Annotated in this window: 35 protein-coding genes and 3 pseudogenes; 16 read left to right on the top strand and 22 right to left on the bottom strand. The window is 57.8% G+C overall.

Going from position 1 to position 47533, the window contains the following annotated elements; all coding sequences use genetic code 11:
* Together CWO91_RS43770 and CWO91_RS23125 are read left to right on the top strand one after the other, a co-directional pair.
* Positions 1-230 (top strand): annotated as a pseudogene (locus CWO91_RS43770) (hypothetical protein); the annotation flags it as partial.
* Positions 231-350: 120 nt separating this feature from the next.
* Positions 351-542, top strand: a complete 192-nt coding sequence (locus tag CWO91_RS23125; RefSeq protein ID WP_130216568.1) for a hypothetical protein — start codon at positions 351-353, stop codon at positions 540-542.
* A 96-nt stretch (positions 543-638) separates the two neighbouring features.
* Here CWO91_RS23125 and CWO91_RS43160 read toward each other — a convergent pair whose 3' ends face one another.
* Complete coding sequence (locus tag CWO91_RS43160) at positions 639-791, bottom strand: hypothetical protein (RefSeq protein WP_165405646.1); 153 nt, start codon at positions 789-791, stop codon at positions 639-641.
* Positions 792-1163: 372 nt separating this feature from the next.
* Between CWO91_RS43160 and CWO91_RS23120 the strand changes: the two genes are divergently transcribed.
* From CWO91_RS23120 to CWO91_RS23100, 6 genes and pseudogenes are all read left to right on the top strand, one after another.
* Positions 1164-1598 (top strand): SET domain-containing protein, encoded by a 435-nt coding sequence (locus CWO91_RS23120; RefSeq protein ID WP_130216566.1) that lies wholly within the window; start codon positions 1164-1166, stop codon positions 1596-1598.
* Between the two features lie 319 nt (positions 1599-1917).
* Positions 1918-2243 (top strand): annotated as a pseudogene (locus tag CWO91_RS23115) (transposase); the annotation flags it as partial.
* A gap of 338 nt (positions 2244-2581) precedes the next feature.
* Positions 2582-2728: a hypothetical protein gene (locus CWO91_RS43155; RefSeq protein WP_165405645.1), complete on the top strand. Its 147-nt coding sequence runs from the start codon at positions 2582-2584 to the stop codon at positions 2726-2728.
* Positions 2729-2803: 75 nt separating this feature from the next.
* Positions 2804-3361, top strand: a complete 558-nt coding sequence (locus CWO91_RS23110; protein WP_130216564.1) for a lasso peptide biosynthesis B2 protein — start codon at positions 2804-2806, stop codon at positions 3359-3361.
* Positions 3358-5016 (top strand): asparagine synthase-related protein, encoded by a 1659-nt coding sequence (locus CWO91_RS23105; protein WP_130216562.1) that lies wholly within the window; start codon positions 3358-3360, stop codon positions 5014-5016. Before CWO91_RS23110 ends, CWO91_RS23105 begins: the two co-directional genes overlap by 4 nt.
* On the top strand, positions 5003-6700 hold the full coding sequence (locus CWO91_RS23100) for an ABC transporter ATP-binding protein (RefSeq protein WP_130216560.1): 1698 nt from the start codon (positions 5003-5005) through the stop codon (positions 6698-6700). The genes CWO91_RS23105 and CWO91_RS23100 overlap by 14 nt, the downstream gene beginning before the upstream one ends.
* Here the strand turns inward: CWO91_RS23100 and CWO91_RS23095 are convergent.
* Together CWO91_RS23095 and CWO91_RS23090 are read right to left on the bottom strand one after the other, a co-directional pair.
* A complete protein-coding gene (locus CWO91_RS23095) occupies positions 6609-7304 on the bottom strand; it encodes a GntR family transcriptional regulator (RefSeq protein ID WP_130216558.1) in 696 nt (231 codons plus the stop codon). The two genes, CWO91_RS23100 and CWO91_RS23095, sit on opposite strands and share 92 nt — an antisense overlap.
* Positions 7305-7787: 483 nt before the next feature.
* Positions 7788-9380 (bottom strand): tryptophan halogenase family protein, encoded by a 1593-nt coding sequence (locus tag CWO91_RS23090; protein WP_208753063.1) that lies wholly within the window; start codon positions 9378-9380, stop codon positions 7788-7790.
* 567 nt (positions 9381-9947) lie between these two features.
* Here CWO91_RS23090 and CWO91_RS23085 point away from each other — a divergent pair.
* Positions 9948-10156: pseudogene (locus CWO91_RS23085) on the top strand (transposase); the annotation flags it as partial.
* Between the two features lie 368 nt (positions 10157-10524).
* A complete protein-coding gene (locus CWO91_RS23080) occupies positions 10525-11856 on the top strand; it encodes an MFS transporter (protein WP_130216556.1) in 1332 nt (443 codons plus the stop codon).
* A gap of 469 nt (positions 11857-12325) precedes the next feature.
* Here CWO91_RS23080 and CWO91_RS23075 read toward each other — a convergent pair whose 3' ends face one another.
* The 11 genes from CWO91_RS23075 to CWO91_RS23025 form a co-directional block, all read right to left on the bottom strand.
* A complete protein-coding gene (locus CWO91_RS23075) occupies positions 12326-14074 on the bottom strand; it encodes an ABC transporter ATP-binding protein (protein ID WP_245471340.1) in 1749 nt (582 codons plus the stop codon).
* A gap of 1058 nt (positions 14075-15132) precedes the next feature.
* Positions 15133-17382, bottom strand: coding sequence for a hypothetical protein (locus tag CWO91_RS23070; RefSeq protein WP_130216554.1), 2250 nt, complete (start codon positions 17380-17382; stop codon positions 15133-15135).
* Positions 17383-18000: 618 nt separating this feature from the next.
* Positions 18001-18327 (bottom strand): hypothetical protein, encoded by a 327-nt coding sequence (locus CWO91_RS23065; RefSeq protein WP_245471339.1) that lies wholly within the window; start codon positions 18325-18327, stop codon positions 18001-18003.
* A gap of 304 nt (positions 18328-18631) precedes the next feature.
* A complete protein-coding gene (locus CWO91_RS23060) occupies positions 18632-19873 on the bottom strand; it encodes a cytochrome P450 (RefSeq protein WP_130216550.1) in 1242 nt (413 codons plus the stop codon).
* A 336-nt stretch (positions 19874-20209) separates the two neighbouring features.
* Positions 20210-21091 carry a pantoate--beta-alanine ligase gene (locus tag CWO91_RS23055; protein ID WP_130216548.1) on the bottom strand — a complete coding sequence of 294 codons (882 nt, stop codon included), beginning with the start codon at positions 21089-21091 and terminating at the stop codon, positions 20210-20212.
* Between the two features lie 202 nt (positions 21092-21293).
* Complete coding sequence (locus CWO91_RS23050) at positions 21294-22775, bottom strand: pentapeptide repeat-containing protein (RefSeq protein ID WP_130216546.1); 1482 nt, start codon at positions 22773-22775, stop codon at positions 21294-21296.
* Positions 22776-23675: 900 nt separating this feature from the next.
* Positions 23676-25400 carry a dipeptide ABC transporter ATP-binding protein gene (locus CWO91_RS23045; protein ID WP_130216544.1) on the bottom strand — a complete coding sequence of 575 codons (1725 nt, stop codon included), beginning with the start codon at positions 25398-25400 and terminating at the stop codon, positions 23676-23678.
* Positions 25401-26264 carry an ABC transporter permease gene (locus CWO91_RS23040; protein ID WP_130216542.1) on the bottom strand — a complete coding sequence of 288 codons (864 nt, stop codon included), beginning with the start codon at positions 26262-26264 and terminating at the stop codon, positions 25401-25403. It lies immediately after the preceding gene.
* A complete protein-coding gene (locus tag CWO91_RS23035) occupies positions 26261-27250 on the bottom strand; it encodes an ABC transporter permease (protein ID WP_130216541.1) in 990 nt (329 codons plus the stop codon). Before CWO91_RS23035 ends, CWO91_RS23040 begins: the two co-directional genes overlap by 4 nt.
* Positions 27222-28910, bottom strand: coding sequence for an ABC transporter substrate-binding protein (locus CWO91_RS23030; RefSeq protein ID WP_245471338.1), 1689 nt, complete (start codon positions 28908-28910; stop codon positions 27222-27224). Before CWO91_RS23030 ends, CWO91_RS23035 begins: the two co-directional genes overlap by 29 nt.
* 29 nt (positions 28911-28939) lie before the next feature.
* Positions 28940-30280: an NtaA/DmoA family FMN-dependent monooxygenase gene (locus CWO91_RS23025; protein WP_130216537.1), complete on the bottom strand. Its 1341-nt coding sequence runs from the start codon at positions 30278-30280 to the stop codon at positions 28940-28942.
* Between the two features lie 1744 nt (positions 30281-32024).
* Here CWO91_RS23025 and CWO91_RS23020 point away from each other — a divergent pair.
* The gene (locus tag CWO91_RS23020; protein ID WP_130216535.1) at positions 32025-34358 is read left to right on the top strand and encodes a hypothetical protein; all 2334 of its coding nucleotides are present in this window, start codon (positions 32025-32027) and stop codon (positions 34356-34358) included.
* A 470-nt stretch (positions 34359-34828) separates the two neighbouring features.
* On the opposite strand, the gene CWO91_RS23015 is transcribed toward CWO91_RS23020, so the two are convergent.
* Complete coding sequence (locus CWO91_RS23015; RefSeq protein WP_091882132.1) at positions 34829-35269, bottom strand: VirK family protein; 441 nt, start codon at positions 35267-35269, stop codon at positions 34829-34831.
* Positions 35270-35843: 574 nt separating this feature from the next.
* Here CWO91_RS23015 and CWO91_RS23010 point away from each other — a divergent pair.
* The 5 genes from CWO91_RS23010 to CWO91_RS22990 all read left to right on the top strand — a co-directional run bounded on the left by CWO91_RS23010 (position 35844) and on the right by CWO91_RS22990 (position 40862).
* Positions 35844-36191, top strand: coding sequence for a hypothetical protein (locus CWO91_RS23010; RefSeq protein WP_245471337.1), 348 nt, complete (start codon positions 35844-35846; stop codon positions 36189-36191).
* Between the two features lie 1435 nt (positions 36192-37626).
* Positions 37627-38007 carry a hypothetical protein gene (locus CWO91_RS23005; protein WP_130216533.1) on the top strand — a complete coding sequence of 127 codons (381 nt, stop codon included), beginning with the start codon at positions 37627-37629 and terminating at the stop codon, positions 38005-38007.
* 40 nt (positions 38008-38047) lie between these two features.
* Positions 38048-38737, top strand: coding sequence for a response regulator (locus CWO91_RS23000; protein ID WP_091881823.1), 690 nt, complete (start codon positions 38048-38050; stop codon positions 38735-38737).
* A 27-nt stretch (positions 38738-38764) separates the two neighbouring features.
* Complete coding sequence (locus CWO91_RS22995) at positions 38765-40219, top strand: type II and III secretion system protein family protein (RefSeq protein ID WP_130216531.1); 1455 nt, start codon at positions 38765-38767, stop codon at positions 40217-40219.
* Positions 40220-40229: 10 nt separating this feature from the next.
* Entirely contained in the window at positions 40230-40862 is a 633-nt protein-coding gene (locus tag CWO91_RS22990) for a CpaD family pilus assembly lipoprotein (RefSeq protein ID WP_130216529.1), read from the top strand.
* Between the two features lie 191 nt (positions 40863-41053).
* On the opposite strand, the gene CWO91_RS22985 is transcribed toward CWO91_RS22990, so the two are convergent.
* From CWO91_RS22985 to sctN, 7 genes are all read right to left on the bottom strand, one after another.
* Positions 41054-42091 carry an EscU/YscU/HrcU family type III secretion system export apparatus switch protein gene (locus tag CWO91_RS22985; RefSeq protein ID WP_130216527.1) on the bottom strand — a complete coding sequence of 346 codons (1038 nt, stop codon included), beginning with the start codon at positions 42089-42091 and terminating at the stop codon, positions 41054-41056.
* Entirely contained in the window at positions 42088-42903 is an 816-nt protein-coding gene (sctT, locus tag CWO91_RS22980; RefSeq protein WP_130216525.1) for a type III secretion system export apparatus subunit SctT, read from the bottom strand. The genes CWO91_RS22985 and sctT overlap by 4 nt, the downstream gene beginning before the upstream one ends.
* Before the next feature lie 684 nt (positions 42904-43587).
* Positions 43588-43863, bottom strand: coding sequence for an EscS/YscS/HrcS family type III secretion system export apparatus protein (locus CWO91_RS22975; RefSeq protein ID WP_025038819.1), 276 nt, complete (start codon positions 43861-43863; stop codon positions 43588-43590).
* Position 43864: 1 nt separating this feature from the next.
* On the bottom strand, positions 43865-44530 hold the full coding sequence (sctR, locus tag CWO91_RS22970) for a type III secretion system export apparatus subunit SctR (protein WP_130216523.1): 666 nt from the start codon (positions 44528-44530) through the stop codon (positions 43865-43867).
* Positions 44523-45620 (bottom strand): type III secretion system cytoplasmic ring protein SctQ, encoded by a 1098-nt coding sequence (gene sctQ, locus CWO91_RS22965; RefSeq protein ID WP_165405647.1) that lies wholly within the window; start codon positions 45618-45620, stop codon positions 44523-44525. Before sctQ ends, sctR begins: the two co-directional genes overlap by 8 nt.
* A 14-nt stretch (positions 45621-45634) precedes the next feature.
* Positions 45635-46171 carry a hypothetical protein gene (locus tag CWO91_RS22960; protein WP_130216521.1) on the bottom strand — a complete coding sequence of 179 codons (537 nt, stop codon included), beginning with the start codon at positions 46169-46171 and terminating at the stop codon, positions 45635-45637.
* Positions 46147-47502, bottom strand: a complete 1356-nt coding sequence (sctN, locus tag CWO91_RS22955; RefSeq protein ID WP_130216519.1) for a type III secretion system ATPase SctN — start codon at positions 47500-47502, stop codon at positions 46147-46149. Before sctN ends, CWO91_RS22960 begins: the two co-directional genes overlap by 25 nt.
* Between the last annotated feature and the right edge of the window lie 31 nt (positions 47503-47533).

Below are 47533 nucleotides of genomic sequence, written 5' to 3'. Positions count from 1 at the left end.
CCCCCGCGGTCCGCGAGATTTATGCTGCATCATTCGCCGTTCCCGAGGGCTTTTCGCACGGCACCCAACCCGCCCCGCACACGATGGTCTCGAAGCTCGGCCGCTGGGGCCTCTTGCCGGACGCTGCGCAGCCGGTAAAACAATATGACATTCGCGGCGAGCGCTACACCGCCCTCTTGGGGCCGGGAGGGCCCAACGACGTTCGGCTCATCCATCATCCACGAATGTAGACGCCGAGGAACACTCCCGACGCTAGGAGCCCGTCCAGATAGCTCTGGTATCGGGTTGTTAATGGACGATAGTTTGCTCCCGCGACTCTTGCGAGCTCGGCGAAGTTCTGGGTGGTGCAGATGAGTGCCACCCGTCCCGATGAACTTGCGTGCATCATCGCTCAGCGACTCCTCTTTGAGCCGAACAGCCATCGGTTCTTTGTTATTTGCGAAGAGCCAGCGGCCAAAGCTGCGAAGAAAGCCAACGGTGTTCTTGCCGGTACGTTTGGCGGCATTGCCCTCGAGAAGGGCCTCCTCAAGCCCCGAAAGTAAGGGAAGCATCCTCGGCGAAAGAGGCTGTTTCCTGCGCTCCATTGCAACCCCGGGTCGACTGAGCTGACTGCGAGGCAGACGATTGGTCGGCGTCCATCAGCCCCAGATGCACATGCTGGTCGTGGCCTTCCGCAGAAAGCTCCTCTGGCCAACGCCGCGCTGCGCAGCGGCGTCGTCGATCCGCCTGGAGTCTATCAGTGCCGTATCTTCGGGATCAGCAATGGTCGGGATACCGAGCGCGATCTCCATCGCTTTAGCGCCGACCGATGACTTCCGCAGCTGAGCCAGTGCTGCCCGACGTTGCCGCCACCGCTCGTGTCCTGGTTATAGCTCTTGACATCCAGCGCCTCCGCCAGCAATGCCCTTCTTATTTTTTTGAGGCAGATAGTCGCTGAAACCCCTGAGAGCAGTGCATAGACCTTCCCAACTACGCCACCGACGCTCGCCGATCGAGTTCGCTGAGATCCTGATCCGACAGCAGCAGCGCCGAAAAAAGTGCAGAGATCGAAGAAAAATCGAAATTGTGGCGGAGGCGCGATTAAACGACCCTACCAATTCTTGCAGAAGATTTGCGGGGCTCAGGTCAGTTAGCTTGCTGGGTGTTCGTTTGGAGATATCTCAATGTTGATTGTTGAAACCATTTTGAAGCCAGACCAGTTTGGCGGTATTGGACTTTTCTCTGCTACTCTTCTACCTAAAGATACATTAATTTGGATTCATAATCCAATCGTTGATATTGCCGTGACGCCTGAACAGTACGAAACTTTACCTCCAACATTTCAAGCTTTACTTGACAAGCATGCCTATCCAAGAGACCTCGATGTTGATGATGGTGTTGTAGAGTACAATGCTGACAATGCCCGTTTCATGAATCACAGCAGTCAGCCAAACACATATCATGACGATCATTGCCGAATTTTCACAGCCTGTGACGTACAACCGGGTGAAGAACTGACTTGCGATTACTTGTCTTTCGATCCAAAGTGCGACTTATCGTGGGTTAAAGAGCTGGCGCCGAATCTTGGTGCCGGAAGGCGCCAGGCGGCGTTGGATTGAGTTTGCGGTCTGGCGACGCTGATTCCGTCGGCAAATTTACACCGGGGAGAGTTTCGGCCGCGGTTGTCCCCATCGAGACGACGCGAGTTGAAGATCATGCTGAGGGCGATCTTGTTCGACGCCCTTTGGCGCACACGAACGCGCTTTCGATGACGTTGGGAGCCCTCCTACGTGGAGTTCACTACATCTGTTGTGCCAACCTAAGGCTTCGTTACTGACTCGCTTACTGGCTAAAGTCCGCAACGCGTCCTGGCAGCGAAAACACTGGGCTGCTGCTACGATCCCCTGGGAGTCTTTAAGGGAATTGATGAGGCGCTTCATGAAGAGGCAGATCGTGGGAGCGGACGCGGCGCCCGAATGCCTCGATGACTTGATTGACGAGAGCAACCCGGTTCGCGTGATCGACGTACTTGTCGATGCGCTCGGTTTGGCTGAGATGAGCCTTGAGGTTGCGGAGCCGGCGGCCACCGGTCGGCCGTCGTACCATCCCTCGATGCTCCTCAAGCTTTACATTGCGGCTATCTAAACCGGGGGCAGTCGAGCCGGCGGCCAGAACGAGAGGCCGGGCGCAATGTCGAGGTGATATGGCTGATGGGTCGGCTCGCTCCCGATCACAAGACGATTGCGGACTTCCGCAACTTCAACCTGGATTGAGCCTGAGGGTGCGTGAGACCTGCGGTTAACGCCTATTGGAATTTGTAAGACGCGACTGTTGATGAAACCTGGCGATGAAACCTTCCCCTCGGACTAATCCTGGAAGGCTCAGGGTACGTATGATCATAGGTGATTGAATCATCGTTCCTTCGGCCGCTGGCCGCAAACGCGCCACCTAATTGCCTCGTCGCCCAAATCCCGCATCCTCCGCAACGTCAAACTATTTTTCGAATCGGTCGACATCATACTCAAAAAATAAAAGCCCTATTTTATGTCACGATGCTAGCTTCCGCGCGCTGGCGATATGCCGGTCACTCTGGAGAAAGTGGATGAATACAACCGCTATCAATGACACCGCTATCAATGACACGGTGCAGGACGTCGGGGACGCCACCGAGCTCACAAAAGGCTTTGGGGGTTCGTGGCGCGCAGAACACACGACCGGCGATTATTATTACATGGATGATTCCGATTGACGCGGATCGTCTTGATGGGATGGGCTTCGGCCCATCCCATCAGTTTGAGGGCGCAGTGGGCAAGGGATCGCTGCTGTGAGCGACATATTTCATGCGTGGTCTAACGGGCGTTGGATCAGCCTCGACCTGCAATCCAATCGTTACAGCATGGCTACCACATCTGTAGCTTGTCCGGAGGAGCGTGAACGGCTAACCGAGACGACGGCAAAGTTGCGCGATTGCCTGAGTTCACCGCCAGCCTTTTTCCCACCCCTCCATCTGGTGTGGCACTATGCGCGTGCGGCTCATGCTGCTCGCGTCGTTCGCGGCCAGACCATCGTTCGTCAACTCGACTTTTTACGTGCCTCGCGTCGCGGTACGGCACCGGTGTCCGTGGGAGTCGAAACAATCCATTACTACGCCAGCGTATTCCAACATCTGCGTAATCTTCGGTTCCGCCGCCCGCGCTGTCTTGAGGATTCCGTGGGTGGGTATCTCTTTTTCTATCCCTACATCGCATCGCTCGAGCTCCTCGTGGGTGTGAAGCAGCCACCTTTCAGAGCCCACGCCTGGCTGCAATCTGGCGATCTCATTTTGAACGACGCGAAGCGTGCTGTGGAGGAGTACAGCGTCATCTTGAGATTCGAGAAATGAGACTCAATGCAGATTGGCTCTTGGATTCAGCCAAGGAGCTTGCCACCATCGTTGTAAACGGCCGCGTGGAAATCACGGTGCTCAACGATATTGTTGACGCCGACACCGGCATGCCGACTCAATTGGAACCAACACACTTCAAAGGCACGTCTCTGCCGGAGATTGTGGCTCTGCTGCAGGAGCGGTACGCTGGCGATGCGGCTTTCATTGTTCGCGCGCCAAGTGGCATCGCGATCGTACGCCCCCCTTTCTCGGAAATCTCCATCTTCTACCAGGTCAGACATGATGTGATTGAGTGCTGGGCAGGACTGAAGCTGCCAGATGCCGCCTTGGCGCAACGCCGCGCCTTCAACTTTGGCTATTTGACCGGCCTGATATGCAACGCGTCCTGGTTGACCCCGGAAACAGGGTTGTGTGGGATTTTCGAGCTACTGAGTGGCGCGGCGCTCATCGTCTCAAGTGGCACCTTTCGGCAAGTCGATTTTCTGGCGGGCGCCGTGGCTAGGCTCAACGCGTCGGCGGTCTCTTTCGAGGATGACGTGGCCAGCTTTCGCCAATTGATCTCGGCGAGCGTCGCTCACAAAACGCGCCGCTACGGCGGTGCTTTCAGCATTGAATGTTCCGGGGGCCTTGATTCGTCGGTAGTGGCGTTGGCTGCGGCCGACCTCCATCGAGATAGGCCCCTCTCCCTCCTGAACAGCTACTCAGAGACGGACGTCAATGGTGACGAACGCTTCTTTTTTGCCGCACTAGCCGAGCAGGTGGGCGGCGCGCCAACCTATGTCGAAGCGAATGCTCGCTCGTCGATGACCCACCTATCGTCAGAATTGCTGGCTCCAACGCCGCGACCTTGTAAGCTAGCCGCCACAATCGCCACAACGGCTCAACTTCACGAGGCTGCGCAGGCTGCAGGATCGCGCTTGGTGCTCACAGGAGATGGAGGCGATCAACTATTTCTCAGAATGCGCCGCTTGACGATGGCCAGAGAGCTACTTGCCGAATCCCGATCGCCAGGAGAGGCATTGCGTGAGCTCGCCGGCCTTGCGATTCAGGCTCGAGCGTCTTTTTGGCGTGTTCTTCGCGACGTGATCACCGGTCAGAGCAGCCGAGACTTACGCCGGCATATGTTCGGTGATCTTCGATTTCCGCAGTCGCCTGTCGCATCAGTGCGGCCGGATATCCGTGCAGAGCTCGTACCTGGCGCCAGGTCCCTACGCCACCTGCCGACGACGCGACTGTTTCAGTTCTTCGGCATGCGTAATGCGGAGCTCAATCGCATCGCACTGCGAGACATTGCGGTAGAAGAGCGAAAGGCCTTTGTGTTCTGGCCGCTCATCAAGGCGGGTCTCCTCACGGCTCGCCGACATCACCACTCAAATGGAATTGATCGTGCACTTGAGCGCGAGGCCTTCCGGGAAGACTTGCCCGACGAGATCTATTATCGTGTTGGCAAAGGTGCCGGGCGCGACATGCTAATGCGGTACGAATATGGTACCTTGGCGTCACGTGTCGAGCGTAGTGCATTGTATCGACACGGCTTGATCTCCCCCGATCTCCTCCGTTCTGCTATCGACAATTTGTCTTACGACTCAGCGTTTGCACTCGTTCGTGTCTGCGCTGTTGCCGATTGGATGGACCTTCATGAACTCGGGTAAGCCGCTCTTACCCCCGCTCCAATGGGACATCATCAAGACGAGCTTGCAATCTTCTCGCCTTCTTGTCGTGGGCTTCCTGCTCACGACCATTGCAGCGTCCGCCTGCACGGTCGCCGGGCCGCTCTTGTTCTCACGGGCCGTCGCCCGGCTGGCCAGCGCGCCGCCGCTTTATACGTTCAGTTTGTTGTTGCTGTTTGCCGTTACGGCCGCGCTTGCTCGGTGCTTGCAGGAGGTCAAGGCGGTTCTGTCGAACAGGCTCGAACAGGACGTTCGTAATCTCTCCAGCAAGAAGATCATGGCCGCTCTGGTGAGCGCCGAGGGATCGCTGTTTGCTCAAAACAATCCGAGCAAGATTTCGGCAATGGTAGAGAGTTGGCACCAGTCCAATAAGATCTACATCCAGCTCTATTTGATGGTGCTGATGGGCGGGGTCGCCGATGTTGCGTTCTCGTTCCTTGCCGTCGGTGGAGCCGCCAATTGGTTTGTGGCGCTGTTCGTCGTAGCCTACGGCGCCGTCCTCGTACTGATAACGTGGAAAAGCAATAGCGTTACAAAGATGTATCAGGCTCAGGCGCAGGCCTCAAGTAACGAGGGTTCGAACGTTTTAGGAAATGCAATCGAAAACATCGTTTCGATCAGGGTGTTTCGCGCTCAACCCTGGATCGCTGAGTTGTATGATCGCCAGACCACCGCCACGCGCCGAGCCTGGCTCAGGTTCTATGGTGTCCGATTGCGCTATGGCGCTTTGCAAGCCACCCTCTTGTTCGTTCAGTATGCCTCGATCTTGGGGCTTTCGCTGTGGCTCTATGAGCGGTCAGGCGAGATAGGTGGGCTCGTCATGGTGAGCATGATCCTGGTTCAACTGAACCGGCCGTTCGAGCTTATCGGCATGTCAATTCGGGACATCATCGTTGCGCGCGGCATGGCCGGACCGCTGCAGGCGCTGCTTGATGCACATGCCCCAGCGGCACGACCCGCTATGCTCAAGCGTACTATGCCGATATCGGGCTCACTCACCATTTCCATCAGCGCGCTTTCGTTTGGTTATGAGCGAGCCGCCTCGCCGCTTCTCTCTGGGATAACGGGCGAGTTCAAGCCCGGCGTCATCAACTTCATCATCGGACGGTCGGGCGCTGGCAAGTCGACGCTTATGCAACTCCTGCTAAAAATGCATCAAGGCTACAGCGGCCTGGTACGCGTTGGCTCCCTGGACCTGGCCACGATCGATCCGGAAGATTACTTGGCGCAGGTAGGTTACGTGCCCCAAGAGCCCATGATGATGAATCTGAGTATCCGCGAAAACGTTCTGCTGGGCCGCCCGTTTTCCGATGCGGACGTGTTCCACGCGCTAGAATGCGTCCATCTGGCTGATAAGGTGACCTCCTTGCGGGACGGTTTGGACTACCGCGTCGGCGAACGGGGCCAATTGCTAAGCGGCGGCGAGAGGCAGCGCCTTGCGATCGCCCGTGCACTCATCGCAAGGCCCCGGCTGTTGCTCCTCGACGAGGCCAGTTCCGGACTGGACGAGCAGACTGAGCGCGGAATCTTCGACGAACTTCGGCAACTCGCGTCGGACACGACGATCATAGCAATTACGCACCGCCGGGCCGTGATAAGTTCACATGACTCCGTGCTAGATTTGTCGTGGTCGGCATCCGCGAGAGCCTCGCCTGTGCTCGCATAACTTCCGTGACCCGGCGTCTGAAAAAGCCCTGAATGGCACGGGCCGCGGCCTTGTGCTGCCCTTCGACCATCAACGCACTAATAGTTTGGCTTTCGACAAGCAAATCGCTGTAGTACGTACGCGTTCCCATGGCGCGTGAAAGGTAGACATAAACGACGTCCGCGACGTGATCCGCAATGTGGCGATGCTGTTTGACCAGCAACGCGCGCCGATAGCACTCGCCTACTTTCAAGAAGAGCTTGGCGGGATCCGCATTGCTTGCGTAAATGGGATTAATTTCACCGCAGAAGCTTGCCGCCACTTCGTCGATCAGCTTCGCCTTGGTGAAATCGCTGATGCTATCGACATACATTTGCGACAGCATATTGCAGAACAGGATGGCTTGGTGTGGGTCGATCGGCCTGGCGTTGAATCCCTTGTGGTCGACATTTTGCACCACATCGCGCTCAGTCAGCCGTATCAAAGCCTCTCGTACGGGCGAAATGCCGACGCGAAGCTCATCGGCAATATCGGCAGGCTTCAAGGCTGTGCCGGGTAGCCAATGGCCCAATAATAGACGCTCGCGCAAGGCCTCGAATACTGGATGCTGTGTCTCAAAAGCCATGATTACTCGCCCGTTCAACCGTCCTGACTGAGGCGGCCAAGGGGGCCTCACCTCTTGGCATAGCTTATGCCGCCCCGGAACCCATGAGCGGTCCGGTCCGTGGCGAAATGGCTGCTGGGGTAGGCCGCCATGGCAGGGCTTCCGCCGGGGCCACGAAGCTCTGCCGCAGAGTACGACCTGGGTATGTCCAAAGCGGAATCGGCGGTCGGAACGGGTAGAGGCGATGATCGAGCGGCATTTCTTCTATTGTGCAACTCGCCCAAGAAGCAGCATCGCTGCCACGAATGCAGATGTCGGCGCCAACATGTTGGTTTCGTTGTTCACGATGTTGCGTCGGCACTCGCGGCCCTCCTTGATCATGACCAACGAGCCGGGCGGCATGGAGAGATTGAGTTCCGCCGTTCCTCTTCGTGGTCCGCTCGTTATCAAAATTGAACGGCATCCGCACCACCTAATCCGCTGGTCGAAAATCAGGAGTCCAGTTCAGTTCCTCGCTCGCCGAAGATGCTGAAGATACTCCAAATGGCTCGGCAATGTGCGGACTAACTCGGCTGTCCGATCCCGCACTGCTTGGAATGCCGCTACGGCAGCGCTTACGTTAGAGTGCCGCAGAGTAAGCAAGCTATTCACGGGTCGATAATGCAACCCGAGCAGCATCACAGAATACGAGTAGAATTCGAAGCCGTGATAACACGAGTTGATACTCCTTTCGTTCGGAAGCCGCTTTTTCCAAAGTGCAAGACGTTGATCCACCGAGGAAGGTACAGAGATCTCCTTTGTCGCCTTCCAAAACGGCGTGTCAGCCCTATCAGAAGCGCGATAATGAAGGACAAGAAAGTCGCGCACCCCATCGATGCAATCGGCAATGATCCTATTGTAGTCGGCCACTACGTCCGGGTCCGTCGTGGAACCTGAATAATGACGTAGGAGCTCCTCAATGCCGAACTGAATGAAGAAAATCCCGGTCGACTCTAGTGGCTCTACGAAACCGGAGGACAAACCGATTGCGACGCAGTTTTTGACCCAAGAATTGCGGCAACGGCCGATTCGCATCTTGATGTGATTTGCGATGCAATCTTTCGCGCGCGGACCTAAATGTGCGCGAAGGTCAGATTCAGCTTGCTCGGAAGAGATGAACTGACTGCAATAGACGTAGCCGGTCCCCACGCGATTATAGAGAGGAATATTCCACACCCAGCCGGACGGTAAAGCAGTGGCTGAGGTAAAGGGCTGGATATTTGATGTGTCGGCTTGGTAGGGGACCTGCAGCGCTATCGCGCGGTCGTTCAGCAAGACGTCTTGGAACGAAACGAACGGTTCCTTGAGTGCCTGGTTGATGAGGAGACCGCGAAAACCGGTACAATCTACATAAAGCGATCCTTTCACTGCCCCATTTCTGCGCGTCCTGAGACAATCGATCGAACCATCACTCGAGAGAAGCACGTCTTCGACATCGTCTTTGATGCACCGAACGCCAAGCGCCGTCGCATAATTCTTAAGAAAGCTCGCGAGCAGACTGGCTTCAAAATGATACCCATAAGGGTACTGCAACCGGTGATCAGACAGGAATGTATTTGGCGGCGCCTCGCTAGCAAAATTGAAGGTGGTTTTGACCTTGTGATCGAAGACTTCACCATTCAAGTATCTTGGAGATCTGTTGTTCTCGCATAGAGAGGGGGTGCTAAAGCAGGCGGAATCGAATGGTGCCTCATTAGGCTTTAGGTGTAACCACCATTCGCCAAGATTGTTTCCGTCTATGACCTCATAGCGTTGAAACGGATGATAGAAATGACCGCCCCCAGCGGTCCAATTGGTGAATTTGATCGCGAGCTTATAGGTAGCATTACACGGTGGCATCCATTCCGATTCATCAAGGCCAAGATAATCAAAAAATAATTTCATTGTGCTGAAGCTGGCTTCACCAACCCCAATGGTGCCAACGTTAGCAGACTCGATAAGCGCGATATCGACACCCCTCAACGCTTTTTTGAGATAGGCGGCAGTCATCCATCCTGCCGACCCGCCGCCCAAAATCACGATAGATTCGCTGGTCATCATGGCTGCCGTTTCGTTCATCAAATGTTAGTCGTTTGTTAAAGTTGTTCAATCGGTGCAGAGCTCCAGCTCCGCTCGATCGATAAGAGCATCGCTTGGCACGCTCGCGTCGAGGTCAGGGGAGGATTTCACCGCTTGTGAGATTGAAGCTATCCCGCCTTAAAGGCGATGGCTCATAACCGCGTTTGAAGGCGCAGCCGCGTTCGTAACGAGAGATCAGCATCGGCAATTCGCAAGCCTCCACTTGCGTAATGGCGTCGTGTTGGTGCTCCCAGGTGCATTCGAAGGCGGAAGGGGCTTGCATCGGGTGAACAACACCGCCACCATTGCTAATGAAGAGCGTTGAGACCGTCCAAACCGCCCTGCTTTTCGCTGATGACGGGATTCCCGCGGCGTGAGCCTAAGAGTTGAGACATTCGCAATCCGTGTCGGTCGTTGGAGAGCCTTCGCGTGGTCGGTGACCGTCCCACCTATCTGAGATACAACCTGACGCTGCGTGCGATTCAAGTGATCTGAGGCCGGCAAACTGGACATTTTTGGCTAGAGCTTTCGCCGCCGAATCCTCTCGGCTGGGAGGAGCGACAGTTGATGAAGGCCTCAAAATTTTCCAAGAAGGCGTTCATTCTCAAACGGTTGCGGTTGCGGAGATCTGCCGCAGGGCCGGAGTCAGCTAGGCGACCTACTTCAACTGGAAAAGGAAGTACCACGGATTGCTGCCGACCGAGATGCGACGGTTGAAGCAACTCGAGCTTGTCCGATCGCACCTTTGGTGCGGAGTCGTCGCCGATTGCTACCTGACGGCTGCGATCGCAAGATCAGAGCAGGCGCCACCTGTTCGGCGCCCGCCAATTTTGTCGCAAACCCGCCACTGCACAGCAGCGCAATGTCTGGGGCCGCGCGACAACTGCGGCGGGTTCTCTTATTTGTCTTTGCTGGCAAGGGCGCGATCAGTTCAAGGGTTCAATGGGGTCGCAAGAGGCAGGCATTTTTATTGCACACGTTATCATGAGCTTCGTCCTGACAACGCTTCAGTCTAAATGTGGACTGGCGCACTAGCCGTGCCAGATCATCAAGGTAGAGACGTGTGCGGCAAGTGGAGTGGAACGTGCGCGCCCTGACTGGTCGAAATGCTCAGGCCAGCGATCGCGCTTCACACGGATCGAGGATGGCCAAGCAATTTACTCAGGAGAAGCCGGACTCGGTCCTCGATGCCGCAGACCAACGCTTAACCCGCCGCGCCGTTTTGGGTGCAACGATCGGCAATATTCTCGAATTCTACGACTTCGGGACCTATAGCTTTTTCGCAATCCAGATCGGCCAAGCGTTCTTCCCGGCAAGCGACCCGTTCGCCAGCCTCATGCTGTCGCTCGCAACCTTCGGCGCGGGTTTTGTGACCAGACCGATCGGGGCCATCGTGCTCGGCTCGTATTCGGATCGGGCCGGCCGCCGGCCCGCGATGACCGCCAGCTTTGCCATGATGAGCGCCGCGATCCTGTTGTTGGCTGTTACGCCCTCGTACGAGACAATAGGAATTGCCGCTCCGCTGCTGGTCATTTTCGCACGTTTAGTGCAGGGCTTCGCGCTGGGCGGTGAGGTTGGTCCGACGACCGCGTATTTGATGGAAGCGGCCCCGACCGAAGGACGCGGTCTTGCTGTCTCGTTTCAACCCGCCAGCCAACAGATCGCTGCGACGGCCGGAGCGCTCGTTGGAGTAATACTCTCCCTCACCATGACGAGCGAGGCACTCAATGCGTACGGATGGCGGATCGCGCTGTTGCTCGGCGCCGCTACGTTACCCTTCGGACTTTGGTTCCGGAGCGGCCTGCCCGAAACGTTGCACCGCCCCGAGGCGCCGGCTCTAGTCATGCAACCTGTAGGGAGATCGCCTGCCGCTCGCCGAATCATGAGCTTGGGATTTGTCATCTTGGCCAGCTGCACGATCATTACTTATGTCACGGGATATATGACCACCTATGCGCTGAACACCCTGCACGTTTCCGCGCCTCTCGCCTTTGGTACCACGCTCATCAGCAATACGGTAGGAATTGCTGCCGCACTGCTGGGCGGCTGGCTCGCAGACCGCGCAGGCCGTCGGCACATCATGATATGGCCGCAGGTCACTGCATTGCTGATGACCTATCCGGTATTCTTGTGGATTGCAGAGAGCCGCAGTGCCCTCGCACTTCTCGGAGGTCTCGGCGCGCTCACCCTGATCGGAACGATTCCGTATAGCGCCTTCTATGTGAGCATGGCCGAAGGTTTGCCCAAGAACATTCGTGGTGGCGCCTTCGCGACGATCTACGCTTTTGCGATAGCGATTTTCGGAGGCACAGCTCAACCAGTCGTCACCTGGCTGATCCACCTTACCGGGAGCGCGCTCGCGCCCGCCTGGTACATGCTTGTCGCTAGCGCGGCCGGACTCTTTGCCATGCTCATGATGCCGGAGACTGCACCACTTAAATTTAGAACTCTGCGCACAAGTAAAAGCCCGTCATAGCGCCGCACAATGTGATCACGGGTCACTTCCGGATGATATCGCGCGCTGCCTCGCGCTGGCCAACAAGAATGTACGTCGCCGCCTTTGATGCGGTCGGTCGCGGCCATCGAGAGCACCGACTGCACGGACGGCTCCGACAGCACTCAGGAGTCTTGTCGACTGTTGCCAGCGCCATCAGACTGTCGGGTGCTCGCGGCGCTTAACACGACCCGATCGACGAAGCGCCTGCCGCCCACGAGGCGCGGATGGCCGCTTGTCCGAAATGCCAAGCCCCGGGGTCGGGGCGAATATTGGCAATCGGCGCCCAAGAATATTTCGCGTCCACCGGAGCAGGGGTCGCAAACTCCGTCATAGATGCCGAGGATCGTCTCTACGACGTGGGTAGCTCCTTGAGCTGCCAAGACATCTCGTCCAGCAATGCAACCTCAATTGCAGACAGTCAACGCGCCGGGCTGATCATTCCCTTCGCCTATGTCACTGACAAGCCGCAGTCGGTCAGGTCGATCACGACGTCGGTTGTAGAAACGACGCCTCTGCGATGAGTGATCGCCAACACCGTCACATCTTTGGCTAGAGTGCGGATATGGTCCATAATGTCCCGCTCGGTTTGTTCGTCGAGCGCGGAGCTGGCCTCGTCGAGAAGAAGGATCGCCGGCTCGCCATAAAGCGCGCGGGCAATAGCAATACGCTGGCGCTCCCCGCCGGAAATTTTCAAACCGCGTTCTCCAACGGCTGTGTCAAATCCTGCCGGCAAAGCCTCGATAAAGGGGAGAATAGCGGCTTTTTCCGAGGCAGCGCGAAGGCGCACCTCGTTGCGGGGCCGTCCTAGTAGGATGTTGTCGGCTAGCGACTCATTGAGCAACATCACGTCCTGCGGCACGACAGCAACTGCGGCATACCAATCCGCGCGATCGATGCCCGCTATATCGGTTCCATCTAGCAGAATACGACCACAGTCCGGTTCAATCGATTTTAAGACGAGCTTAAAAATTGTCGACTTTCCCGATCCGGATTCACCGACAAGGAAGGTGATCCCGCCGCGCCCAGCCATAAACGAGACGTTCGTGACGCCACGACCGTTGTCGTAGGTATAACCAATGCCCTCGAAAGATAGCTGGCCAGCGGAGGGGGTAAAATCTTGAGCGTGAAATGCTCGCCGCTCTTCTGGTGCGACCCACAGCCTAGTTAGAGGGATGAGGTCGGCTCGCGACCGCGCCACGTCAGAGATCGCTCGCGCAACCATCTCGAATGGCATATTGAGCTGGAGTAAAAGCGTGTTGAATAGCACCATATCCCCGATGGTGACCGCGCCAACCTGGTATTCAGGTATAAGAAGGAAAAGCGTGACCGCAAATTGTAGCGCGACGGCTGGGCCGAGCACGGCGATGTAGGCAAGGCGTTGCAACACATAGGCTCGCCAGTTGTCACGCACCTCCCGCGCCTTCATTGTAAAGCGCTGGCTCATCCATGTATGACTGCCGAAATAGCGCAAAGTGTCCATGGCGTTCATGACGTTGCCAACGAAACGCTCATTCTCCTGTCGGGCCTCGCTGGCCCGATTCAGGAACACGTACGCCCGACGCGTGGAACTCCACGTCAATGTAATCGCGACTACCCCATAGACGACAACGATTGCAGCGATCTGGATATTGAGGCGCGCACCGAGAGTAGCGAGCGTAAGTAGAAGTTGTGTTGCAGCAGGGATGAAGACGATGGTCCCAAGCTGGAGCAACGCCGTCAGCGCGCTACGCCCGCGCGCGGCCGCACTCTGTATCTCCACGGGATTGTGCTCAAGAAAAAAAGCCGCGGTTTTCCTCAGGATGCGATCGAAGAAGCCTGTTGCAGCGATGAAGCCCAGGTTCTCGGCTGTCATAAAGGAGAGATACTGGAGCATGCGCTGCAATGCGGAGGCTACACCGAGTAGGACCGCATAGCCAGCGAACCCCCACGCAAGCGCCGACATGTCTCGCCCGCGCGGGAGACGGTCAATGAGATACGAAAATACATAGGGCGCTGCGACGCTGGTCGCGCTGGAGATCAGCGCCACTGCGACAACGACGAGAAGCAACCACCGATCAGACCGCCAGTACGCATGCAAAATTTCGGAAATCGGTGACAACGTGCTGTCGTTCGACATGACCTGCGGCGGATCGAGTAAATGGGCTTTGCTTAGGCTGAAAGAGCCGACATAGCCTTGTTCGCACGATTTCGATTCCATGCGAGCTCACATAAAGACGCTCCATGCAAGCTCACCGGAATTTACTTTTGTGTACCATTGCTTGGCTTCAAATCAATCGGTCCAGCACCGTCATCAACTCACCAACTCTAGTAGGTTGTCGTGCGTCTTCTCACATGAGAGATCATATTTTATGCTCAAGGCGACTTTGAGAATAGATGATCTGGAAAATTCGATCATGTTGTCCAAGATCAGAGGTGATGCACCGGGTGCTTGGGCGCACGGCATCGAGCTGTAAAGATCGCTCAGACCCATGATACGGATTGCTGTCGTGAGCTCGCGCCACGACTCAGTGGACAGCCCCCGCCAAGCTGATCGGGCTGCGGAAGCATCGCCTACTCTTCCGGCGATGCCACCGTTGGTCGGTCGTGATGGCGACTGAAAAAAGCAGGGACATGACTGACCATGGGCCCATGTACGGAATTTTCTCGGCGGCGCTCGGCGCCATTGTCATTTGAAGAGAAGCAGCTCCGACGTCACTCGGCTTGAGGCGCTCAACGAAGAACGACAAGCCCCAGCATCCTCCGGGGGTCTGGAGGCGGGATGCTGGGGCCGTCGTAGCCTTATGCAAGAGTAGCAATCAGGCAGCGTTGTTGTGCACCGCCCGATTCGATTCGTCAAAGCGGCCCGGGATACTTAGCTCCCTTGCATCCGGACCATCCGCAGGCCGTTCAAGCTCCGCCTCGGGTTTGCGCGCCAGTTCGCGGCGGTCAGACAGACGAAAGCACTGTTACATCCGAGCGGATCGCCGCCGGCATCAGGCCCATGTTTCTCCGCCTGCCGCACTCGGTGGCCTAGCTTCTCGCCCGAGCGCCGATCTTCGCCACGCCTCATAATGGCAGCTTGCTTGTCCGGCGATCGACAATTGTCCGGATCGCCGGCTGACAAGCATCCCGTGGCGCGTGTTCTCTTCCCCAGGCTCCATCCTTTTGGGAGATGGAGCCCGAAGGGGCTCGGTGCTGCTCAGGCAATCCGCCGAGCCGATCCGGAGGCATGAAAGCTGCCACCAAACGGCACACTGCCGCAAGACAACCAGCTCACTAGATTCCCAGTCGAGCCATCTGCGCCGACACGTGCTCCGGATCGGGAAGGGGGTGCCACGCATGGCCGCCAGCGGCGGTGCTCAACAACGACCTACAGAACGCAGGGGTGAGCTTCCCGCGGTGGATCACGACATTCTCGTGCCCCTCGGCGGCTCGAGCACTCTGCCAGTGCTGATTGTAGCCGCGCTGTTCGTCGGACTTCACGTGGCAAGCGGCGAATTCGCGATCGCCCAGCGTTGCCAATTGCCAGGCATGTACCGGCCGCTTAGTATGGATGTGCACCCACATCGGGCTTGGCTTCGCACCGTTGCGCAGCGCCTTGGGCTGCAGCTTGATCTCGAACAGCGTCCCTGGCTCTTCCCTCAAGGCGCGCGGTGGATCCACTGACGCCAGTTCCCCCGCCGCCCACAACTGCTCAAGGTACTTTTGCGATGGAAACGCATAGGTCTTCATGCAATCGCTCGTGATTGCTGCCTTTCGCGCGTTCAATGAGTTTGCCTGTCCCTGCACCTCGGACCACATCCCTTTGAGCCGGACTATTTTTTCGTGCACTTCGGGCACTTGCGCAGCCGTGAGCAGGCCACGTCGGCGAGGCTCCTCCAGCGCGGCTACACAGGCCTCAATCTCGGCGGCCTGCGTCTGCAAGCGCTTAATGACGAGATCCAAGACGTGGTCGGCGTCCTCGGGCTTCATCTGGCGCGCTTGCGAGACGGCGCTTTGCTGAGCCGGCAGATCGAACTGCAGCAGCTCGTCCAATCGCTCGAGCAATCCCGCCAGTGCTTTCCTGGACGGCGGAGCCTGCCACATCTGGAGGTGCTCGGTGGCAGAGGTTGACGCCCTCGCGCGTGCCTCCTCCGCGGTCGCGAGTTTCTTTGTACCGAGATCCGAGAGCACGATAACCTTGCCTGTCGGGGCTGTGGCGGCATCGGGCCTTGCGAGTTGCGGCTCGGCCGGGCGGGCCGTCGAACTCCCCTCGCCTGCGGCCGCTGCGCGCCTTCCTTTGCCCTTTCTGCGCGCTAAACTGCCTTCGCCCACTACGGCGGTATTTTCCGGCAGCGCAGCCCAAGCCGGCGGTTCAATCGTGGCTGGCGTCTGTGGCTGCACTGCCAGCAGCCGCATGACTTCGTTCGCCGTAAGCCACGCACCTTCCACGATCTCGTCCAGCAACTGCAACGGAAGGTCAGCTCCCGTTCCGGCCTCCCTCAGCGTGGCGACCATGGAGCTCACCCCCGATGCGAATTCCGAAAGCCGCTCCATGACTCCTTCCAGAACGACGCGGTGCTCAACGTCGAGCGCCGCTCCATCGCTCTTCAGAACGGCGGCGGCGGTCGATACGAACGCCGGAAAAACATCTTCGATGAAGGTCCCGAGCAGACGCACCCGCCCGCTCTCGTCCATGAGGGCGCCGCGCACGTCTGGTTCCAGCGTGCTCGCTTGCGAGTTAATCAAGAGCTGAGCAAGAGCGATCCGCGATTGCAGATACATGCACTTCGTATTGAGCGCCCAGCCGGTATGCAGCCTTAATGCGGCCTCTTCGGCCTTGCGCATCTCGGCCGTAGCGCTTGCCAAGTCGGCAGTAGCCGCGCAGACTGACTGCATCCGCTCCGAGCGCAATGCCTTCTTTCCCCACCACTCCATGCAGGCCGCATAGTGTTCCGCCACGCTTGCAACCATGCGGCTCAGCTGGTCGGGCGTAGCGGTGCCTCTGATTTTCTCGAGCCAGCCTGTTGCTGTTTTTCTGCTCTCCTCCAGCTTGTCGACAATCTGCTTGGCCAAGCGGTTACATTCGTCGCCCGCGTCCAGCGTGTCATCGCGGAGCCGACGAGCCCGATCGTCGGGCAGAATGCGACGCGCCAGATCGGGGGGCAGATCGGCGTAGTGGTCCAGAACTGCTGAGCCTGCCCTGACGACTTGGTCGATCAGCTCTTGCGCCTCGGGCAAGTCCCGGGCGTGCCTGGCCGCTCGACGACAAGTTTCAAGCTCCTCAAGCAGGCTGTCCAATTTTCGCTTTGCTGCCTTAATCTCGTTCCGCGTTGGCGCCGCCACATCCGAAGTTGGTGGCGGGTTCGCGAGCGCCGCAGTTCTATCTTGAGGCCCGGAGCGCATCCGCTGCAGGACGGCGTCGAAGGATTGACTGCGTTCCCCCGGGAAGAGGCCGGGCTCCTGGCTCGAACTGCTTAATTGCCCGGTGCTGTCGGCTCCTGCAGCCCCAACCTGCGATGTGCCAGCTCGGCCAATGCCCGTCATATTTTATCTCCGATAAAAGTCGAGAATGCGCAGCCTGTCTGGATAGACCGCCTGGCTGACGACTAGCTGACCAAGAGCGTTCTTCCGGATGCACAAGAAAGCCGATGTCGCCTAGGGTTCCATTTTCCATCGCACCTCCTGTGTTGCTGAAGACAGCGATGCGGGATAACTGTTGCGGGATAATCAGCTGAGACGTGACCGCGGCCTGACGTGCCCCGGTTAAGATCTGCTGTTGACTGCGACAGTACCGGCCGCGAAGCGATCCGGAAGAGTCCCGCCCCTATGCCGGTGGCTCTTTTCACAAGAACGGGCCAAGCCATCCCAAACGCTAGGGAGCAGCCAGGAGAACGCTCGCTTCCTGAACGGCGAATTGTGGTCAAGCAGAAATGGCCAGCGTACATCGATCGGCAGACCTACGGCCACCGCACGCGTCCCGCTATCGGTAAGACGACTTCGAGCGAAGAGCTTACCAAGCCAACGGCCATAGACCGAGTGTGACGAGACGCTGAAGGCCGATCCGTAACAACATTTCCCCCTCGAGCAGACTCGACGTTGCGCAAGTCCTTTTCAAACTACATCTCGCCGAGCCGGCGCCATCAAGCCCCGGTCAGATCACCGTCATAGAAATATGGCAGCGAGCGTACCAAGCGCACCGAGCATCAGCCCAATCAGCGAACCCGCCGTCGGCACGTCTCGAAATAGCAGAAGCGTCAGAATCGGCTCCACTACCAGAATAGCTCCCACCGATATCGCGACAACGATCCAGATATTCTTCAGATGCATGTAGCCCAGTGCGTATCCGCAAACGAGGAGGATGCCACCGAAGGATACCAGGAGAAACATCGGCAACAACATTGCCAGATGACCGCCGGCCTTTCCAAATTGCCTTGAGGCAATCAACTCGGCGAATATCGAAAGCGCTTCTCCAAGGAAAATCGCTGCCACCGCTACACTCTTCAATATCAAGTTCATCGGCCTCTACGGTTCCGGCTATCCAAGGCAGCACGGAGACGGGGCATCGGAGTTACCGTGGCGGTTGCCTTTTCGGCCTGTCAGGCGCTTGCAAGCGGTCCGCACGCTATCGCTCCTCATGGGGCACTTCAAACGTCTTCCGGTTGATGACGAGATCCCGACATTCAGCAATTGTTTCGCGTCGATCAAACCATCTTCGCTGCTTGCAGAAGCGAAGATGGTTCAGGACGAGCCCATCCCGACCGCGTGCCGGCTGCCAGACCGGAGCGATCAGGCCTTAGGCTGCAATCTGCACGGGGAGAGCGGAATAGCCGTGCACGAAGTTGGACGCAATTCGCTCAGGTTCGCCGACAACCTTGACCTTCAGTCCCGCATCCAAAATCTCTTCCCAGAGGATTCTCAACTGCAGCTCCGCAAGATGTCGACCAAGACAACGATGGATGCCGAATCCGAACGAGAGATGCTGCCGCACATTCTTGCGGTCGATGACGAAACTGTTGGCGTTCTCAAAGATCTCTTCGTCCCGGTTGCCGGAGATGTACCACATGACGACCTTGTCACCCTTCCTGATCTGTTTCCCGCCTACGATGCTATCGGTCGCGGCGGTGCGGCGCATATGAGCGATCGGTGTCTGGTATCGAATAATCTCGGACACGGCGCTCGAGACCAGCTTGGGATTGTCGGTTACTTTTCGCAGTTCGGAGGGGTACTGACTCATGAACAAGACGCCGCCGGTAATCGAGTTGCGCGTGGTGTCATTCCCCCCAACGATCAGCAGAATCAGATTTCCGAGAAACTCACTCGGCTTCATATGGCGTGTGGCGGGCGAGTGCGCCATCAAGGAAATCAGGTCGAGGCGCGGCTCGGCATTGATGCGCTCGTTCCAAAGTCGGGTGAAATAGTCCAGGCACTCGGACAAAATTGTGCTTCGCTTGTCCCAGCTGTCGATCGCGTGGCCTGCTTTTGGAGTTGTAACAGCTACGTCTGACCAATAGGTCAGGAGTCGCCGATCCTCGAATGGAAAGTCGAACAGCGTGGCGAGCATCTGCGTTGTCAACTCGATGGAGACCATATCCACCCAATTGAACGGATCATTGCGCGGCAAGCCGTCCAGAATTGTCCTAACCCGAGAGCGGATGAGGCTTTCGAGCTTCGTCAGGCTTTCCGGTGCAACGATCGGACTTACGGTATTGCGCTGCTCGGCGTGTTTCGGAGGCCCCATCTTGATGAAACTCGGGGTCCAGTGCTCGTCAGGCACGTCGACGATCGCGATACCCTGCTCCGACGAGAATACGTTGTGATTCGTATCTACCGATACGATATCCCGGTATTTCGTCAGTGACCAATATGGACCATGAGGGCTGTCTTGACAGTAATGAACGGGATCTTCCCTTCGCAACCGCTCGAAGCAACCCCAGATGCTGTCGTCTTGAAAGCGCTTGGCGTCGCTTACATCCAGATTGCTCAGCGGGATAATACACCCGTCGTCCGCTCTATGATCTTCCAATCGCCTTTTCATGATCGTCTCCGCAGACTTTGTTCTCGAGAGCTTACGGATCCAAGGCCGCGATTCACCGTTTCGAGCTCCCGTGGCGTCTGGCTGCGACGAGCCGCTCGAACAGACTATCTCAAGGTCCAGCTAGCCCGCCCCTACCACATCGAGCAGTAAGGATCGCATTGACTTTCCAAGTCGATCTACTCAGTGGATCGGTGCGAGCTATCGCCGCTGGTTGGACGATGGCTGTTCGCTGGAAGCAACGTCAAGCCGAATGCACAGTCATAGGATAGCCCCTGCGTCCAGGCACGGCCGGGGCGGCTACTTTTGTCGAAATCACGACTTTGCATAATCGTCTGGCTAGGACTGTTCAGGCAGATCGATCCAGACATCCTGAGGACCATTCAGGAGTGTATCCTGATCTGGAACGTAGATACTATCGAAGACTCTGAGACCATGAGCCATTGCCGCTCCAACAATTATGAAAGGCAGCTTGACCTGCTCCAGGTCTTCGAAGCTATCAGCGCCAACAATCCGAACAAAATCCAGTTTAAACTGTCGGAACGCTATTTGAGATGTAGCCGACGCTACCAGATCCTTGACGCTCGACGCGCCGTGGGCGATCTCTTTCCTCGAATGGTTGAGTGCCGTGAAGAGACACGACAGCTCATCAAGCTCGGAGCGGCTAAATCGCCTCAAGCGCGACGAAATGGGCACTCCGTTCTTGTATCTCACGGTCGGCACAAACCTTATCTCGCAGTCGAGAAGGAGGTCTGCGACGGCGCGCTTCACCAGGATCGCCTGACCGATATCTTTCAGGCCGAAGTAGCTGCGAGTTGGTCGCGCATAACAGATCCAGCGGACTGCCCCGGTAACGGCTTCCTTCAAGTACGCCTCAGGCCCATCTAAACGCAAATGATAGTCGCCTTGCGATACAAACGTTCGATAGCCGGGCGGGAACATTTCGGTGTCGTTCGAGGAAATCACGGCAGTTGCTCCCGCACGCAGGGCAAGTCCAATATCATCGTCCAAATTGAAATCGTAGCTCCCACCTGGCCTAAGCTGGGTCTTGTTCGGATAGACCGTGACAATCGCGACGTCATTCTCCGATGCCGCTCTTCTGATCAGTTCTGCATGCCCAAGATGCAGGGCGCCTAGAGTGTGTACCGTCCCAATAGTCTGACCTGTTCTCGCCACCTCCCGGATGAACGCTTTGCCTGCGGAAAGACACGCCAGATGCATTTTCTTACTCCAGTTTCTTTGAACGCCAAAAGAGTGCTCTGATCGGTCGGATCGCAGAAGGTCCGCCCTGCGTGTCGTATTGGCCGCGCACGCCAACGAGCCCAAAGAACTTTAACACCCGCTCACAGCTCGGACCGCCGCATCAACCTGTTCTAAGCTCACGGACACTGTAGTCCCTTCTATTTTGCGGTTTCCAAAGCAGTCAGGTTGACCCTTCTCGACCGCGTCTGATCAACGATGAGAATTCAGCCAGATAGCTTGATGGCTCGGGCGGCTGATCACCCTTCAAAGCGGCCTGCAGTCCCGGACATCGGTCGGCAAAAAACGGTGGCTCGAATGTGGTTATCTTAGCGTCCGAAAAGTCGACCTTTACGAAGCTGGCCTGGAACGGCGATATCCCGCTCAGGTTCGCGTCGCGCAAGGACGATTGGTTCATGCGAACGTATGCGACGCGCGTTGCCTCCAGGTTGCTGTTGGTCATTCCCGCGGCGAGATATGCCTGAACGAGATTGGATCCTTCGAGATTTGCGTGATCCAATGCCATTGATTGCGGGGGATCACCGGTGATCATCGACCTGTAGAGGTAAGCCTGGGACAAGTCTGCATGTTCAAGATCGCAGTCGCGCACAAAGGCACAGCGGCCACGAAAGCCCGTCAATTTGGCGGCTCGCATTGTGCTCTCTATTATCGCAATGCTTTCGCCTGATGCCCGAGACAGGTCCGCTCCATCGAGCTGACAGGAATGAATAGAGGCACCGTTCAACACAGCACCGACGAGGTTCGCGTCGGACAAGCTTACGGACAGAAGCCGCGCCTCGGTCAAGTCTGCCTGCTCAAGCTCCGCACTTGAAAGATTTGACAGGTGAAGATCAGCGAATGGAGCGCTCAGGGCTCTCGCCGCAATGCGGCCGCTCACCTTTGATAGTCTCAGATAGGGAAGATGAGCGCCCTCCAGGACAAGACCGTCGACCGAGGTGGGACGCACGATCGATAAACAGTCGCCCTTTGACTGGAAGAACGAGCAATCCGCCAGATGCGTCTTCGTGATCGTGACTTGGCTCAGCTTGGCAAAGCGGAAGGAAGCAGAAGGAAGGAAGCATTCATTGATGGTCGAACCCTGTAATTCCGCACCATCAAATACAGCATCACTCGCGTCGCACTGGTAAACGAGAAGTCCGCTGAGCACCGCGTTGTCAAAGCGTGTCCTTTTCATGCTGCAACCGTGAAACAGACTGCCGGTTGCATCAATGACGTTGCGCAGACTGGCATCATCGAAGTTGCAGACCTGCGCTGCAATCGCATGCATATACGCAAAATCGAGTTTGGCCCCGAGGAAACTTGCCCTCTCTAGGCCCGGACAGATAAGATTCGCCCCAGAAAGGTCTGCCCGATCCAACTTTGCTCCGTAGAGCTGCGCACGATTGAGGGTACAGCGTCGCAACGGGAAATCTGACAGGTCATGACCGTTAAAGTTTTCGGAGGATAGCTGCAAGCCAATCCCAGTCCTTCTGATCGCCTCCTCGGTTCGCCTCCCGACAGCGGCCACCGCGCGCAGCCGATCGGCAGCTCGGCTCCAGTACCGAACAAAGTCGCCATCTGATGAAAGGTTGTTTTTCGGATCTGACCAGTACTCTGCCCCTTCATTCGCGGTGCACTGGCTATCAGCGCCGATCGTTTGCGACATGACGACGATTCCGTATTGCGCGGATTACGGGGGGCTTCTTATTGACCTCTTTTTGCTCGGCCTTGGAGGTACGCTATGCGACTTGTGGCGAACTCGTCGGCGAAATGGCGACACGATGCGTCGATGAGGCGCCTAATGTGTCGGTGACCTCCGCAGCCGGCACGCTTCAGCACGTCAGCCGAATTCTCGTCATGTGCCCCCCACTGCCGCTCGCTACGATTGTTCACCGCGCCCGGCAACGCTGACAACGCAACGGTCGTTTGACAGTGCCGATATGTCCAAAAATTGCGGTTTGTCTCGCCAGCTCTTATAGGCAAATCCACATCACTCTCCATCAAACCGAATGCGAAAAATTCAAGGTCTTGCTTCTTTCTCAGAATGGACCCACGGCTTGCGGGCGGAAAAGTGATCGTTCATCCAGGGCTGCACTCAGCCCTTACGCGGCGTTGCCTCATTTTCGATAGCAACGACCGTGCCAGCCGCGCATCAGTCGCAAGTAAGGAGCTGAATAGGCTTCACGAAATCGGAATTGACGCCGAATGTTTTGAACCTGACAAACAGGGTCTCGTTGTCGGGGACTGCACCATGATCGCAAGGCTATCGTGAAAGCGAAAATTCCGAGCTCGTTTGCAGGAGAGCAAGAGCCAGTCCTTGCGGGCACGCAATCGATGACTTGCAATTGGACACGTGCGGATCGCCGACCTCACGGTTGGCGAGTGTTCAAACTCCGCTAGCCCTGCTCCGCGCGCCGACCGGTGCACCTAGTGGGAACCGGTGCCACAGACTGTCCTGGTCGAGCCATGAGCGAGCGCGCAATCGTGACCAAATCGGCGCGCAAGGGCGAATACCCCGGCGATCGATAGACGATTGCGTGATAAAGGAAGTCGAATTTGAAGGCATTCATGCGATACCTTTTTCGAGGATTGTAGCTGAATGACCTATCTGTTGGTCGCGCACAAGACACGGCATGGCGGCGATAAGGCTCTTGGTATATTCAGACTGTGGATTACGAAATATCTCTTCAGTGGCGCCGCTATCGACGATTCTGCCCCGGCGCATAACTATGACGCGATCGCTGATATGACGAACAACACTGAGATCATGCGAGATGAAGAGATAACTTACGCCGAGGTGGTCCTTCAGATAGCCGAGCAGGTCCAAGACCTGGGCCTGGATCGAGACGTCGAGCGCCGAAACCGGTTCATCGCAGACGATTACGGCAGGATCTGGTGCGATCGCGCGGGCGATCGCAACGCGCTGGCGCTGACCGCCCGAGAGCTCGAGCGGTCGTCGGTCCAGCAAGGCCTGGGATAGTCCGACCATATCGAGCAGCTCGATAACGCGCTCCTGCCGCTTGCGCCGTGTCCCAACTTCGCTCGAAAGGCTATCGGATATGATGCGTCCGACCGTCCAACGCGGATCAAACGAGCCAAGAGGATCCTGGTAAATGATCGATATCGACCGCCGCCGGGCCCGCCGTTCGCGTTCGGCGAGCGTGGTCCAAGGCCGGCCTGCAAACTGAACGGCTCCCTCGTCAGGCTCCTCGAGCGCCAGGACCATGCGCGCCATCGTTGACTTTCCTGATCCGGACTCACCCACGATGCCCAAAGTCTCGCCGGATCGCAGTTCGAAGGAGACGCCGTCCACAGCCGCCCGTAAAGTGCCATCCGGGCCCTTGAAACGCTTCACCAGACTTGTCGCTTCGAGCAGGATGGGACGAGATTTCGGCAGCGATTGCACGGGTGGCTGCGTTTGCCGGTGAGGCGAACGCACAATAGTCGATGGTGAGAGGCACGAGCCGCGCGGCCGGCCTGATGGCACGGCGTCCAGCAGCTGACGAGTATAGGGGTGTCGCGGATCTTTGAATATCTGGGCGGCGGTGCCGCGTTCGACGACCTCGCCTCCTCGCATGACGAGGATTTCATCCGCCACGCGGGAGACCACTGCCAGATCGTGACTGATCAGGATCAGAGCCTTGCCCCTCGTTTTGGTCTCCTCGAGCAGTGCCAGCACATGAGCTTGCGCCGTCACGTCGAGAGCGGTAGTCGGCTCGTCGGCGATAAGGATGCGTGGATCGAGCGCAAGTGCTGCAGCGATGAGAGCCCGTTGACGCTGGCCGCCGGATAATTGATGCGGCAGCTGCTGGGCCTTGATCTCGGGCTCAGGGACGCCGACGAGCTTAAGGAGAGCAATGACGCGCTGTGCGAGCTCCTCGCGTGATGACACCGCACCATGGAGGAGCAAGCCTTCACCAATCTCTTTGCCGATCCGGCGAAGCGGGTCAAGCGAGACGAGTGCATCCTGTAATACAAAGCCAATCTCGTTGCCGCGGATGCGCCGCCAGGCACGATCGTTAAGGCCGATCAGGTCCGTCCCGTCGAAGCTCAGCTGGCGTGCATGGACATCGGCGTGGCGACCAGCGAGGCCTATGAGAGCCCGTGCAGTCACGCTCTTGCCTGAGCCGGATTCACCGACGATCGCAAGGCACCGTCCCGGTCGGAGGGAGAAGGACATGCTGCGCACAACCGCTTTCTCGGCGATGTCGCGCCCGAACGAAACACGCAGCGAATCGACCGTGAGGAGGTCTGCCTGCTGCGAGACAGGCTTGGGACGAACCTGCAACATTCACCTTTTTCCTTCCAGACGGTCCTGTAGATGGCGCCCGACGATGGTGACGCTGAGGGCAAACGCCGTCACTGCCAGACCGGGTATGATCTCCAGCCACCAGGCGTAGATCACATAATTGCGCCCGGCATTGAGCAGCGCGCCCCATTCAGGGGCCGGGGGAGCGACGCCAAGACCCAGAAAGGCAAGACCGGAGGCCCAGATAATCGCCTGACCCACGCCGATCGTCATCATTGCTGTCAGCGGGTTCAAGGCGTTGGGAAGAATATGCCTCCAGACGATACGGGGAAATGGATGGCCCAGCACCTTGGCGGCCTCCACATACCCTGTCCCTTTGATGGAAAGGATCTGGCCCCTGATCATGCGCGCATACCCTGGCGCTGTGCCGATTCCGACAGCTATGACTTCAGTCGATACCGACGGCCCAAAAACGGTCACGAACACAAGGGCGAGCAAGAGCGTGGGAATTGCGAAGAGCACGTCGACAATCCGGCTGAGGATGCTGTCGAGTACGCCACCAGAAAGTGCGGCGGCGGCGCCAAAAACGATCGCAATGGACATGCTCAGTGCCGTCGCGCCAAGTCCGATGGCCAGGGATTGGCCTGCCCCCTCGACTACTCGAGAGTAAAGATCTCGGCCCAATTGATCTGTCCCCAACCAATGGGCGATCGACGGAGACTGCAATGACGATCTCAAATCAATAGCGAGCGGATCGTGCGTCTGCAGCACCTTTGGCGCCATAGCCGCGAGGGCAAAGAGGCCAATGATGATGAGACAGACGGCAACTCGGAAGGGAACATGGCGGACGATTGCCAGGACTTCTTTGAGCGGCCGAGACACGGTGACTTCGGCGAACATGCTCATGTCAACTTGATCCTCGGATCGACCACCCGGTAAGTCAGATCGACAATCACGCTGGCAACAACGAATAGGCCCGCAGAGATCAAAACAGCTCCCGAGACAATCGGAACATCTCGCGAGGACGTTGCAGCGACAAGGACTCCACCTAGGCCTTGGCGAGCGAAAACCACCTCGATCAAAATCGCGCCCGAAAGAAGTTTGCCGAGCGCCCAACCTGATAAAGTAATGCCGGGCAATGCGGCGTGGCGGAGGACATGGCGAAGCCTGACGCCGAAATCACTCATACCTCGGGCGCGCGCGGACGCAACGAACGGCTGCTCGAGCACGCGCGTGAACTCGTTCTGAACGACTTGTCCGAAAAAGCCCGACAGTTCAAGAGCCAACGCAAGTGTCGGCAGAACGAGCCCGATCGGCGAATTTCCACCGATGACCGGAAAAATGCGCAGCTTTACCGCAAAGACAACCAGCAGAATTGTGGCTAGCCAGTAAGGCGGCACGGTTGCCAAAAAGACTTGCGTGTCATTGAGCAGCTTCGACCATATGTTGTCTCTGCCGGCGATGAACAAGGTTGTTAGGATTGCGATAATCCATGCGATCAGCAGCGCGGCGATCGCCAGAATAATCGTGGGGCCAATCTGTTCCGCGATGATCCCTGCGACGGGCCGATGCTGCTGGTACGATTCGCCAAGGTCTCCATGCAGGATTTGCAATATGTACTTGCCGTACTGAACCGCGAGCGGTTGATCAAAGCCGTATTTCGCATTGATCGCTGCAAGCTCTGCCGACGACGCCGGCCCGACGTTGCCACTCGTCACATTGATGATGATCTGGGCGCGATCGCCAGGCAGCACACACTGAACTACGAACGCAAACGTTGCGGCAGCCCACACCACGACCACGCCGGACAGTATCCGGCGCGCGAACCAAACAATGGGATGATGGGCTAGTATCTTCACGGCGTCATTTCTTGTCGTCAAAATGAGCGTCATAGAAGACAGGTTCGCCAACTGACCCGCGGTCGAGCCAAACGTCTTTCAGGTTCGGCTTGGTCGCCAACGTTACGTCTAGCACCGTGAGGCCAATCACAGGAGCGTCATCCACGATCTTCCGTTCCGCCTGCTGATAGAGGACGGTACGTTCAACGCTATTGAAATCCTGCTCCGCTTTTTGAATGACGTCCCAAAGCGTCAGATCCTGGTAGCGTGAGGGATTGAAGCGATTGGACTCGCCATCCTGATCGGGCTTCCACGAGATCCGGAATATCTCAGCGCCGGGGGCAACCCAATAGAGGAGAACGACCTCATAATCATCGGGTCCGAGGTTTTTTCCGGCGAAGAAATCAGCCGGATTGGTGGGTTGAAGACGTACGTCAAAACCGGCCGCCCTTGCCTGCTGCTGGATAACTTGCAAGGCTTGTTCGCCATCTGGCTTCAGAAAAGCGTTCGAATAGGAAATGCGCACGATGAGCGGATTGCCATTCTTGACACGAACGCCGTTAGGATCACGCTCAGTCCAACCCGCCTGATCAAGCAGCTGATTGGCTTTTCGAATATCGTACGCATAGGACTGCCCGAGCTCACGCAGGTATTCCGGCGAGCTCTGACTTAGCGCACCGTTGCCTTCAAATGGCAAAGAGCCAAGGAAGGATGTGTCGACCGCGGCCTTTCGGTCAGTAGAATAGGCAAAGGCCTTGCGGACGAGCACGTCGTCAAATGGGGACCGGGCCGTATACAACGCAAGGCGCAGAGGGGTGCCGCCGGTAAGGTGCCGCAATACTGGAAAGCGGGAATTCGCGTCCTTCCATGCGATAGCCGGGATATCGTATATGGCATCGGTCTCCCCCGTGATCAGCGAGCCGTATCGGACAGTCTGATCTGGCAGAAACTTCCAGCTGATCCCGTCAACGTAAGCCGGTCCTTGATGTTTCGCGGTGGCCGGCGCCGAATTGTAGTCGGGATTGCGGCGGAAGGTGACTTCCCGCCCATGGCGCCACTTGTCGACAATGAATGGACCTGAGCCGACAGGGTTCTCGCAATTCACCGCAAGTCCACGTTTGAGCGCGGATGGCGAGAGAATGCCTTGTGAGGATTGGGCGAACACGTTCAGCAAGGGTTGGAATGGCACCTTCAAGGTTACCTGCAATCTCAGAGGAGCGATTGCCCTTGCCGCTTCGAAGCTATCGCTAAGATAAGGAGCGGCAGTCGGATTGCGAAGATCGGGGTCGTTGCTGAGCCATCCGTTGATATTGTCAGCGATGGCCTGCGCATCGAGAGGAGTCCCATCCGTGAACTTCACGTTCGGCTTTATCTCGAATGTGTATACCTTTTTGTCATCCGAGATTGTCCATGACTCGGCCAGCCAGGGCTCAATCTTGCCATTCTCGCTGCGGGCAACCAGATTATCGCTGTACTGGCGCTGCAGATACCATTGCTGCACCCATCCTCCGAACAGGCACGCCGGCTCTTGAAAATGCCCGTAACGAATAACGCCTCCTCGTTTGATGTTGCCGGCCGACGCCTCTTGGGCATGGCCGATGGGCGCGAACTGTGACAGGCTTTGGAGCACGAACAGGCTAGCCGCCACTTTTCTTCCGCGATGGTTCGACTGGCGGGTGAAACGCCTCGATGATTGCGAATTCGATACAGACATGTCCAAGCTCCAGGGCAATGAATGCAGCGTCAGACCGCTGACGTACTCGCCGTGCTTGCCGGTTCGATGTGGAGGGGAATCCCCAAATGCTCGCGCAATGTCTCTCCCCGATATTCTGTGCGAAACAGACCGCGCTTCTGGAGGAGGGGCACGACATGATCGACAAAGGCCGCAGTGCCGTCGGCCAGCACGTCCGGAATGATGTTGAAACCATCGACCGCGCCAGCGCGGAACCAGGCCTCAATCGAATCAGCGATCTGCTCGGGCGCGCCGACGAGCAAGCGGTGGCCAAAAGCTTGAACGCTGCTGATGATCTCGCGAACCGTCCGGCCTTGACGCGCCAGAGTTTCGATCGTGCGATGGTGACCGACAGAAAACGGAACGTTATCTGCATCGGGCAAAATCTCCTCGGGAATGGGCTCATCGAGACTGAGCTTCTCGACCGCCACGCCCATGCTTCGTGCAAGAGCGGCGATGGCGCGCTCCAGATCGAGCAACTCGTCAAGTTGCTCTTTGCGACGAGCCGCCTCCTCTTCGGTTCCGCCGATGCAGGTGACGAGACCTGGGAGGATGAGCGGAGCCGCAGGGCGGCCGAATTGCCGAGAGAGAGCACGTAGGCGCTCGGCCTCCTGCAGCGCCGTTGTCAAGTCCCCGGCTGCCGCAAACACGACATCTGCACTGCGGGCACCAAGCCGTAATCCGGGATCCGAACCGCCCGCTTGAACGATGACTGGATGACCTTGAGGCGAAGCGGGATGCGTAAGTGGACCTCGGATACCAAAACTATTCGTATCAGGATCGAGTAGCCGGAATTGGCTCTGATCTGCGTAAAGTCCCGCAGCCTGATCGGCGATAATGATCTCTCCGTCCCAGCTCAGCCAGAGAGCACGGACGGTTTCAACGAAGTCCTCGGCGCGTTTGTAGCGCTCTGCGCGTCCGAGCTGATGACCGCCAAAGTTCGCTACCGTCGCCGGGCTCGACGTCGTGACTGCGTTCCAGGCGACGCGGCCACCGCTGATGACATCGAGCGATTGGAAACGCCGGGCCAGATTGTATGGCTCATTGTAGGTTGTCGACGCGGTGGCGATCAGTCCGATCCGCTCCGTCTCGCGGGCGATCACAGTGAGAGCCAGTGTAGGCTCGAGCCCATTAAGCGGCGGCTGGCGCGTGATGTCGGAATTTATCGCGGGGGTATCGGCGAGGAATACGGCATCCAGCAGGCCGTGCTCCGCAAGCTTCGCAGCCCGGACGTAGTGCTCGATATCAAAAAACGCGCTTGGATTCGTACCCGGCCAGCGCCACGCGGCGGAGTGACCGCCAGCGCCATGAAGATTTAAGCCGATATGGAGCATAGGGTTGACCGAAGACATCACACGCCCGAATGCAGCGGCCTCTTAGCCGCTCGATACGTCGTGACAATCCGACCTTCGCCAGCGGTCTCGGCGAGCACCCTGCCCTTTCTCGAAGGTCCGCCCTGAATGCCCGCGAACAGCCATGTCGAGGGGGCTAACAACAAGCCACTCATTGGTGTGAGAGGGATATCACCAAAGACGCCCTGGCTATCTCTTGGCACTTTCTCGCAGCGGTCGAGACGCAGAAGACCTTCGACCACGACGCATGCCCAATGGCGCCCAGGTGCGTCCAACTCGAGTCCAACGCTGAGCTGTTTCAAAACGGGTGCGTTCATATTGGCTCTGCACAGCTCATCAAGATGCCCCGCCACTTTCTCTGGAAGGCGTTTTGGACGCCTCTTCGCGATCACAAACGCCTTGACTCCGCCGCCGACGCGAGCGCGCGTCACGAAAGGATGTGTAGAGGTTGAAAGCAGCCAAACGCAATAGTTGAGTATTCCAATCTACTCTCCTCAATTGGCATCCTCTTCTCTCGCGATGTCTCTATCCTCTTCGTTCAGGAGGCTGGAGATCGGGCTCACGGATGACAACCGATGCCTACGATCGCACCGGCTTCAATTTGCAGGACGGGCTAGAAAACCGAGCGACATTGATGCGTTGGAGAACACATCAGACATTCGGCGCGACAACGTTGGTCAGCAACTTAGCTGCCGACTTTGGCAAATAAACGCAGCCGGCAAGCTTGCGCTCGGAAACTATCTAATAATGCGATGAAACACTCGAAATTCGCGATGCTCGTTGTAAGACAAGGCCTGGCTGATTGGAAAAGGGCTCGGCCAGCATTTGCGACGCGACTATGTAGGTCGCAGCACGGAGCAGCTGCCCGGATCTCTGCGTGCACGTCAAGAAGTGCCAACTTCGAGGAGGTGGTGACGAGACTTCATAGTCAGGAACGGAAGCGGTAGTGATATTTGCCGGGCGCCGCGGCGCCAGCGATACACCGATGAAAACCCGAAAGCGTGACCTGCCTCGCAATACGGTCAGTGGATTGGTCTGCGCCTGCAAACGAGCACCGCTGGGCACGACGCATGTAGCCGCGGGCACCCAAATGTCCGCGATCGTCCCCCCGAGCCGCCTGAAACGGATTGCTGATGCGGTCCCAGGATCGAATGCTTGGCGCAAGCCGAACCTCGCCTCTTCAACAGAGCAACTTGGCAAGAGCCATCGAGCCCGGCATCTGGCGCGTGTCGAGACGTAACGAGAATGCTTGTGGCGGCCATGGCGCCAACCGGCGATCAACGTGTAGAAAGCGAGCCGACAGGGCAGACTCCCCCTTCGGTAGCGGATTGTCGAACTCGTGCATTGTTGGCGATGAGGTACGAGCTTCGTCTAGCGCATTTTGGCAAATAGCCGATGCTGGATTTTGCAATCCCCCGAGCAGCAAGGCAATCCGCGGCGCACCGAACTCCCTCTCTAGCAATTACCTGCTCCGGCATCTGAAAGGAGCAGACAGAATGACGGCATACTCAATGGTGTTACAAGACTTACGCGCAGACAATCCTGGCCGGCCGGATATTGGAGATAACCACGACCGCAGGATGCATTGTCCGATGCTCTTATGCCCCCGGACAAATTCGCCGATCGAAGGATGCAGCGCGCTCGAAGAAGGCACTAGCCCCGACCTAGTTCATTGTCACGTCAGGTTTTGGAAAGCTAATGTTCGTAGCGATGGAACTAGAGAGCGATGTCAACGGACGGGATCATGGACCGACTCACCAATATCAACCCAGCCGATAAAAATTTCGCTGCATCCGATGCCACCGTGCAACAGCCGCAACAGCAGCAAGCGGAATTTGAGCAGCATCTGGGAGAGGCGCGACAGGTCGGCCCGATATATCCCCATAGGGACCTCTATGATGTCACTGAGGAAGACGATCGCCTCATCCAAGCAGCATCCGGCGCCGCGCTCGAGCGCGGGCCACCGCCGGGTCCTACCAGCGTCAGTATTTATGATCGTCGACTTCGCAAATTGGCCGAAGAGCTGAAGCAGTCGGGCAAATCAATGGCTGACCTCGATAACGACACGTTGCTGGGTTACGCCAAGAAGCTGCTGCCAAACGACAAAATCATCGCCCCAGCATTGCTAATGGTCGAAAGATACCGCGAGCCCAATGCGGCCCCTCGGCCCGCCCCAACACACTACCGCCCTTCCAAGGAAGATGACCGCCTGATCAGGGAGGCGGCGGGCGCAGGGTTTGGTCGAGAAATGGACGCGAAAACCATCGGAAATTATTCGAGCTCTCTTCGGAAGCTCGCGGCAGCGCTCCGACCGTTGTCCATTGCCAAGCTCAGTGATGATGCACTGCTCGGCCATGCCAACACTTTGTTTCCGAATGACAAGAAAGTCATCTTCGCCCTGAATAGGCTACGTGAATATCGTAAGATCGTCGGACACATCAATTCTCTTGAAGAAGGAGACAACTCACGCGATCCAATAATTCAGCCGGCCGCCGGTTCGCTGGCACGGGTTTTCGATGAGCAGCCATTGTACGCCGCTGCGGACCGGGATTGGGCATTGCCGGCTGGCGGTTTCGATGCTCCGCAGTGGCAAGGGGGGGTGTTAGCCGCTCATTCTCCGACACAAAGTGTGGCCCAGGATGTGCTTTTCGACGCGGCGGAGGGCAACCTTCCAGCTCACAACTTCGAAGCTCCAGTTCTTTGGCAGGGAATGCGTTCATCCGCTCTCTCGCCCGTCCAAAATTTCGCTCAAGAAGAGCTTTTCGATGCCGCGGATGGCGAGGGCCTGCCGCCAGTCACAACCTTCGGTGCACCGGCGCTTTGGACGGCGGCGAGTTCAAGCGCGCACTCGCCGATGCCACGTCTCACCCAGGAAGAGCTCTTCGATGCCGCTGACCGGGAAGGTCCGCGGCCGGCGATGACCTTCGATGCACCGGTGCTGGGGCAGCCAATGAGTTCAGCAGTTCGCTTACCTGTACAAAGTGTAGTGCAGGAAGACTCTTTGAATGCTGCGGGACCGGACGATTGCGTGCCTGCTGACCGTTTTGATGCCCAGGAGTTTTGGTGGTCCATGTGGTCAGCCTCCCCCCCGCCCATTCCAAGTGTCGGTCGGGAAGAGCTTTTCGATGCCGCAATTTGGCATCCCAGCCCTCAGCCGCAGAATCCCGCGCCACTTGAAAATTCTCGACGGATGACGAGCGAAGCCGGTGCGGCCCCGGCCGTGCTTGAGCAGGCCCCTCCCACTGCCACCGATAGCTTCGATGCTTCTTTGACAGTTCCCGAGGACTTCTCCCACGGCACCCAGCCCGCGCCGGACATGATGCGTTCCAAACTGGGCCGCTGGGGTCTGTTGCCGGATGCAGCACAGCGGGTGAAGAGCTACGACATTCGCGGCGAACGCTATACGGCCGTGTTAGGCCCGGAAGGACCGAATGACATTCAGCTTATCCACCTTCGCTCTCCCGCTGTGGGCGATACATTTGACGTGTCGTTCGCAGTTCCCACGGAGTTTTCCCATCGTACCCAGGCGGCTCCTGACATGCTGCTTTCGACCCTGGGTAAGTGGGACTTCTTGCCTGATGCGGAACAGCGGATCATGAACTACGAGATTGGCGGTGAACGCTACACGGCCGTGTTGGGACCGGAAGGACCTAATGACGTCCAGCTCATTTATCACCCTCGCCTCACTTTGCCAGGTGACGCTCCACCTATGAGGCCAGCGGCTGCTTCAGCTATCCCCGGCACTCTTGCACCAGGATTTGATCCGCCCGCGTCATTCGGATTGCGCGAGAGCGCTCATATGGGGCTGGCGCAGAACCCTTCGTTGCCGTCTGCGCCAATAGCTGCGGGTCATCAGCAACCCCCGCAGCTGCCTGAACTCGGAGAGCTGTTCGGCGACGACTGGAGGCACGGCCCACAAGAGGCATCGCCTATCGTGATCGACATGCTTCAAAATCTTAATCTCCTGCCGAACGAGCATGTCCCGATGACCGGTTTCCTGATCTACGGCCAGTTGTACACGGCCGAAAGCCTACCCGGAGGCCGCGTTCTTCTGTTCCATCGGCCACAATTTGGCTAACCTCGGGCACGCCGTGATAAAGCTCCGCAAGCGAACACGAGGCATGCCGGATGTTTCGTTCTCCTGAACCAGCGGAGCGACGGCCGGGCTCCGAATACAACGCCAGGACGGCCTCTCGAGCGTGATCTCAACAGCAATGCGCGCTGATCACCTCCTTTGCAGCAGCTCGCCAGCCCTCGCTTCAGGCAACGAAGCCGGTGCGCGTGCTCACATGCAGCTTGGGCGAGCATCGCGCCGCATCATATGAGCATAGCTGCGCCGAGCGATCTTCCCGTTGAGTATCGACGGCTCCTCGTCAGCACCTTGAGGCGAACTGACGCAAGGTCTTACAGCTCGTCCCTCGATGGAAGACGGCCAGAGACTATCTGGCCGTCGTGTCACGATCAAAGCTATCGTGCCACGGCTGGTGAAGCCGTCCACCAGCAATAAGCTACCCAGCCCATCCCCAGCCCTGTGCCGTACTTGTTTGCTTACCAGATGAACTTTGCGCCATCAGGTAGTTCGCAGATGAATTCGCCCTGGTTCACGAGTTCGGTGGTCCCGACGACAAGCTTGGAGGCCCGCACGGTAAGCTTGCCTTCGCGGCTGAGGCTGTGGCGAATGTATTCGGTCACGGCATGTCCAGAGCTATCCACCGTTTGGTGCGCATTGGCAAAGCTGATGCCGTTCTGGGCGGTCACCCTGAAGGCATTGATGACCAGACCGGCTTGCGTCGCAGGCCCGGACTTGCCGCCCTCGGCGGTAGTACAGCGGTTCATATCCAATATGAGTTTCACGCTCTTGCCCGTCTGCAGGGCATTGAGCACCTCGGCGTATTTCGGCGAGGTCTCATCGGCTCTGGCCACCGTGCTCACGGTTATCCCAGAAAGCACGGACAACACGATCAACAGAGCTCTGCCAGTTAAGTTCATATGCTCTTCTCCCTCCATAGGAACTACAGGTCGCGTAAGCGAAACGTCACAAGATGCGGTTGTCGCAAGCCGCTTGCCGGATCACAGACATCAAGCGTCGTCGCACTTCGAACAAGACAATCGGTTGCAATCAGACGCAAGTGGTTGTGACGGCTATTCGGACGTCACAACATCGTAGGTCAGGTTTGCTGAAGTCGCCTCCTCGCGAGCGTCATCGTGCGAAATGATTCATCGATCGGAGCCATTAGAAACCACAAACGGCGCCGGTATCTGCCGCCTGAACGACTAGGTCCGGACTTAGGCTGGCACGAACCTCGCGCCGCGGTAACAAGTCCGTGCAGTCAAGGCAGCTGAGCTTAACTCCTCGAAACACTGTTAAATGGCGCAATGCAGCGCCAACTTGCGGCTTTGAGTCCGGCTGCGCGCGCCTCAGTATATCCGCCAATCCTCATCTAAAACAAACAGCCTCATTTTCGCTCCCGTCAGCTTCTCGAAAGCTGCCTTTGCAAAGAAATGGTCACCAACAACTACTTTGCGAGGGGAAACGGATGAACATCGATCGACGGAATGCCGTATGCGCGGTAAGACAACAGCATCTCCATTCGTGTCGTTGGTCGAAGACCCCTCAAAACTCACCGTTTCGCGTGACCACTGGGCGAGAGCGATTGCTAACAATGCGAACACGCTGCACACCTACGCCGTACCGAATTCCGCGGTCTGGACGCCCGACGACGTACTGAGCAGTATTGGCCTTGGAATGAATGTGGAGGATCAGGACAACATCGATGCGGATGTGGATTTGATGTGCTCGCTGGGCAGAACGCCCACCCGTGAGACCGAGCGCTTGTTCCTGGGCGGCAATTTGGAGACCTACCGAACCGCCAGCGAAACAAATCCCTACAAGCGGGGGACTGGAGAGTAATGATTAGACAACTGGCGACCGCGCCATTCTCGAAGGTTCCTTGATGTTCACCAAGACAACCACCTAAGGAACACTCGTCCCAGCGGCGCCGCCTCACGATAATGGCTTCGTGATTAATGTTCCGATCAACCCATCCCTTGACCTGCGCAAGGGACGAAGGCGCGCGCACATCCCCCAGAGGTACCCGACGCTCTGGAGGACACACTCGCACCATCATTCGCTCTTCCACCGCTCGTCGCACAATGGCCTATTCGCTACTTGGATGCGTTCCATCAAAACAATCGATTTTGCCGATCTTGCCTAAAGGCCGCATAGTCGATCGTGATCTATGGAGGCAGCATTCAAGAATGTCGTGTGGCAATCGATTCTTTTTTCAGTCCCTTGCCGGTCAAATCGGCTTGCGCGCTCGGGCGTCTGCATCACAGAAGTTAGCTCCCGCGCCTCACATAGAAGCATCACGCGGCTCGCCACCGTCTCCTTGCTAAATTGGCACGTATGAGGTCGGTCGGACCACCGTGACCGTCACGCCTTAAGGCCTAGCAAAGACGACTGCCTTCCACACTGTCATCGGCTTTGACTCAAAGCTACGCCTTAATTGGACCGACGAAATGCTCATGACTGGCGAGAGGGACGAGCGTTACGCGCAGGTCGATAGTCTGGTCCGGACTGTGTCGTCATCGCTTCAGAATGCTTGCGAGTTCGAGAGCACTGCTACAACCAGCAGTCAAAGGCACTTGAATCTCACCTAGCGTCAGATTGTAGGATTTCCGACAGTCCCGCGACACAGAACCCGCTCGCGTGAACTCTTCCTGACAGGTAGCAAGAATTGCGAACGTCTCAAAAGCACAATGCTCCGCCGCTCCGCCCCGTCACGCTGCTGGACTGCTCCTCTCCAGGGCCAGCGTCCATCGCCTATGTGCAGATCGGAGGACGTAGCGCCGATCCCCTCGCAAGTGAATCAAGATGCGGCGCGCGAGCAGAACGCTGGCGGTCGCTATCTCGCCCTTGCCGGGCACACGCCAACTCCAAATTCGAGAACCGATCATTCTGGCGCCGTGCACCCCGTGAGACGAAATGGTGCTGGTTTAGCCACCTGGATCTATGCGCGATGGCAGCACTGTGCAGCTCGATTCGGCCATCGTTCGCAGCTTTCGCTGGGCTGCGGCGTACGAGGGGAGCTCGGGCGCGACGGAGCTTCAGGACGGTCGACACCTTGCGTGCGAACAATTGGGTAGCGGGAGGGTGTTCTTCAAGCCGAGAGGGGCATTGATCGTTTTCTGTCGTGCATCTCGGCCTGTGAAGCCACTGGCCAGATGCCTCGCGTGAAGTGTCTTCGAATGCGGAAAGACTTGCATTGTCGTGACTTCACGACACGACGGGCTCAACAGCCCAGCAAGACTGCCCGCGGACGAAGACGAATTGGGGAAGTTTCCAAATGTCGGTTTCGCTCATCTGTTCGGTCACAAAGCCGATCGTCTCCCGTGCTTTGGCTTCGATTGCGCGGCTTGGCGCTTTTCGCACCGCAGGCGTCGGCTCAGTGCATTCAAGAACGGCTGTGATCGGCCTACAGACGCGTCAGCGGGCTGCCGCGGCCTTCAGCCTTTTAAACAAAATCAGATCCCTTGCTGGCATGAGGGACATGTTGAGCGGCGCCGACGCCGTAAGCAGGCCGCAGCGATCTGTAGTCCATCCGATGACAATGGACCCGCAGATATTGATCGCCTGTCAACATGTTCCGCCCTCTCGTTTGGGGCTGTTCCAATTCACACCAATGCAACCGCCTCTCAATTTCATCGAGCCCCATGGTCAATCGTGACGCGCTCAGGTCTTGGCGTGGATGGACGAGAGGCGATGAAATGCGAATTCTCCTGGTTGATGATCATGCGGACTTTGCCCGCGACGTGAAGGAAGCGCTCTTAAGTTGCGGCTTCGCCGTCGACGTGACACGCACGCTGGATGAGGCGGCGGCCGCGCTCGATTGCGCGAACTACCACATGGTCCTGCTCGAATCGGCTTTGCCCGATGGAGACGGATTGGACTGGCTGAAGCAGTTGCGGCGCGAGGGACGGTCAATGCCGGCCATGATGATGAGCAGTCTCAATGATCTTAGCCGGCGGATTGCGATTTTCAATGCAGGCGCGGATGATTTTCTGCCCAAGCCCGTGTCTATCGACGAACTCATTGCTCGCATGCGAGCTATTCTGCGACGGTCAACGCAAATGACGGCGCCGGTGGTGACATTCGGGAATCTGCATTTCGATCCTATCGCGAGACAAGTCTCGGTCGGTGGTCGAATACTGAGAATTGCGCGTCGCGAAGTGTGCATTCTTGAACATCTGCTCAACCGCGCGGGCCGTACCGTGCCGCGCGCATCGCTCGAAGATAGCTTGTATGCATTTGACGACGAGGTCTCGACCAATGCGCTGGAAGTCGGGATTTATCGCTTACGCACGCATTTGAGCCAGGCGGGTGCAACGCTCAGGATCAAGACCGCGCGCGGTGTCGGTTACACCCTTGAACTCATTGGCGCAGCATCGGCTGCCTAGCCGATCGAACTTGAAAGCAACTCTCCCTTGAACGTCATTAACAATGCCGCCGGCGCTGATGAGCCGTGGATGGTCGCCAGCGGCTCGCACTATGCCGCTTTTCCCCGCCTCTGCTACGTCCTGTGCGCACTCGCTCTGCTATTTCCGCTTGCTGTCACAGCTCAGACAAAGCGGGATGGCAAAGGAGAACCGCCACGTGCGGCGCCTGGCAGCACCACCGGCACGCTCAACCTTACCTCCTCACAGGGCAAGACAGTTCATCTGACCGGACCGGCTGCGAGCATTTTTATTGCCGACCCGGCGATTGCGGATTATCAGGCGCCGTCGAACACCACGATTTTCGTGTTTGGCAAAAAGTCCGGACGGACGAGCCTGTTCGCCCTGAATGACAACGGAGAGGCCCTCGCCGAGCTGCGTGTTGTCGTCACCCAACCGATCGAGGATCTGCGGGCCGCGCTGAAGGCTGAGGTCGGCGACTATCCGATTCAGGTCAGCTATACCCCGCGCGGCGCGATCCTTAGCGGTACGGCGCCCAATGCCGATGTCGTCGAGACCGCCAGGAAAGTCACTGAGCAGTTTCTTGGCGCGGGCGCGCTGGTTGTCAACAAGATCCAGGTCGCCGGCTCATTGCAGGTGAATCTCAGCGTACGGGTGGCAGAAGTCTCCCGCAGCGCGGTCAAGGATCTCAACATCAACTTCACGGCCTCGAGCCCAAACGGCGCTTTCCTTGTGACCGGCAAAGGGGGCGGGTCCGGCGCGGCCGGCGGCGGCGGCACGATCGGGATTGGGTTTAGCGCCGGCAATACCAACCTGAGCGCTGTTCTCGACGCTCTCGCGAGCGAGCACCTCGCCTCAATCCTGGCTGAGCCGAATCTAACGGCGATGTCCGGCGAAGCCGCAAGCTTTCTCGCCGGAGGCGAATTCCCCATTCCGGTGATGCAGGACAACCGGCAGGTTTCGGTCCAATTTCGTCAGTTCGGCGTGAGCCTCGAGTTCGTTCCGACGGTTCTCAACAATAATCAGATCAATGTCCGTGTGAAGCCCGAAGTCAGCGAACTGTCGAGCGAAGGCGAGGTCAAAATCAATGGCATGGCGGTCCCTGCCCTCTCGACTCGGCGGGCGAGCACCGTGGTCGAGCTCGCCAGCGGTCAGAGCTTTGCAATCGGCGGCCTCATCAGACGCAACTTCAACACTGATATAGGCGAGTTTCCCTGGCTTGGCGATGTGCCGATCCTGGGCGCGCTTTTTCGCTCCTCATCGTTTCAAAAACGTGAAACCGAGCTGGTCATTATTGTCACGCCCTACATCGTGCGGCCGGGACCGAATCCCAACCGGATGAGTGCGCCGAGCGACCGCATCTCACCGCCCTCAGACGCGGGGCGGATTTTGACGAACACGGTGGCCCGGCCGCCGCGAGAGCGCGATGCGCCTCGCGCCAGCGCACCAGGATTGACCGGCAGCGCCGGCTTTATTATCGAATGAGGATCGCCAAATGACTTTGCGACATCTGTGCTATCCGATCGTTATTGGAGCAACATTGGGCGGCTGCGCAAATACTGCTTCGATCCAGCCCGCGCCGGCTGACCAAGAGATCCAGGTCGAGCAGAAGAGTAGCGTGCTGTTCCTGCAGAGCCTTCGTGGCCCCGAACGGCATCGGCTGCGAAGCTTTATTGCAGCGACCAGTCGCGGCCGGCGGGATGCCCTCCATGTGGGTGTCATCGGCCCACCCAGACTCATTGCACAGGTGGCCCACGAGGTTCGCGCCATGGGCGTTGCCACCTACAACATCCGTCTGTCTGCTTCTCGTGTGGATTTGCCGGCTCGTTCCGGGGTGAGGATCGAAGCGATCACTTTCGAAGCCCATCCTCCGGTCTGCCCCTCGCTCTCCATCGTTGCTCCTACAGTGAACGACAATTCGTTCAATCCAACCCTTGGCTGCTCAGTCCGGAATAACCTTGCGGTCATGGTCAATGAACCTGGCGACTTGTTAGGAAATGGCGCTGTCATGCCGACCAGTGGTGATCGTGCAGTGCTTCCCATCACCGCTCGAGGGGCCACGTCGGCGGGCAACAGGAGCAATTTGGAGGATGAAACGCATAACAGGGTTGCGCCAGAAACCCAATAAGCGGCTCGTAAGACCCGAGCAGCATGACGCCGGTTGGCATTCTTGTCCATATCAGTCTTGGAATCGGCCGACGAGCCTGGAATCCAATCTTTGGTCGGTCCTTTTCTTGGGATCGTGCAGCTTGCAGACCAGGTTCTGGGACAGTTGGATCGTTGACCAGAGATTTGAGCGCATCGCTGTTTTGCGCGACGCTAAACTAGGCCGGCGGCAAAGACTGCCTTTGCAACCCTCTCGAAACACTCCATCGGAACGGCCTTGCCCATCGCACCTTTTTGGATCAGCTGGCGCGCCAAGACATGATCCTCGACAATGCTCAGACGTTGGGCGCGCGCCTGCGCTAGTAACTGTGAAGCCGTTTCGCCCTCACCGCGGCACACCAGTACCGGGACGCCGGTCTCGCCCCGAACGTAGCGCAGCCCAATCAATGTCGCTCGCCCCGTCAGTATCACTGTCGCCCGATGGATGCCGAGCGGAGACTCGTTCGCCGACTCCCGGCGGAGCCGCCGGTGTTCACCCTTGATCTGCGGATTACCGTCCTGTTCCTTGGACTCGCGCTTGGCTTCGCTCTGCGTCATGCGCATGTCGCGCAAGAACAACCAACGCTGAATGAGCAGATCGGCCAAGCCGCCAATCAGAAGAGCGCCGGCAGCAATCGCGATCAGCACCTTGAGCTCTTTAAAGACAAAACCAAAGCAGCTCAAATCGCAAACGGGCAAGTATACCAGTGCCCTCCAACTTGCGAGCACAGTGAAAACGAACGTAGCGCCAAGAAGCAAAACTTTGACGATAGACTTTCCAAGCTCGACAACCGACCGCTGGGAGAAAATCCGCTTCAGCCCTTTGACGGGATCCAATTTCTCAAAGCTGGGTTTAAGCGGCTCACCTGAAATCGTCAGCCCGCCGCCGGCCAAGACACCGGCCAGAATCGCCGCAACCACCGCCGCACCTAGGATGGGAGCCGCGGCCGTTATAGAAAGGTCCATCAATTCGACCAACGCCTGCCGAGCCGCACTGTTGAAGGGCTGTTCCTGCAGCTTGTCGATGAGCCGCACGGCTTCGCGCCATCCGTCTTCGATCGAGCCCGCCCTGAAGCACAGGCAACCGAAACCAGCGCAAAGGCTTGCCGCGGTCACAAAGTCGGCGCTGCGCGGGCTCTGCCCTTTCTTACGCGCGTCTCGCAGCTTCTTGTGACTTGGTGGAAGGTTTTTCTCTTCGCTCGTGTCGTTCATTTCAAGAACTTCCCGAGCCACTCCAGCACGCCGTTGAACTGAATGATCTCTGCTCCCATATATTCGATCAGGAAGACGGCGTAGCTGACCATAATGATGCCAAAGGCGGCATTCTTGATGGTCGGAGAGAGATCGTTCAGCTTGATTTGCGGCGCAAAGCGCCCGAGCAGCATGAGGGATACGTCGATCAGAAGCAGCAGAGCCAGCACGGGCCCGGCGACCACGAGGGCCGTATGCATGATATGGTCGAGAAGCCCGATAAACTCCATTGCCCCTTGGTGGGTCAGGGGCGGTAGCAGCCGATACACGGGCCAGATCAGATAACTTCCATAGAGGCATCTGACCATGGTCTGCAGACCTCCTGATACAACGAAGATCGTAACCGCGGCAGTCCCGAGAAAGAGCCCCATCGGGGCGGCTTGACTGCGTGTCGCAGGATCGTCCACCTGGCTCGAGATCCCGCGCTGGGTATCAATGATGTCACCAACGGCCTGGATGCTCCAAAGTGGTATACTAAGCAGAAAACCGAACAGCAGGCCGATAAATATCTCCTTCAAACCGAGGAGCGAGACCGCAATCAAACGGGTGCCCGGATCTAGTGTCTGCAAGCCGTTCCTGATCTGCATCAAGCAAGGCAATCCAATCACAACCGTCGCGCTTGCGCGGATAATCCCGCTAATGTGCGGTCGCGTGAATACCGGAAGAACCAGCATAATGCCGAGGGCCCGGGCCGCGCCAAGTCCGGCCGCAACGACGAACTCGACAGGAGTCTGAATCAGAGTTTGCGTCTCGGCGGGTGACAAGGCATCCATTTGAGCTCAGCTCGTCGTTCCTTCAGCGATGCAACCGTCGCACTCGCGTCGCCATGATGTGAGACGTCAAGAACTCTGCAGATCTCGTGTTCCAGCGGTTGCAGAGCGACAGGCAGATGACTTCGGCTTCAACCATCCATATGACCACAGCCATCCAGCGCAGAGGTATGACCATTCGATGAGAGCACCGGCGAATCGTGCCGCTGCGCGGCCTACAAGCCAAGCTTCTTCCGCTCTCACCGGCCGCAGCGCGGTTTGGCGATCTGAGGGCCTCGAAGCTTCCATCAATTTCGCAGTCTATGGAGATCGGTCTCGAGCGCACCTTCATTCGCAGGCTCATTCACCAGAACGCCAGAATCGTGGGGCCGCTTGCAATCAAAGCGGCTCGCCCGTTCACTGCGTCGACAACTCGCCAGGCAATGCATCGAGGACCAGGTCTCAGCAGGTGATTCCATCACGTCGCGAGCAAAACCTAAATCGAATGGATAGAACTTCCAAATGGGGTCATTCTCCCTCCGAATACGGCAGGCTCACGGAGCCGAACAGGACAGTTCGGATATCTATCCGTCTCATGCTAGTGAGGCGAGCTTTCGATAAGCTGACGAACTCGCCTTTTGTGGCTCACAATGAAGGCCGACAAACGCGCGCTATAGCTAAAACTTAGACAGCCTTGCGTTCCGCGCACTAATATCTCGCTGTGAGCGCGGGGAACTCAGTGAAGATATGCTGCGCTTGCTCGATCAGCGGCGCGCTCAGCACCGGAGCAAACAGAACGAGCACGGCGACGACGACGAGGAGCTTCACGGTAAGCGGCAAGGTTTGATCCTGGAGCTGGGTTGCTGCCTGCACGATGCCGATACCCAATCCGGCCACGAGGGCTGCCAGGAGCGGCGGTAGAACCCAGATCATGAACAGGACCAGTGATCGGCTCAGGTGGGTGAGGATGCTGGCCTCGTCCATCTCAACTCCCGGGAGATGCGTAGCTTAAGACCAATCCGTGCATGAGCCGTGACCAGCCGTCGATTGTGACGAACAGAAAAAGCTTGAAAGGAACGGATATCATTGTTGGTGACACCATTGACATGCCCATGGCCATCAGAATTGTCGTCACAATCAGGTCGATTGTGATGAACGGAAGATAGAGAAGAAAACCGATTTCAAACGCACGCTTAAGCTCCGAGATCAAAAAGGACGGCACGAGGATCGCAAAATCATCGGCTGTTGCGTTGCCGCGCATCTCCTCCGACCAGATATGCTCCGTCGACGAGAGGAAGAACGTGCGCTGCTCCTCAGTGGTGAACTTTTTGAGATGGGCGCGCAGCGGCTCGCTGCCCTCCTTGGCGGCGGTCAACCAGTCGTCGGCGGTTTGGTAACGAAGTTGCATATCGGTCACGCGGTTGTATGTTTGCTCAAATACCGGGGCGTCTATGAACACGGTAAGGATCAATGCAGCGCCATACAGAACGATGTTCGGTGGTATGGACTGAGTGCCGAGCGCGTTGCGGATCAGGAAGAGAACGACGGAAACCTTGATGAACGCCGTCGTTGTGACGACTGCGAACGTCAACAGGCCAAGGCCGACGGTCGCCGCAACAAGCGCAAGGATGCTCGGTTGAATTTCAACCATTGACCGCCAACCTGCTACGTAACCGGATGCCCAACGCTTCACCGACACGTACGATGTCGCCGCGGCCGATCAATTGGCCGTTGGCGACAATGTCGACCGGACCGTCCAGCTGCCGGCCAAGCTCGAACACGTGCCCCTCGTTGATGCTTCGCAACGTACCCAGCGGGATGGGCCAGCGGCCGCATTCGAACACAAGCGTGATCTCAACACTGTCGATGTCGGCTTCTGAGGGCGGGACTGCTTGCTCCGCTTGGGGGCGAATCGTCATATTTGCATACCTTAGAGGATGGGACTGCAGGCGGAATGGTCCCCGAAGGATAAGTCTGTCGCCCGCGACCTGCGCCGGCGCCCACAACTTGTCCGCAGCGAGGATGAGCTGGCCATGGGCAAATGGAATGACGTCGGGCAGCAGTGCGTCGCCGGGCTGTGCCTGACGAAGAAGGCTGACGGGCGCCCGCAGCGAGCCGATCTCTCTCGCAATCAGGACCGGCAATTCCGAAGAAATCTTGCCTAAATCTCGCGGTAACTGGCCGATCAACTCGCCTAACACACGAAACGCAGACGGAACCAGACCGTCAAGAGGCGCGAACAAGAACAGGCGGGCCTTGGCCGCCACTGGTCCGAAAGTAACGTCGAACTCCAAATAGGGGTCTTTGGCCGTTGCGTCTTCGATGCGGATCAGCTGCAAATTCCGCGCGAGCATGATCTCTAATCGAGCGAGCCAAGCTTCCAGAGCAAGTTCGAGAAGCAGCGAGCGGGTTGGGTCGGAAGGTAAAGTAAGGCCATACTGGACCGTAGAAATCAGCGCCTCGACGAGAACGCGGGGCAAGGACAAGACGGCGGTCTCGCCTCCGGCGCAAAATACGCAGTCGAGCATCGACATGGCATATGGCTCGGCCTGCCAAACAAGCCGGTTTATACGGATCGATACCGGCTTATCGCCAAGGCGGCTCTGCAGAACCGTGCGCGGGGCGGCGACCTCGTTGATCCACGAGACCACGCGATGCGACAACTTTACCGCTGGCTGAAATAGTGCGGGTTCACCCACGGTATTTACCGCAGGTTCCACGGGCGCAGCTCGCGACGTCATAAGAGAACCAGCCATTAGTTCGAGCCACCGACCGCCTGGCTGCGCGAACCACCCTGATATCGGAGCAAAACCTCGTCGCCGGCATCGATTTCGGCTGCACATTCCGAACGGACAGCGGTAGTGCGCTGGACATTGCCCTCAATCTCCTCCCATTTCTGGCTCGCCGCCGAACGCTTGGCCCATATGGTCCGGGCCCCATTCACTGCCCGTTGAGCCTGCTCATGCGCGATGCGCGCCTGCTCACGCGCCTGGCGTGCCGATTCGATCTGTGCTGCCAGTCGCCCAAGGACGAGTTGACAGCGACGATCGAGCTCGGTCACGGACATCGTCTCGAGCGACGCCAGCTCCTGATAAAGTTCAGCTTCGACCTTGGCGCGACGATTCTCCGCGCCTTCAAGATTCTCAGACGCTCGCTGGAGTGCTTCGACCGCAATTCGGCGCCTGGCTTCCATGTTCGACAATTCACGAAGCGCGCTTCGCTCTCTCATGTCTTTCACCAGCCGCAATTTCGACGCTTGCACGAGATTCAGGCCGTCAGACGCGACATCCATGAAACGGTCTCCTCAAAGCTAGACGGCTCGTCCTGTCCCTGGCGCAAGAATGCGCGCAGTTCCTCGATTGAATCGATTGCCCGATCAGTCAGTGGATCGCTGCCCGGCTTGTATTCACCGACCTTGATCAGGAACTCAGCCTCATTGTAGCGCGAGAGCAGATCGCGGAAGACGGATGCCGCCTTGCGATGTGGACCAGAGGCGACCGCATCCATGACACGACTTCGGCTCGACAGCACGTCGATGGCAGGAAAATGCTCTCGCGAGGCCAGCGCGCGCGAAAGAATGATATGACCATCGAGAATGCCGCGCGACTCTTCGGCGATCGGATCGCCCGTGCCGTCACCTTCGACAAGCACGGTATAGAATGCCGTGATCGAGCCCCGCTCGCCCATACCGGCACGCTCCAACAGACCAGGCAGCAGCGCAAAGACGGAAGGAGGAAAGCCGCGCCGGGTAGGAGGTTCTCCTGCGGCAAGGCCGATTTCGCGCATCGCACGGCTAAAGCGCGTCAGCGAATCCATCATCAGAACGACCTGCAGCCCTTGATCACGAAAATACTCGGCGAGTGCGGTCGCCATATGAGCGCATTGCGCCCGCTCCATTGCCGATCGATCGGACGTCTCAACGACAACGATCGTGCGAGCGAGGGCATCTCCAATATGACGTTCGATGAATTCACGCACCTCGCGTCCACGCTCTCCTATGAGCGCAACCACGGTGACATCGGCGGCCGCGCCTTTTACAATTTGCGACATCAGCGTCGACTTACCGCAACCGGCATCTCCATAGATTCCGATCCGCTGACCTTCGCCACACGTCAGAAGTCCATCCAGCACGCGAACGCCGAGCGGAAACGGCTGCTCGATGCCACGCCGCCTCATCGGGTTGGGCGCCTTGCCGCGGAGCGGACACTTGTGGACCGTCTTTATCGGCCCCTTGCCATCGAGTGGACGGCCGAAGCTATCGATCACGCGGCCGAGCAGGTCGGGTCCGACTGACACCTCCTGCATGCGCCCGGTCGGGAGCACTTCCGCGCGGTGGGACAAGCCCACCAGATCGCCAATGGGCGTCAGCAACACCCCGTCCGGCAGCAAACCGATGACTTCCGCTTCAAGTGACCATCCGGAAGCGTGATCCTGCAACAGGCAAAGTTCTCCAACACGGGCCCCTGGCAACACGGCATGGAGCAAGGTGCCGATCGCACGCGTGATCCGTCCCCGCACGGCACGCGTATCGACATCCTTTGCTGCGAATCTTAGAGATGCTATCGCCGCATGCACATCTCCTTCTCCGGCCGCTTGATCATGGCCTGATCGTTGCGTCGTCACGAATCGCTTTCCTGAGAAGATGGATTAAGGC

This window comes from Bradyrhizobium genosp. SA-3 (assembly GCF_004212635.1).
Classification (GTDB): Bacteria; Pseudomonadota; Alphaproteobacteria; order Rhizobiales; family Xanthobacteraceae; genus Bradyrhizobium.
The sequence above is the reverse complement of the archived record's forward strand: the minus strand, read 5'-3'. Positions and strand labels throughout refer to the sequence as shown.

What these genes read in the sequence shown, in the direction of transcription:
- CWO91_RS23055 (WP_130216548.1), bottom strand. Translation starts at nt 21,091, where the DNA reads ATGCATCTGGCGTGTCTTTCCGCAGGCAAAGCGTTCATCCGGGAGGTG.
- CWO91_RS23070 (WP_130216554.1), bottom strand. Translation starts at nt 17,382, where the DNA reads ATGACGGGCATTGGCCGAGCTGGCACATCGCAGGTTGGGGCTGCAGGA.
- CWO91_RS23015 (WP_091882132.1), bottom strand. Translation starts at nt 35,269, where the DNA reads ATGAACTTAACTGGCAGAGCTCTGTTGATCGTGTTGTCCGTGCTTTCT.
- CWO91_RS23025 (WP_130216537.1), bottom strand. Translation starts at nt 30,280, where the DNA reads ATGTCTTCGGTCAACCCTATGCTCCATATCGGCTTAAATCTTCATGGC.
- CWO91_RS23120 (WP_130216566.1), top strand. Translation starts at nt 1,164, where the DNA reads ATGTTGATTGTTGAAACCATTTTGAAGCCAGACCAGTTTGGCGGTATT.
- CWO91_RS23090 (WP_208753063.1), bottom strand. Translation starts at nt 9,380, where the DNA reads ATGAACGAAACGGCAGCCATGATGACCAGCGAATCTATCGTGATTTTG.
- CWO91_RS23040 (WP_130216542.1), bottom strand. Translation starts at nt 26,264, where the DNA reads ATGAGCATGTTCGCCGAAGTCACCGTGTCTCGGCCGCTCAAAGAAGTC.
- CWO91_RS23105 (WP_130216562.1), top strand. Translation starts at nt 3,358, where the DNA reads ATGAGACTCAATGCAGATTGGCTCTTGGATTCAGCCAAGGAGCTTGCC.
- CWO91_RS23035 (WP_130216541.1), bottom strand. Translation starts at nt 27,250, where the DNA reads ATGACGCTCATTTTGACGACAAGAAATGACGCCGTGAAGATACTAGCC.
- sctQ (WP_165405647.1), bottom strand. Translation starts at nt 45,620, where the DNA reads ATGACGTCGCGAGCTGCGCCCGTGGAACCTGCGGTAAATACCGTGGGT.
- CWO91_RS23045 (WP_130216544.1), bottom strand. Translation starts at nt 25,400, where the DNA reads ATGTTGCAGGTTCGTCCCAAGCCTGTCTCGCAGCAGGCAGACCTCCTC.
- CWO91_RS43160 (WP_165405646.1), bottom strand. Translation starts at nt 791, where the DNA reads ATGGAGATCGCGCTCGGTATCCCGACCATTGCTGATCCCGAAGATACG.
- CWO91_RS23125 (WP_130216568.1), top strand. Translation starts at nt 351, where the DNA reads ATGAGTGCCACCCGTCCCGATGAACTTGCGTGCATCATCGCTCAGCGA.
- CWO91_RS23080 (WP_130216556.1), top strand. Translation starts at nt 10,525, where the DNA reads ATGGCCAAGCAATTTACTCAGGAGAAGCCGGACTCGGTCCTCGATGCC.
- CWO91_RS43155 (WP_165405645.1), top strand. Translation starts at nt 2,582, where the DNA reads ATGAATACAACCGCTATCAATGACACCGCTATCAATGACACGGTGCAG.
- CWO91_RS23005 (WP_130216533.1), top strand. Translation starts at nt 37,627, where the DNA reads ATGTCGGTTTCGCTCATCTGTTCGGTCACAAAGCCGATCGTCTCCCGT.
- CWO91_RS23100 (WP_130216560.1), top strand. Translation starts at nt 5,003, where the DNA reads ATGAACTCGGGTAAGCCGCTCTTACCCCCGCTCCAATGGGACATCATC.
- CWO91_RS23050 (WP_130216546.1), bottom strand. Translation starts at nt 22,775, where the DNA reads ATGTCGCAAACGATCGGCGCTGATAGCCAGTGCACCGCGAATGAAGGG.
- CWO91_RS23030 (WP_245471338.1), bottom strand. Translation starts at nt 28,910, where the DNA reads ATGTCTGTATCGAATTCGCAATCATCGAGGCGTTTCACCCGCCAGTCG.
- CWO91_RS23010 (WP_245471337.1), top strand. Translation starts at nt 35,844, where the DNA reads ATGCGCGGTAAGACAACAGCATCTCCATTCGTGTCGTTGGTCGAAGAC.
- CWO91_RS22975 (WP_025038819.1), bottom strand. Translation starts at nt 43,863, where the DNA reads ATGGACGAGGCCAGCATCCTCACCCACCTGAGCCGATCACTGGTCCTG.
- CWO91_RS23075 (WP_245471340.1), bottom strand. Translation starts at nt 14,074, where the DNA reads ATGGAATCGAAATCGTGCGAACAAGGCTATGTCGGCTCTTTCAGCCTA.
- CWO91_RS23000 (WP_091881823.1), top strand. Translation starts at nt 38,048, where the DNA reads ATGCGAATTCTCCTGGTTGATGATCATGCGGACTTTGCCCGCGACGTG.
- sctT (WP_130216525.1), bottom strand. Translation starts at nt 42,903, where the DNA reads ATGGATGCCTTGTCACCCGCCGAGACGCAAACTCTGATTCAGACTCCT.
- CWO91_RS23095 (WP_130216558.1), bottom strand. Translation starts at nt 7,304, where the DNA reads ATGGCTTTTGAGACACAGCATCCAGTATTCGAGGCCTTGCGCGAGCGT.
- CWO91_RS22990 (WP_130216529.1), top strand. Translation starts at nt 40,230, where the DNA reads ATGACTTTGCGACATCTGTGCTATCCGATCGTTATTGGAGCAACATTG.
- CWO91_RS23020 (WP_130216535.1), top strand. Translation starts at nt 32,025, where the DNA reads ATGGACCGACTCACCAATATCAACCCAGCCGATAAAAATTTCGCTGCA.
- CWO91_RS23060 (WP_130216550.1), bottom strand. Translation starts at nt 19,873, where the DNA reads ATGAAAAGGCGATTGGAAGATCATAGAGCGGACGACGGGTGTATTATC.
- CWO91_RS22960 (WP_130216521.1), bottom strand. Translation starts at nt 46,171, where the DNA reads ATGGATGTCGCGTCTGACGGCCTGAATCTCGTGCAAGCGTCGAAATTG.
- CWO91_RS22985 (WP_130216527.1), bottom strand. Translation starts at nt 42,091, where the DNA reads ATGAACGACACGAGCGAAGAGAAAAACCTTCCACCAAGTCACAAGAAG.
- sctR (WP_130216523.1), bottom strand. Translation starts at nt 44,530, where the DNA reads ATGGTTGAAATTCAACCGAGCATCCTTGCGCTTGTTGCGGCGACCGTC.